52 protein-coding genes and 1 riboswitch (2 of these 53 cut by a window edge) are annotated in these 57,671 nt (G+C 60.6%); of the genes, 15 read left to right on the top strand and 37 right to left on the bottom strand.

Going from position 1 to position 57,671, the window contains the following annotated elements; translation table 11 throughout:
• The 15 genes from eno to HED64_RS11835 all read right to left on the bottom strand — a co-directional run.
• Window positions 1–592, bottom strand: the 5' end (the start) of a protein-coding gene (eno, locus tag HED64_RS11905; protein ID WP_132362023.1) for a phosphopyruvate hydratase. It extends 689 nt beyond the left edge of the window; 592 of the gene's 1,281 nt are visible here — the first part of the coding sequence; its start codon is at window positions 590–592; its stop codon lies off the left edge, out of view.
• Between the two features lie 126 nt (window positions 593–718).
• The gene (locus tag HED64_RS11900; protein ID WP_168152217.1) at window positions 719–1,411 is read right to left on the bottom strand and encodes a MazG nucleotide pyrophosphohydrolase domain-containing protein; all 693 of its coding nucleotides are present in this window, start codon (window positions 1,409–1,411) and stop codon (window positions 719–721) included.
• Window positions 1,412–1,670: 259 nt separating this feature from the next.
• Complete coding sequence (locus HED64_RS11895) at window positions 1,671–2,879, bottom strand: adenosine deaminase (protein ID WP_168152216.1); 1,209 nt, start codon at window positions 2,877–2,879, stop codon at window positions 1,671–1,673.
• A gap of 87 nt (window positions 2,880–2,966) precedes the next feature.
• On the bottom strand, window positions 2,967–3,686 hold the full coding sequence (locus HED64_RS11890) for a DedA family protein (RefSeq protein WP_168152215.1): 720 nt from the start codon (window positions 3,684–3,686) through the stop codon (window positions 2,967–2,969).
• Between the two features lie 191 nt (window positions 3,687–3,877).
• On the bottom strand, window positions 3,878–5,191 hold the full coding sequence (locus HED64_RS11885; RefSeq protein WP_168152214.1) for a thymidine phosphorylase: 1,314 nt from the start codon (window positions 5,189–5,191) through the stop codon (window positions 3,878–3,880).
• A gap of 65 nt (window positions 5,192–5,256) precedes the next feature.
• Window positions 5,257–5,676, bottom strand: coding sequence for a cytidine deaminase (locus tag HED64_RS11880; RefSeq protein WP_370630947.1), 420 nt, complete (start codon window positions 5,674–5,676; stop codon window positions 5,257–5,259).
• 7 nt (window positions 5,677–5,683) lie between these two features.
• Entirely contained in the window at window positions 5,684–7,000 is a 1,317-nt protein-coding gene (locus tag HED64_RS11875) for an ABC transporter permease (RefSeq protein ID WP_425351797.1), read from the bottom strand.
• On the bottom strand, window positions 6,997–8,244 hold the full coding sequence (locus HED64_RS11870; protein WP_168152213.1) for an ABC transporter permease: 1,248 nt from the start codon (window positions 8,242–8,244) through the stop codon (window positions 6,997–6,999). The genes HED64_RS11875 and HED64_RS11870 overlap by 4 nt, the downstream gene beginning before the upstream one ends.
• Window positions 8,241–9,821, bottom strand: coding sequence for an ABC transporter ATP-binding protein (locus HED64_RS11865; protein ID WP_168152212.1), 1,581 nt, complete (start codon window positions 9,819–9,821; stop codon window positions 8,241–8,243). The genes HED64_RS11870 and HED64_RS11865 overlap by 4 nt, the downstream gene beginning before the upstream one ends.
• Before the next feature lie 114 nt (window positions 9,822–9,935).
• Window positions 9,936–11,006 carry a BMP family lipoprotein gene (locus HED64_RS11860; RefSeq protein ID WP_168152211.1) on the bottom strand — a complete coding sequence of 357 codons (1,071 nt, stop codon included), beginning with the start codon at window positions 11,004–11,006 and terminating at the stop codon, window positions 9,936–9,938.
• Window positions 11,007–11,277: 271 nt separating this feature from the next.
• Window positions 11,278–12,498 carry an amidohydrolase gene (locus tag HED64_RS11855; protein ID WP_168152210.1) on the bottom strand — a complete coding sequence of 407 codons (1,221 nt, stop codon included), beginning with the start codon at window positions 12,496–12,498 and terminating at the stop codon, window positions 11,278–11,280.
• A gap of 181 nt (window positions 12,499–12,679) precedes the next feature.
• Window positions 12,680–14,284, bottom strand: a complete 1,605-nt coding sequence (locus HED64_RS11850) for a GMC family oxidoreductase (protein WP_168152209.1) — start codon at window positions 14,282–14,284, stop codon at window positions 12,680–12,682.
• Window positions 14,285–14,286: 2 nt separating this feature from the next.
• Window positions 14,287–15,789, bottom strand: coding sequence for an aldehyde dehydrogenase family protein (locus tag HED64_RS11845; RefSeq protein WP_168152208.1), 1,503 nt, complete (start codon window positions 15,787–15,789; stop codon window positions 14,287–14,289).
• A complete protein-coding gene (betT, locus tag HED64_RS11840; protein ID WP_210149612.1) occupies window positions 15,786–17,987 on the bottom strand; it encodes a choline BCCT transporter BetT in 2,202 nt (733 codons plus the stop codon). Before betT ends, HED64_RS11845 begins: the two co-directional genes overlap by 4 nt.
• A gap of 254 nt (window positions 17,988–18,241) precedes the next feature.
• On the bottom strand, window positions 18,242–19,354 hold the full coding sequence (locus HED64_RS11835) for a mannose-1-phosphate guanylyltransferase (protein WP_168152207.1): 1,113 nt from the start codon (window positions 19,352–19,354) through the stop codon (window positions 18,242–18,244).
• A 265-nt stretch (window positions 19,355–19,619) separates the two neighbouring features.
• Between HED64_RS11835 and sdhC the strand changes: the two genes are divergently transcribed.
• The 4 genes from sdhC to HED64_RS11815 are packed head-to-tail and all read left to right on the top strand — an operon-like array spanning window position 19,620 to window position 23,073.
• Window positions 19,620–20,000, top strand: coding sequence for a succinate dehydrogenase, cytochrome b556 subunit (gene sdhC, locus HED64_RS11830; protein ID WP_255557286.1), 381 nt, complete (start codon window positions 19,620–19,622; stop codon window positions 19,998–20,000).
• A 3-nt stretch (window positions 20,001–20,003) separates the two neighbouring features.
• A complete protein-coding gene (locus HED64_RS11825) occupies window positions 20,004–20,450 on the top strand; it encodes a succinate dehydrogenase hydrophobic membrane anchor subunit (RefSeq protein WP_132362049.1) in 447 nt (148 codons plus the stop codon).
• A 53-nt stretch (window positions 20,451–20,503) separates the two neighbouring features.
• Entirely contained in the window at window positions 20,504–22,291 is a 1,788-nt protein-coding gene (sdhA, locus tag HED64_RS11820) for a succinate dehydrogenase flavoprotein subunit (RefSeq protein WP_168152206.1), read from the top strand.
• Window positions 22,291–23,073, top strand: a complete 783-nt coding sequence (locus HED64_RS11815) for a succinate dehydrogenase iron-sulfur subunit (RefSeq protein WP_168152205.1) — start codon at window positions 22,291–22,293, stop codon at window positions 23,071–23,073. Before sdhA ends, HED64_RS11815 begins: the two co-directional genes overlap by 1 nt.
• A gap of 225 nt (window positions 23,074–23,298) precedes the next feature.
• Here HED64_RS11815 and HED64_RS11810 read toward each other — a convergent pair whose 3' ends face one another.
• From HED64_RS11810 to HED64_RS11785, 6 genes are all read right to left on the bottom strand, one after another.
• Window positions 23,299–24,456: a YihY/virulence factor BrkB family protein gene (locus HED64_RS11810; RefSeq protein ID WP_168152204.1), complete on the bottom strand. Its 1,158-nt coding sequence runs from the start codon at window positions 24,454–24,456 to the stop codon at window positions 23,299–23,301.
• Window positions 24,437–24,994 carry a 2'-5' RNA ligase family protein gene (locus HED64_RS11805; protein WP_168152203.1) on the bottom strand — a complete coding sequence of 186 codons (558 nt, stop codon included), beginning with the start codon at window positions 24,992–24,994 and terminating at the stop codon, window positions 24,437–24,439. The genes HED64_RS11810 and HED64_RS11805 overlap by 20 nt, the downstream gene beginning before the upstream one ends.
• A gap of 2 nt (window positions 24,995–24,996) precedes the next feature.
• Entirely contained in the window at window positions 24,997–26,034 is a 1,038-nt protein-coding gene (trpS, locus tag HED64_RS11800; protein ID WP_168152202.1) for a tryptophan--tRNA ligase, read from the bottom strand.
• Between the two features lie 16 nt (window positions 26,035–26,050).
• Window positions 26,051–26,890 carry an exodeoxyribonuclease III gene (locus HED64_RS11795; RefSeq protein WP_132362061.1) on the bottom strand — a complete coding sequence of 280 codons (840 nt, stop codon included), beginning with the start codon at window positions 26,888–26,890 and terminating at the stop codon, window positions 26,051–26,053.
• Between the two features lie 81 nt (window positions 26,891–26,971).
• A complete protein-coding gene (locus HED64_RS11790) occupies window positions 26,972–27,493 on the bottom strand; it encodes a hypothetical protein (RefSeq protein WP_168152201.1) in 522 nt (173 codons plus the stop codon).
• 146 nt (window positions 27,494–27,639) lie between these two features.
• Entirely contained in the window at window positions 27,640–28,443 is an 804-nt protein-coding gene (locus tag HED64_RS11785; protein ID WP_168152200.1) for a GAP family protein, read from the bottom strand.
• Between the two features lie 243 nt (window positions 28,444–28,686).
• Here HED64_RS11785 and HED64_RS11780 point away from each other — a divergent pair, with 243 nt between their 5' ends.
• On the top strand, window positions 28,687–30,042 hold the full coding sequence (locus tag HED64_RS11780) for a sensor histidine kinase (RefSeq protein ID WP_168152199.1): 1,356 nt from the start codon (window positions 28,687–28,689) through the stop codon (window positions 30,040–30,042).
• Entirely contained in the window at window positions 30,039–30,746 is a 708-nt protein-coding gene (locus HED64_RS11775; protein WP_168152198.1) for a response regulator, read from the top strand. Before HED64_RS11780 ends, HED64_RS11775 begins: the two co-directional genes overlap by 4 nt.
• A 45-nt stretch (window positions 30,747–30,791) precedes the next feature.
• On the opposite strand, the gene HED64_RS11770 is transcribed toward HED64_RS11775, so the two are convergent.
• On the bottom strand, window positions 30,792–31,148 hold the full coding sequence (locus HED64_RS11770) for a VOC family protein (protein WP_168152197.1): 357 nt from the start codon (window positions 31,146–31,148) through the stop codon (window positions 30,792–30,794).
• 212 nt (window positions 31,149–31,360) lie between these two features.
• Window positions 31,361–32,272: a LysR substrate-binding domain-containing protein gene (locus HED64_RS11765; protein ID WP_245325947.1), complete on the bottom strand. Its 912-nt coding sequence runs from the start codon at window positions 32,270–32,272 to the stop codon at window positions 31,361–31,363.
• Window positions 32,273–32,387: 115 nt separating this feature from the next.
• On the opposite strand from HED64_RS11765, the gene HED64_RS11760 reads away from it, so the two are divergent.
• The 3 genes from HED64_RS11760 to HED64_RS11750 all read left to right on the top strand — a co-directional run bounded on the left by HED64_RS11760 (window position 32,388) and on the right by HED64_RS11750 (window position 35,326).
• The gene (locus tag HED64_RS11760) at window positions 32,388–33,680 is read left to right on the top strand and encodes a cytochrome P450 (protein ID WP_168152196.1); all 1,293 of its coding nucleotides are present in this window, start codon (window positions 32,388–32,390) and stop codon (window positions 33,678–33,680) included.
• Window positions 33,681–33,749: 69 nt separating this feature from the next.
• On the top strand, window positions 33,750–34,073 hold the full coding sequence (locus HED64_RS11755; protein WP_168152195.1) for a 2Fe-2S iron-sulfur cluster-binding protein: 324 nt from the start codon (window positions 33,750–33,752) through the stop codon (window positions 34,071–34,073).
• A 5-nt stretch (window positions 34,074–34,078) separates the two neighbouring features.
• Window positions 34,079–35,326, top strand: a complete 1,248-nt coding sequence (locus HED64_RS11750) for an NAD(P)/FAD-dependent oxidoreductase (protein WP_168152194.1) — start codon at window positions 34,079–34,081, stop codon at window positions 35,324–35,326.
• Between the two features lie 11 nt (window positions 35,327–35,337).
• Here the strand turns inward: HED64_RS11750 and HED64_RS11745 are convergent, their stop codons facing one another.
• Complete coding sequence (locus HED64_RS11745) at window positions 35,338–36,255, bottom strand: LysR family transcriptional regulator (protein WP_168152193.1); 918 nt, start codon at window positions 36,253–36,255, stop codon at window positions 35,338–35,340.
• A 134-nt stretch (window positions 36,256–36,389) separates the two neighbouring features.
• On the opposite strand from HED64_RS11745, the gene HED64_RS11740 reads away from it, so the two are divergent.
• A complete protein-coding gene (locus HED64_RS11740) occupies window positions 36,390–37,790 on the top strand; it encodes an MFS transporter (protein ID WP_168152192.1) in 1,401 nt (466 codons plus the stop codon).
• 105 nt (window positions 37,791–37,895) lie between these two features.
• Here HED64_RS11740 and HED64_RS11735 read toward each other — a convergent pair whose 3' ends face one another.
• From HED64_RS11735 to glyA, 9 genes are all read right to left on the bottom strand, one after another.
• Entirely contained in the window at window positions 37,896–38,966 is a 1,071-nt protein-coding gene (locus HED64_RS11735) for an ABC transporter ATP-binding protein (RefSeq protein WP_168152336.1), read from the bottom strand.
• Window positions 38,967–39,004: 38 nt separating this feature from the next.
• A complete protein-coding gene (locus HED64_RS11730; RefSeq protein ID WP_210149628.1) occupies window positions 39,005–40,552 on the bottom strand; it encodes an ABC transporter permease in 1,548 nt (515 codons plus the stop codon).
• Between the two features lie 50 nt (window positions 40,553–40,602).
• The gene (locus HED64_RS11725; protein ID WP_168152191.1) at window positions 40,603–41,637 is read right to left on the bottom strand and encodes an iron ABC transporter substrate-binding protein; all 1,035 of its coding nucleotides are present in this window, start codon (window positions 41,635–41,637) and stop codon (window positions 40,603–40,605) included.
• A gap of 461 nt (window positions 41,638–42,098) precedes the next feature.
• Complete coding sequence (locus tag HED64_RS11720) at window positions 42,099–43,202, bottom strand: fatty acid desaturase family protein (protein ID WP_370630980.1); 1,104 nt, start codon at window positions 43,200–43,202, stop codon at window positions 42,099–42,101.
• A 355-nt stretch (window positions 43,203–43,557) separates the two neighbouring features.
• Window positions 43,558–43,830, bottom strand: coding sequence for an SHOCT domain-containing protein (locus HED64_RS11715; protein ID WP_168152189.1), 273 nt, complete (start codon window positions 43,828–43,830; stop codon window positions 43,558–43,560).
• A 156-nt stretch (window positions 43,831–43,986) separates the two neighbouring features.
• Window positions 43,987–44,688: a response regulator gene (locus tag HED64_RS11710; RefSeq protein ID WP_168152188.1), complete on the bottom strand. Its 702-nt coding sequence runs from the start codon at window positions 44,686–44,688 to the stop codon at window positions 43,987–43,989.
• A 37-nt stretch (window positions 44,689–44,725) separates the two neighbouring features.
• Window positions 44,726–45,853, bottom strand: coding sequence for a sensor histidine kinase (locus HED64_RS11705; RefSeq protein WP_168152187.1), 1,128 nt, complete (start codon window positions 45,851–45,853; stop codon window positions 44,726–44,728).
• A gap of 846 nt (window positions 45,854–46,699) precedes the next feature.
• Window positions 46,700–47,581, bottom strand: a complete 882-nt coding sequence (locus HED64_RS11700; protein ID WP_168152186.1) for a bifunctional methylenetetrahydrofolate dehydrogenase/methenyltetrahydrofolate cyclohydrolase — start codon at window positions 47,579–47,581, stop codon at window positions 46,700–46,702.
• A 76-nt stretch (window positions 47,582–47,657) separates the two neighbouring features.
• Window positions 47,658–48,944, bottom strand: coding sequence for a serine hydroxymethyltransferase (gene glyA / locus HED64_RS11695; RefSeq protein ID WP_168152185.1), 1,287 nt, complete (start codon window positions 48,942–48,944; stop codon window positions 47,658–47,660).
• Window positions 48,945–49,008: 64 nt separating this feature from the next.
• Window positions 49,009–49,096, bottom strand: a riboswitch (ZMP/ZTP riboswitch).
• Window positions 49,097–49,191: 95 nt separating this feature from the next.
• Here glyA and HED64_RS11690 point away from each other — a divergent pair.
• Complete coding sequence (locus tag HED64_RS11690) at window positions 49,192–50,292, top strand: flavin-containing monooxygenase (RefSeq protein ID WP_168152184.1); 1,101 nt, start codon at window positions 49,192–49,194, stop codon at window positions 50,290–50,292.
• A gap of 61 nt (window positions 50,293–50,353) precedes the next feature.
• Complete coding sequence (gene purU, locus HED64_RS11685) at window positions 50,354–51,202, top strand: formyltetrahydrofolate deformylase (protein WP_370630945.1); 849 nt, start codon at window positions 50,354–50,356, stop codon at window positions 51,200–51,202.
• A gap of 27 nt (window positions 51,203–51,229) precedes the next feature.
• On the opposite strand, the gene HED64_RS11680 is transcribed toward purU, so the two are convergent.
• Window positions 51,230–51,808, bottom strand: a complete 579-nt coding sequence (locus HED64_RS11680; protein ID WP_168152182.1) for a hypothetical protein — start codon at window positions 51,806–51,808, stop codon at window positions 51,230–51,232.
• 264 nt (window positions 51,809–52,072) lie between these two features.
• Between HED64_RS11680 and HED64_RS11675 the strand changes: the two genes are divergently transcribed.
• The 3 genes from HED64_RS11675 (at window position 52,073) to HED64_RS11665 (ending at window position 54,373) form a co-directional block, all read left to right on the top strand.
• Window positions 52,073–52,597: a gamma carbonic anhydrase family protein gene (locus HED64_RS11675; RefSeq protein ID WP_132362105.1), complete on the top strand. Its 525-nt coding sequence runs from the start codon at window positions 52,073–52,075 to the stop codon at window positions 52,595–52,597.
• A gap of 35 nt (window positions 52,598–52,632) precedes the next feature.
• On the top strand, window positions 52,633–53,691 hold the full coding sequence (locus HED64_RS11670) for a Gfo/Idh/MocA family protein (protein WP_168152181.1): 1,059 nt from the start codon (window positions 52,633–52,635) through the stop codon (window positions 53,689–53,691).
• 85 nt (window positions 53,692–53,776) lie between these two features.
• The gene (locus HED64_RS11665; protein ID WP_168152180.1) at window positions 53,777–54,373 is read left to right on the top strand and encodes a hypothetical protein; all 597 of its coding nucleotides are present in this window, start codon (window positions 53,777–53,779) and stop codon (window positions 54,371–54,373) included.
• 27 nt (window positions 54,374–54,400) lie between these two features.
• Here the strand turns inward: HED64_RS11665 and HED64_RS11660 are convergent, their stop codons facing one another.
• The 3 genes from HED64_RS11660 to HED64_RS11650 all read right to left on the bottom strand — a co-directional run.
• Complete coding sequence (locus HED64_RS11660; protein ID WP_168152179.1) at window positions 54,401–55,408, bottom strand: bile acid:sodium symporter family protein; 1,008 nt, start codon at window positions 55,406–55,408, stop codon at window positions 54,401–54,403.
• Between the two features lie 141 nt (window positions 55,409–55,549).
• Window positions 55,550–56,752 (bottom strand): cystathionine gamma-synthase, encoded by a 1,203-nt coding sequence (locus HED64_RS11655; protein WP_168152178.1) that lies wholly within the window; start codon window positions 56,750–56,752, stop codon window positions 55,550–55,552.
• Between the two features lie 32 nt (window positions 56,753–56,784).
• Window positions 56,785–57,671: the 3' portion of an O-acetylhomoserine aminocarboxypropyltransferase/cysteine synthase family protein gene (locus tag HED64_RS11650; RefSeq protein WP_168152177.1), read on the bottom strand. The gene runs 445 nt beyond the window's last position; 887 of the gene's 1,332 nt are visible here — the last part of the coding sequence; its start codon lies off the right edge, out of view; it ends in the stop codon at window positions 56,785–56,787.

The following is a 57,671-nucleotide window of genomic DNA, read 5'->3' as shown; positions in this document are numbered from 1 at the left end:
GGCCCTTTTCCTTCAGCACGGACTTGAGGTTGTGGTAAACCTCAACACCCCAGCGCAGGCCCTCGGAGAAGGTCGATGCGCCGATCGGAGCGATCATGAATTCCTGAATGTCAACATCCGAGTCGGCGTGCGAGCCACCGTTGAGGATATTCATCAGCGGAACCGGAAGAACGTGGGCGTTAGGGCCGCCGAGGTACTTGTACAGCGGCAGGTTTGCGGATTCCGCAGCGGCATTTGCCACGGCCAGAGAAACGCCGAGGATGGCGTTGGCGCCGAGCTTGGCCTTGTTGGCGGTGCCATCGAGGTCCAACATCACTGCGTCAATCGCACGCTGGTCGGTGGCGTCCAAGCCCTCGACAGCACCGGCGATGTCCTCAATAACTGCTGCTACGGCACCCAGGACACCCTTGCCCTGGTAACGCTTGGGGTCTTCGTCACGGCGTTCTGCTGCCTCAAAGGCACCGGTGGAGGCACCGGAAGGTACTGCTGCGCGGCCCATCGAACCGTCGGTCAGCAAAACTTCAACCTCAACGGTTGGGTTGCCACGCGAATCGAGGATCTCGCGAGCGTGAATGGCTTCAATCAATGCCATGGGAAGGTACTCCTTCAAGGTGTGGATGATAGTCAAACGTGAACTGCATGATGCAGGCGCCGTTGCCTGCCCCCTAGCCTAGCTTGCATGAGAGCTAGTTCACGAAGTTGTGTTGCGCGTTTTGGCCTAGGTGCGTCCAACGCGTTGTTGCACCACGGTTCGCAGGGCCCGCTCGGCGTCGAGCCCGCGTGCTGCTGCCGTGGCGCAGAGGGCGAGCAAATGCTCGCCCAGCTCCTGTTCATTTTTCGGAATGAACCCCGCGGGGGCCGCCGAATCGGGAACGGAATTCTTGGTGTTGTGCTGCCCTGATGTCTCGAAGATATCGGGCGTCTCGGTGATGGCCGCATGGCGACGTGTTCGTGAAATGAACATCTGGGCATAGTGCAGGGCCGGGAGATTGGCCGGCATCCCGGCGGCGGCCGAGGTGTTCTGCGGCTTCTCCGCACGCTTGGCCTTGTCCCAGGACTCGATGATCTCCTGGATCGAGCTCGGGAAGGACTCGCGCAGGCTGCCATCGGGGAAAAAGATGTGGGTATTTCGGCGAACCATCTTGGCGCTAAGGTAGCCGGCGATGGAATCAAAATCGAAGGAGTGACGCTCCGCGCCAATCGCGGCATGCAGCACCACCTGCAGCAGGATATCTCCGAGCTCTGCCTCAAGTTCGGTGTCCGGAGCATGCGTCTCGATGGCCTCGGTGAGCTCGTAAGACTCCTCCAGGAGGTAGGTCACCAGGGACTGATGACTCAGCGCCGCGGTCCAGGCGCAGTGTTCACGCAAGAGGGAAATGATCTCAACGAGTCGGTCGACCTGCTGGCTCATGGATGCCTTTCCCTGGTGCACGCCGCGCATCCGCCTAGACCTATCCGTTGCGGGATGACCTAGTGAGGCGCAAAATGATGCGGGCGTCGTTGCCCGCACCCAAGAATATCCGATGCATCCCGCGCCGCGTGGGGGCGACGGCTTTTAGCTGCGTCACAGTGCGGACCCCGGCACTGCTGAAAAAACACAAAAGCCGGTGTGTTGCTGCCCCAAGACGGGCACCAACACACCGGCAGTCGGTGAACTACGACGCTAAGGACTAGTCCTCGTCGTCGTCCTCATCTTCGATGCCCTCGTACTCAAGGTCATCCTCGTCCTCGTCGTTCAGCGCGTCGTAGGCCTCGTTGATGAAATCAACCAGTGCTTCGCGTTCCTCCAACGGGAGGAACGCTGCCTCGGCGGCGTTCAGGGTGAGGTCAAGGATGTCTTCGAGGTCGTAGTCGAAGGCCTCCACCAGGAGCTCAAATTCGTCGGACAGGGTGGTGCCGCTCATCAGCCGATTATCCGGGGAGATGGTGACGTTGAATCCGGTCTGCACCAACAGATCCACGGGGTGGGTCTCGATGCCCTCGCCGAAGGCGGCGGTAGCGCCGGTCTGCAGGTTGGAGGACGGGCAGATTTCCAGGGCGATGCCGCGATCGCGAACCCAGTTGGCCACCGGGCCGAGGTTCACCAATCCGGTGTCCTCATCAACCTCTTCGCCGTCGTCATCAATGCCGCCGTACTGGATCTCGATGTCTTCGGCGATACGCACGCCGTGGCCCAGGCGCTGAGCGCGACCCACCAGCAGTGCGTCCTTGATGGAATCCAACCCCGCTGCCTCACCGGCATGGACGGTGGTGGGGAAGAAATTCTCGGCCAGCAGGTCGAAGGCTTCCTTCAAATTCGAGGGCGGGAAACCGTCTTCTGCACCGGCGATGTCGAATCCAACCACGCCGCGCGAGCGATGACGCAGGGCCAACTGAGCGATCTCGGTGCCACGATCAGCGTGGCGCATGGCGATCAGTAGCTGACCGACCTGGATCGGGGTGCCGGCCTCGGTGAGCCGCAGCGAAGCTTCTTCGAGTCCGTCCTGAACAGCCTCCACCACGTCGTCAAGGGAGAGTCCCTCACGCTGGTGCTGTTCCGGAGCCCAGCGGACCTCGGCATAAACCACACCGTCGTCAACAAGGTCTTCAACAAATTCGCTAGCTACCCGACGCAGCGCGTCCTTGGTCTGCATCACGGCAATGGTGTGGTCAAAGGTTTCCAGGTAGCGCTCCAGCGAACCGGAGTCGGACGCAGCCCGGAACCAGGCGCCAAGTTCCTCGGCGTCGGTGGAAGGAAGTTGGTGTCCCGCTGCTTCGGCCAGCTCGATGATGGTTTGCGGGCGCAATCCCCCATCTAGGTGGTCATGCAACGAAACCTTGGGCAGCGCCCGGAAGTCGAAGGAAGGGTCATAGGCAAGGTGAATCAGCTCGTCAGTCACCTGCCCAGCCTATCGGGGCAATGCGGCTTCCGACAGTGGGTAGGTGCAGTGTTGGACCAAATGTTCACCCAAGGCCGTGCAGCTGTTCTACTGGCCGCCGGGCCCGAGGCCCAGTTCACCATTTTCGTCGCCCGGAACTCGCACCGGGCGATCGAGCGTACCCGTCTGCGGGATACCGTCGCTGGTCTGTCCTCCACCGTGGCTGCGACGTCCGAGCCGGACCAATATGGCGTGGCTGAGCTTGTCGATCAGTGTTCCCATCACAATTGCCAGAGCGACCGAAAGGATGATGCCTAAGAGTTGGTTGTCGTGGAACCAGGCACCTGCCACCACACCGATGGCCACCGAATAGCTGGCCCAGGTCAGGCAGCCAATAACATCAAGCAGGGTAAAGCGGCGCAGCGAGAATCCGGTGGCGCCGGCACTGAGGTTTACCACCACACGCCCGATGGGCACATAGCGGGCGGTAAAAATGAGCATGGCCCCGCGCCGGTTCAGCTCGTGCCGGGCAAAGGCAAAGAGCTTTTGGGTGCGCGGTCTGCGCATCCACCCAAAACGTTCGGTCCCGATCCGCCGACCCAAGCGGTAGGCCACCTGGTCTCCCACGATCGCCCCGACGGCACCGGCCAGGATCAGCAAGTAGACATTCGGGATCCCGGTCCCCGCTGCAACAACGCCCAGTGCCACCAGCAACGTCTCGGAGGGCAGGATCGGTAAAAATCCGTCGATGAAACAGAATAGGCACACCACCGGAAGGATCCACCACGCATTTGCCGCGTGCACGATGGCTTCATTGATCAGGTCCACTCACAAACCGGCTTTCCATAACGGTGATGTGTGCTCCGGGAAGAGATAGCCGGTGCACACAAGCGTGGTCCCAAGAGCCACGTGACTCTTATTCTCCCGCACTTTGTGTACCCGGCGCATCATTCCGCAGGCTGAATAGTGTGGCGCATCCCTCCTCCTTGCGGATCACGGAGGGATGGTTGTTCACCGCTTTAGGAGGCATCGATGCGATCGAGCACCAGACTCATCTCCGGACGGCTGCCCTCCGGGGAGATGGTGGCCGCCCCGATCAGCAAGTCTCGTGCCCGCTCGAAGCGCTCCGGCGTGTCGGTGAGCATCGTGGCCAATGGTGCACCACGGCGCACCACATCCCCGGGCTTGGCGTGCAATCGCACCCCGGCACCCGCCTGCACCGGGTCCGCCCGGCGGGCACGCCCGGCACCCAAGCGCCACGCCGCAACGCCCACATCCATCGCATCTAGGCCGGTGAGCACCCCATCGGCTTGGGCGTAGATCGTTTCGGATTCCTTGGCCACCGGCAGCGGCGCGTCGTTGTCCCCGCCCTGGGCGGAGATCATGGCACGCCACTTATCCATGGCTCGGCCGTCTTTCAGGGCGGCCTCCACGTCAACATCGCGCACCCCGGCGCCCTCAAGCATCTCGGTGGCTAGCCTGATGGTCAGTTCCACCACGTCCGCCGGTCCCCCGCCGGCGAGTACCTCCAGGGATTCCTGGACCTCGATGGCGTTGCCGGCGGTGAGTCCCAGCGGGGTGTCCATATTGGTCAGCAGTGCCACGGTGCGCACCCCGGCGTCGGTGCCAAGGTTCACCATGGTGCGGGCCAATTCCCGGGCGTCCTCAAGCTTTTTCATGAAGGCACCAGAGCCGACCTTCACATCCAAGACCAGGGCACCGGTGCCCTCGGCGATCTTCTTACTCATGATCGAGGAGGCGATCAATGGGATCGACTCCACCGTGCCGGTAACATCGCGCAGCGCGTAGAGCTTCTTATCGGCCGGGGCCAGGGAGGCGCCGGCGGCGCAGATGACCGCGCCCACTTCGGAAAGCTGAGCCATCATCTCCGCGTTAGACAGCTCGGCCCGCCAGCCGGAGATTGATTCGAGCTTATCCAGCGTGCCACCGGTGTGTCCGAGTCCACGGCCCGAGAGCTGCGGGACCGCCACACCGAAAACGGCAACCAATGGGGCCAGCGGCAGGGTGATCTTATCCCCCACACCGCCGGTGGAGTGCTTGTCGGTGGTGGGCAGCGCCAACCCGGCCGGAGTGCGCAGCGTGGAGAAATCCATGCGCTCCCCCGAATTGATCATGGCGGTGGTCCAGCGCGAGATCTCCGCGCGGTCCATGCCGTTGAGCAAAATGGCCATGTTCAGCGCCGCCATCTGTTCCTCGGCGATGACACCACGGGTGTAGGCGTCGATGGTCCAGTCGATCTGTTCTGGCGAAAGGGTGCCGCGGTCGCGCTTAACGCGGATGATGTCAACGGCGTCGAAGGTCTCGGTGCTCATGAATGCTCCGTTTCTGTAAAAAAGTTGCCCCGCCGCGCCATTCTGTGGCGGGCGGGGCAGATGATTTATAGGTTGTGCGGGCCGAAGGCGTCGGGAAGCACCTGGTCCATGGACATGATGCCGCGTGGGGTCATCAGGCTCATGTTCTCACCGCGATGCTCGGAGAGCAGCTGCCGGCAGCGTCCGCAGGGCATCAGCGCGGTGCCGCTGGCATCCACGCAGTAGAACGCGTGCAATTTACCGCCTCCGGTGGCAAAGAGTTCACCAATCATCGAGCATTCGGCGCACAGCGTCACCCCGTAGGCGGCGTTCTCCACGTTGCAGCCGGAGATCACCCGTCCGTCCTCGGTCAGCGCCGCGGCGCCCACCTTGAACTTCGAATATGGTGCGTAGGCGCGGTCTCTGGCCGTGATGGCGGCCAAGCGCAGCACCTCCCAAGCTGCTTCATCCACGGGCGGCAGGGAACTAGTCGCATCGGTGATCACGCTAGGCCTAGCCCTTCACATAGGGTTCGCCGGCGGCCGCCGGGCCCCGTGATTTACCGACCAGCCCGGCCACGGCGAAGATGGTGACCACGTAGGGCAGCATCGCCATGAACTGGCTGGGTACGGCGGTTCCCGCCTGCGCCAGAACATATTGCAGGTTGGTGGCGAAGCCGAAGAGCAGGGCGGCGAAGAACGCGCCGAGCGGGTTCCAGCGGCCGAAAATCAGCGCCGCCAAGGCGATGAAGCCCGCACCGGCAGTCATGTCTCGGGAGAACTGGCTGACCGAGACCAGCGTGTAATAGCTACCACCCAGTCCGGCCACGGCACCACCGATCAACACGTTGATGACGCGGGTCCGATTCACATTGATACCCACGGTGTCTGCAGCCTTGGGGTGCTCACCCACGGCACGCACCCGCAGTCCCCAGCGCGTCTTGTACAGCGCAAACCAGACGATGGCCACGGCAACGAACATGAGGTAGCCCAGCAGGGTCTGACGGAACAGCAACGGTCCCAGGATGGGAATGTCGGCCAGGCCGGGGATCGAGAAGCTACGCAGCCGCGGCGGGGAATTGAGCGCGTCGGCGTTCGGAGCCAGCAGCGTACCGAACAAGAACGCCGTTAGACCCGATACCAGCACGTTGAGCACCACGCCCACGATGATTTGGTTGACCAGATACTTGATGGCGAACAGGGCCAGCAGTGCCGAAACCACCACACCGCCGACTGCTGCGCAGATCAGGGCCACATAAACGTTCTGCGTGATCGATCCGCCGACGGCTGCGGCGAAGGCACCAAGCAGCAGCTGACCTTCGATGGCAATATTCACCACGCCGGAGCGTTCGGACAAGACGCCGGAGAGCGAGCCGAAGACCATCGGCAGGGCCAAGGCGATCGAACCGCCCAGGAGTGTGATCAGGGAAATGTTCGGGTTATTCGCCGAACCCACCACCCAGATCAGGAAGGCCATCAGGAAAGCCAGGCCGTAGGTTAAAGCCAGCCAGCCAGGGTTCTTCCGCCCGGCGCGCAGATTGAGCCAGGCATACACGGTGGCTGCCACCAGCAGAGCCGCCAGTACCCAACCGGCCGCCGCCGAGGGGATCGCCAGCGGCGGTAATTCAACGGCGTCCCCGGCAGAGGAAAGCCTGAAGGTGGCCAACGCCGAGGGGGCACCGATGGCAAAGAACAGCAGTGCGATTAATGCGCCGATCCCGTAACCGATCACGGGTTTCCTATCGCGCACCAAGACCGGGACGACGGTTCCGGTGTTTTTGCCGGAGGCGCGGTGCCCGGGGGCAGCGTGAGTTGATTCGGTGGTTTTCACAGGGTGCTCCCGGAGGTGACGGTGCCGCTCGGCGGGGTCGGTGTGGTGTTCTTGGAATCATCGGCTGCTGCCGCGCGTGCCTTGCGGGCGTTCATTCCGAAGATCGAACGCACCAGCGGCGGCGCCGCAATGAAGAGCACGATCAGTGATTGAACCACAAGCACAATGTCGATGGGTGTGCCGGTTTGAGTTTGCATGGCCACGCCGCCGGCGCGGAAGGCACCAAAGAGTAGGGCAGCTACCAGTACACCCAGCGGGCGGGAACGGCCCAGCAGTGCAACGGTGATGGCGTCAAAGCCGATACTTGCCGCCACACCGCCCACCACAAAGTGTTCGGTGCCGCTGACTTGGGATGCTCCGGCCATGCCGGCCAGAGCACCGGCCAGCACCATGGCAAGAATTGTCACGCGGGTGGTATTGATGCCCGCGGTGCGTGATGCCGAAGGGTTGGCGCCCACTGCCTTGAGTTCAAAGCCGAGGGTGGAGCGTTCAAGCAGCCACCAGACGCCCCACGTTGCCAGCAGGCCAAGGATGAGTCCGAAGTGAACCCGGAAGTCGGGTCCGAAGATCAGCGGGTATTTTGCCGAATCGTGAATGATCTGACTGACCGGGTCGTTGGAACCGGGGCGTTGCATCATCGGCGTACTGAGCAGGAAGGCCAACAGGTATACGGCCACGTAGTTGAGCATGATGGTCACGATCACCTCGTGGGCACCGGTGCGAGCCTTGAGCAAGCCCACGATGCCGCCCCAGAGGGCGCCACCGAGTGCCGCGGCAAGAACCACCAGTAGGATGTGAAGCGGCCACGGCAGGTTCAAGGTGAAGCCAATGTAGCCGGCGAGCACAGCACCGATAATCAGTTGACCCTGGGCACCAATGTTGAACAAACCGGCCCTGAAGGCCAGAGCCACACCCAGCGCCGCAGTGATCAGCGGGGTTGCCATGGTCAGGGTTTCGGTGATCGGTTTGATCATGCCGGTGAAGGATTCGGCCTGATAGTTGAAGATGGCGCCGCGGAACATGGCTGCGTAGGCACCTGCCGCTGCCTTCCATGCCGCGCTGAGGGTGTCGCCGGGGGCGGCAAAGAGGTACTTTGCCGCTTTGGCGGTCTCCTCATCGGTCACGGCGATCAAGAGTCCACCGACGATCAGGGAAAGCACGATGGCGAGCAGCGACACCAAGAAGAATGAGCCGCGCAGACGCGTCCCCAGGGTGGTGTTGTGTTTCTTTATGGTGCTGGTCATGCGATGCCTCCCGGCAACGTCGGTTCGTCTTTGATCGTGGTCGGAACCTGCTGCGCAGCGACCTCGGCGAGGGCTTCTTCGGCATTTGCCCCGGCCATCATCAGGCCAAGAATATCGCGGCTGGTGTTACCCGGCACGATGCCCATCAATTGCCCGTGGAAGAGCACAGCGATGCGGTCCCCAAGCTCCATGACCTCATCGAGTTCGGTGGAGACAATGATGACCGGGGTGCCGGCATCGCGTTCGGCCAAGATCCGGCGATGCAGGAACTCGATCGAGCCGACGTCCACGCCGCGGGTGGGTTGGGCAGCGATGAAGAGCTTCAGCGGGCGTGAAAATTCCCTGGCCAAAACGATCTTTTGCTGGTTGCCACCGGAGAGTGTTGAGGCGAGGGCCTGCGAGGACCCTGCTCTGATGTCGTATTCGGCAACTTTTTCCTTGGCGTTGGCGGCAATCGCCGGCAGCTTGAGTGCCACGCCCTGAGCCATCGGCGCGTGGTCGTAGCGGTTCAAGATCAGATTCTCGGCGATGGTGAAGGAAGAGATCAGCCCGTCGGTACTGCGATCTTCTGGGACGTAACCAACACCGGAATTGATGATGTCCTTGACGTTACGGCCTAGCAGTTCAGCGCCGCCCAGCAAGATGGATCCGGTGGCCTTGTCTTGCAGCCCCATGATGGCCTCAACAAGTTCGGTCTGTCCGTTTCCTTGGACACCGGCAACGGCGAGGATTTCCCCAGCATGCACGTCGAAGGACACCTGATCAACCGCGGGGATGCCGGTTTCGCTCAGGACGTTGAGCCCGCGTACCTGCAAGATGGCATCTCCGGGGATGGCCGGGGTGCGACCAAGGGAGAGATCCACGGCTCGACCGACCATCAGCGATGCCAGTTCGGTGGCGGGCGCATCCGGGTTCGCGGTGCCCACGACCTTGCCACGGCGAATCACGGTGATCTTGTCCGAGACGGCTTTGACCTCCCGGAGCTTGTGGGAAATGAAGATGATGGAGGTTCCGGAATCCGTGAGCTGGCCAATGATGGAGATCAGCTCGTCGGTTTCCCGAGGAGTCAGCACGGCTGTTGGCTCATCCAAGATCAATAGGTTCGCCTTGCGAACCAGAGCCTTGATGATTTCAACTCGTTGCTGGACGCCTACCGGCAGGTCCTCAACCAGCGCGTCGGGATCAACGTCGAAGCCGTAGCGGTCGGAGATTTCCTTGATCGAACGGCGCGTTTCCTCGAGATTCAGGATGCCGCCGACCCCGGTACTTTCGTTGCCTAGGGCAACATTTTCGGCAACGGTGAATACTGGAATCAGCATGAAGTGCTGATGCACCATGCCGATTCCTGCCGCCATGGCATCGCCGGGGCCACGGAAGACTACCGGTTTCCCGTCCACCAAGATCCTGCCCGCAGTGGGCTCGTAGAGCCCAAAGAGCACATTCATCAGGGTCGACTTGCCAGCACCGTTTTCCCCCAGCAGACAGTGGACCTGTCCCGGTTCTACGACGAGATCAACACTGTCGTTGGCCACGAATCCGTCAAAAGACTTCGTGATCCCTTGTAATTCCAACTTCATTCCGTGTTCCGCCCTTGGAAGGTGGGTTGCGTGGTTCGTTTTCAGCTTACCGATGAGGCGGCTTTGGCCGGGAGGGCGCAGCCCTCCCGGCCAAAGCCGTGCTCGGTGTACGTGTTACTTGGCGGCGGACATCTTAATCTTGCCGTCAATGATGTCCTGCTTCAGTGCATCAACCTCGGACTGCAGATCGGCGGGGACCTTGTCGGCGAAGTTGTGGAACGGCGAGAGTGAAACTCCGCCGTTGGACAGGGTACCCACGTAGGCCTCGGACTTGAACTTATCGTTCAGTCCCATCTCGATGGATTCTTCGACGGTCTTGCCCATTTCCTTGATGACCGAGGTCAAGACGGCATCCTTGCCGTTCTTGGCGTAGTCGAACCCATCGGTGTCAACCCAGACAACGGCGTCGGTCGTGGAAGCAGACTCGTTGACGGCATCTACTGCCGTCTGACCCAGCGGACCTGCCACCGGCATGATGACGTCCACGCCATCGGCCAACAGGTTGTCAGAAATCTGACGGGCCTTCACGGTGTCGGTGAAGTCGTTGACGAAGGACTTGGAGCTACCCCATCCAACAACCTTGACGTCCTTGTTCTTGACCTCGTTGAAGTGGTTGACGCCCTGCAGGAAGCCCTCCATGAAGATGGTGACGGTCGGGATTTCGGCACCACCAAAGGTCCCGACCTTCCCGGTCTTGGAGTATGCGGCTGCCGAGTAGCCGGCCAAGAAGGCGGCTTCGTCGGTGTTGTAGCTCAACGAGCGAAGGTTTGCCGGAAGCGTCTTGTACCCGTAGTCGACGATGGCAAAGTTAACTTCTGGGTACTTCTTGGCAGCTTCCAAGGTGGCATCGCCGATGTTGAAGCCGGCGGTCGCCACGATGTCGCAGCCTGCGCTGACCATCGATTCAATGTTCGGCTTCATGTCGGTGGCGGAGTTGGACTCGGCCTTGTTGATCTTGACACCCAAGTCGGTTTGGGCCTTCACGAGGCCCTCGTAGGACGCCTGGTTGAACGACTTGTCGTCGAATCCACCCTCATCGGAAACCATGCAAGCCGTGTAGTCGACGGTCGGAGCCGAGGAACTAGACGTACTTGCCTCGGGGGCCGCACCGCAGCCGGAAAGAACGAGGGCAGAAATGCCGAGAATGCTTGCGGCCATGCCGGCCTTGCGCTTGATGATGCGCATATGGGTTTCCTCCATTGAGTTACGAGCTACAAGTACCGTGGCTTCGAAGTCTCAGGAGTTACCGTTCCGAGTTCTTGCTCACGATGGGGGTCATTGCCGCCAGCAACCTGTGGTGCTGACATGAATCCGGGATCCTTCGGTACGCGCTGGGAACCACCGGGTGGCCCCCAGCACATTCGGAAAGAACGGCTTCACAACTACATAGCCTAGCGCCCATTGTGACCGAGTCGATAAAGAAAGTGTTACAAGCAGATAACGCTCCGGGACCGCTCTAACTCTCCTGCGCCAACTTCAGCTGCGCGATCGCCCGCAGTGATGCCGCTGCCATCACCGTCACGCCGACCTCGATGGCTGCCTCGTCGGGAATGTAGTCCCCGCGGTGCAGGTCATAATCTTCGCCTCCCGGGGTACGTGTGCCCAAGCGCATCATGGCACCGGGAACCTTGTTGGTCATCCAGGCGAAGTCCTCCCCGCCCATGGATTGCGGCGTCAGAACAATGGCCGCGGACCCTATCTCGGCACGGGCCGAGTCCTCAATCAGGTCGGTTTCCTCTTCGGTGTTGATCACTGGGGGCACACCGCGGATGTGTTCGAGCTTCACCTCAACCCCGTAGGGACTGGCGACCTGACGTACCACTTCGTCCAGCAAGTCCCCTGCTCCGGCCCAGGCTTCGCCATCGAGGCAGCGCATGGTGCCCGCCAAGTATCCGGTGGCGGGGATCGCGTTGGGTGCGCTGCCGGCGTGGATCTGTCCCCAGACCACCGAGACGGCACTACGCACGTCGATGCGTCGGCTCAAGACCGCCGGCACATTGATAGCGATCTGGCTCATGGCAAAGACCAGGTCTTCGGTCAGGTGCGGACGGGAGGTGTGCCCGCCACGACCGGTGAGTTCAATCTTGATGGTGTCCGAGGCGCTGGTGATGGCACCAATACGTGTGCCAATTTTCCCGGCATCGATGCGTGGTTCGCAGTGCAAAGCCAAAATGCGTGGGACCTCGTCCAGGATGCCGGCGGCAATCACCGACAACGCGCCACCTGGCATCTTTTCCTCGGCCGGCTGGAAGATCACCCGAATTCGTGCGCCCAGTGGCTCCTGGTCATCCATGGCCTTCAGCGTCAGGGCCACCCCGAGCATCACGGTGGTGTGAATATCGTGGCCACAGGAATGGGCCACCCCGGCAACAACCGATGCGTAGTCGAGCCCGGTTTCTTCAAGAATCGGCAAGGCATCAATGTCGGCGCGCAATCCCATGGCGATGGGCCCGGTGCCGATGTCAACGTACCCGCCGGTCTCCGCATCCCCGATCTCGGCCAGGGTCACGGGCGTCAGACCCGCCGCACGAAGCTTGCTCATGATGCGTTCGGTGGTCTTGTACTCCACAAACGACAGCTCAGGGTTGGCATGGACTTCGCGACGGAAGTCCACCAGTTCGTCGAGCATGGGCTTCACCCAGGGCTTGACGGAAGGCAATGTCAGGTCTTGATTCATACTCGTGCGCACCTAACCGACAATACGCGTTTCTGCCCACGCTTGTGCAGTGCGCTTCCTATTGTTGCTCCGATCACTTCTTTAGCTCCAAACCACGCCCCGTCCCTCATGCCAGATGCCCCGATGCCAAACCACGAAGATCATTCATGGAGGCACCGGGGCATCTGGGTTGGGGCAGCTCTTAGCCGTTGGCCTTGATCAGTTCGGCACACCGCTCACCGATCATCATCACCGTGATGTTCGGGTTCACCGTGACGAGGGCCGGCATCACCGAGGCATCGGCCACGCGCAGGCCCGAAACGCCTTTCACGCGCAGTTGCGCATCAAGCGGGGACATCTCATCGTCGTCCGCCCCCATGCGCACCGACCCTGCCGGGTGGTACACGGTGTTGTGGGTGCGTTTGATGTAGTCGGCGATCTGCTCATCGCTCTGCACCTCCGGCCCCGGGTACAGCTCGGTTCCGGCCCATTCGGCCATGGCCGGCTGGGAGACGATCTCGCGGGCCTTGCGGATTCCGGCGATCATCACCTCCATGTCGTGGCCCTGCTCATCGGTGAAGTAGCGCGGGTCGACCTTGGGCTTATCGCGGAAGTCCCTACTGCGCAGCCGTACCGTGCCGCGGGACTTGGCCCGGGTCACGTTGGGGGTCAGGCAGAAGGCGTTCTCCGAGGTCGGGTAGCCCTGGCGCAGCGTGTGCATGTCAAAGGGCACCGAGCCATAGTGCATCATCAAATCGGGGCGGTCCAGGCCCGCCACGGTGTGGGTGAAGATCCCAATTTCCCACCACTGGGTGGATTCGGTGACCATGGGCTTCTTGGCTTCCCACTGGATCACACCCTCGGGGTGATCCTGCAGGTTCGAGCCGACGCCCGGGGAATCGGCGAGCACCTTGATCCCGTGCTCGGCCAGGTGCGCTGCCGGGCCGATGCCCGAGAGCATCAGCAGCTTCGGCGAGTCGATGGCGCCGGCAGAGAGGATGACCTCGCGGCGGGCGCTCAGCTGTGTGGTGCGCCCGAAGGCACCCTCGAGAACATCCACGCCGATGCAGGCCTTGGCCTCGTTGAAGCGCAGCTTGCTGGCTTGGCGCCCGGTGAGCAGCGTGAAGTTCTCCCGCTGCGCGATCGGGTGGATGTAAGAAACCGAGGAGGAGGACCTGGTTCCATCTTCCAACCTGTTGATCTGGAAGAAGTTTGCCCCGTTGAGCACCGTCTGATTGTTGTTAAACGTGGCCCGCGGGATTCCTGCCTGTTCGCAGGCATCGAGCACCGCAACCCCGCAGGGGTCATTCGGCGGCACGTTCATCAGTTTCACCGGTCCCGAGTCCCCGTGGTGGGGAGCCTCGGGCCCGGCATCTTCGTTATTTTCCAGCTGCTTGTAGAGCCGGTACCCGGTTTCTGCGTTCCACCCGGTGGCCCCGTGCTCGGTTTCCCAGGCGTTCAGGTCCTCGGCCGGAGCCCAGAACGCGATGCAGGAATTATGGCTCGAGCATCCACCCATGACCTTGGCGCGCGAGTGGCGCATGAACGAGTTGCCGTTTTCCTGCTCTTCGATGGGGTAGTCCCAGTCGTAGCCCGACTCGAGTAACTCCATCCAGCGATCCAGTTGCAACACTTCATCAATGCCGCGGTCATCCGGACCCGCCTCGATGAGCGCGACCGTGACGGACGGGTCCTCGGAAAGCCGGGCTGCCACTGCTGCGCCGGCAGATCCGCCACCCACGATGATGTAGTCGAATTCGGTCTCAGGAGTCGATGCGTTGTTGTTGCCCACGTTGAGGTTCTCCATTCCTAGCTGTCCGTATCCTGTGCCTGTGCGCCAAACCAACCGGTGACCTGAGGGTCGAGGTTCTGGTAGATGTGTTTGGCTTCCTGGTATTCGGCCAGGCCCGTGGGGCCCAGCTCGCGGCCCACGCCGGAGGCGCCGAAGCCGCCCCATTCTGCCTGCGGCAGGTACGGGTGGAAGTCGTTGATCCAGATGGTGCCGTGGCGCAGACGCCCCGCAACACGCTGGGCGCGTCCGGCGTCCTGGGTCCAGAGCGCCCCGGCCAGCCCGTACTCGGTGTCGTTGCCGATGGCCACGGCCTCGTCCTCGGTACGGAAAGTCTCCACCGTCAGCGTCGGGCCGAAGGCCTCGTCGTGGGCTACGCTCATCTCCCCTGTGACCTGATCCAGGATCGTGGGCAGGTAGAAGTGCCCGGATTCCAGGTCCTTGCCGTCTTGATTGGTGGCCGCGCGGCCACCGCAGCGCAGTCGTGCGCCCTCGGCGATGCCGGCCTGCACGTAGGCGTCGACCTTGGCCAGATGAGCTGCGGAAATCAACGGGCCGCTCTCGGTATTTTCGTCGAAGGGCCCGCCCAAGCGGATCAGCTGGGCGCGTCGCACCAGTTCATCAACGAAGGCCTCCGCAATGGATTCCTCCACCACCAGCCTGGCCCCGGCGGAGCAGACCTGGCCGGAGTGGACAAAGGCGCCGTTCAGGGCGTTGTCCACCGCGGCGTCGAAGTCGGCGTCGGCGAAGATCACGTTGGGGTTCTTGCCGCCCAGTTCCAGGGCGACCTTCTTGACGGTGCCTGCCGCGGAGGCGGCGATAACGCGCCCGGTGACCAGTCCCCCGGTGAAGGAGACCATGTCCACGTCGCGGTGAGTCGACAGTGGCGGGCCGACCTCGGACCCAGCGCCGGTGACTAGGTTGGCCACGCCAGCCGGCAGGCCAAGTTCTTCGAGCACCTCCATCATCAAGATGGCGGTGGAGGGGGTCAGCTCGGCGGGCTTGAGCACGAAGGAGCAACCGGCTGCCAGAGCGGGGGCGATCTTCCAGGCGGCCTGCAGCAACGGGTAGTTCCATGGGGTGATCATCGAGACCACGCCCACCGGCTCGTAGACGATCTTCGAGACCACGTTGGGGTCCCCGGCGTCCACGACCCGGCCCGATTCCTGGCCAGAAAGCTTGCCGAAGTACCTGAAGCTCGCGGCGATGTCCTCGATGTCTAGGCGTGCCTCGTACATGCGCTTGCCGGTATCAAGGGCCTCGGCGCGGGCAAATTCTTCCTGACGTTCGAGCAGCCGGTCGGCGACCTTCAGCAGGAAGTTCCCGCGCTCGGGGGCGGGGACCGAGGCCCAGACACCTGAGTCGAAGGAGGCTCGCGCCGCTGCGATGGCGCGCTCTGAGTCTGCGGCGCTGCCTTCGGAGACGGTAGCGACGTGCTCTCCGGTGCCCGGGCAGGTGATGTCCCTGGTTCCGCCGAGCGCTGCCGGGGCCCAAGCCCCGTTGATGTAGATGGTGCTAGTCATGGCGTTGCTTCTTCCTTGGTGGTCTCGGGGTTTTCGGGGGTTTGTTGTGGTGCCGCGGTGTCCTGCACGTTCTCAAAGTCGGAATCCCAATCGGTCTTGGGAATGGTGGCTTCGGCGATCCGGCTGGGCCCGTCGGCATTTTCTTGCTCTCGCAGGAACGAGAGGTGAATTTCGTATTGGTCAAGGACATCGCAGATGATCTGTTCTCGCGTGCAGCCCATGAGGTCGTACCCGTGGCTGCCCTCCTGGGAGAAGACCTCCATGCGGTAGTACTGCTCCCCGGTGGAGGAATCCCGCGCGAAGCTGGGCACCTTGAGCTGCACCGGATACACCTGGTACTTGAAGGGGCGCTCCCCGCCGTGCTGCACCACCAGGTCCACAGACTTGACACCCAGCTTGCCGACCGGCTCGTCCACCAGCACGCCAATGACTCCGGATTGGGCGAACTCGTTGTTCACTTCTTCCAGGGCGGGACGGACAATTTCCTGCATAAAACGCTGCGCCTGACGCTGTCCCGGGTAGGACATGGTGCGGGCCAGTCGCTGTCGCCAACTGCGTCGCTGGTCCACGCCCGTCGAACCGGGACGCGAGGTGAGCACGGTGTGCAGAGAGTTCTTATAGCTGCCAGCCAGGGCACGCTCGACACGCAGCGCCTTGTAGAGCCCGAGCATGATGAACACCAACACCACCGAGAACGGCAGCCCCATGATCACGGTCGCATTCTGCAGTGTCGGCACCCCGCCGACCAAGAGCATGGACAGCGTCAGTAGGCCGGTGGCAACCGACCAGAAGACGCGGACCCACTTCGGACCGTCGGACTCTGCGTCCTTGAGGTGTGAGGTGAAGTTGGCCATGACCAGGGCGCCCGAGTCGGCGCTGGTGACGTAGAACAGCAGGCCGGTGAAGGTGGCGATCGCCGCGATCAGTGGCACTGCCGGGTATTGGGCCAGCAGGGCATAGAACGCCTGTTCGGGGTGGTTCATGGCGACATCGCCGAAGGCCGTATTGCCGCCGCGAACTAATTCAAGGGCGCTGTTGCCGAAGATCGAGATCCACAACAGGATGAAGGCGAAGGGGACTACAAGCACACCGGTGACGAACTGGCGGATGGTCCGGCCGCGTGAGATGCGGGCCAGGAAGAGCCCGACGAACGGGGCCCAGGCGATCCACCAAGCCCAGAAGAACAGGGTCCAGCCGTTGAGCCAGTCATCGGGGCGATCGTAGGCGAAGGTGTTCAGCGCCATGCCCGGGAAGCGCGAGAGCGTATCTCCGATGTTCAGGATGATGCCGTCAAGCAGATAACGGGTGTTGCCGGCGACGAGCACAAAGAGCATCAGGCCGATAGACAGGATCACGTTGAGTTCGGAAAGCCGGCGGATGCCCTTTTCCACCCCGGTCAGCACCGAGATCGTGGCCATCACCACGGCAATGGCGATGAGCACAATCTGCACCGCGGGGGTTTCCTCGATGCCGAACATGAAGTTCAGACCGAAGTTTAGTTGGGCGACGCCGATGCCCAGTGAGGTAGCGATGCCGAAGATAGTGCCCAGCACCGCGGCGATATCCACTCCGTGGCCCAGCGGTCCGTGGATGCGCTTGCCCAGGATGGGGTAGAGCGCCGAGCGGATCGACAGCGGCAGGTTGTGACGGTAGGCGAAGTAGCCCAGGGCCAGCCCCATCAGGGCGTAGAGTCCCCAGCCGAGCAGGCCGTAGTGGAACAGCGTCCAGGCCATTGCCTGTCGGGCAGCTTCGACGGTGCTGCCGTCCCCTGTGGGAGGGGCAAGGTATTGGGCCACCGGCTCGGAAACCGAGAAGAACATCAGGTCGATACCGATGCCCGCAGCAAAGAGCATTGCTGTCCAGGTAAAGAGATTGAAAGTGGGCCGCGAGTGGTCGGGGCCCAGTCTGGTCTTGCCGACCTTAGAGATGGCGATCGCTATAACAAAGGCCAGGACGGCCACGACCACCAGCGAGTACCACCAGCCGAAGGTGGAGCCGACCCAACCGACGACCGCGCTGATGACGCGGTCGGCGCCCTTTTGGTCCAGCATGGCCCAAAGCGCAAAGCTCAGGATCGCCGCGGCGGAGCCAAAGAACACCACTTTATTGATGCGGTTTGGGCCCGCATCCGGTGGAATGGAATTTTCGGTGTTGTCTGTGGGTCGTACAGGGCCTTCGGAATTTTTGACGGCACTCATGTTTCGAGAGCCTAGCAAGCCTTTCGTGCGCACGCACCCACTGGGGCGCGTATACCATATGAGCTATCGTGAGAATCTTCACGGGTCTTGCAACCGCGCCGGAAACTTGTTAGTAGCAGGTAGGTTTTGGGTTTTAGGCAGACAAAAGCCCCGCACCATCCTGGAGTCGCCGCGCCAGAAATTTCAAGGGACGATCCTTCACTGAAATAGGTACGGGGCCGCGGAGAGACCCGCAATTTGCCGGCTGCCTCAAGCTATAGGACGTCGACGGCGCCGTCTTTCTTGAGTTTCTCCACCGTGCTTTTAACCGACTGAGCGTGTTCCTTGGTGGTCACCAAGAGCGCATCCGGAGTATCAACCACCACCACGTCATGGATACCAATAAGGGCTATCACGCGCTTGGAGTCGGTAACGACCACACCGGTGGCGTTATCCGAGTAAACACGTGCATTGGCGCCGACCACCGTCACACCGGTCTTCTCACTCGCCGGGTTCAGGCGGCCAATGGCCGCAAAGTCTCCGACGTCGTCCCAGTTGAAGACCCCGGGAATCACCGCGACATCCCCTGCTGCTGCTGCGGGTTCGGCCACGGCATAGTCGATCGCGGTTTTGGGCAAGGTGGGCCAGATCCGGTCGATGGTCTCAACCCGGTCACCAGATTCCCAGGCCGCAGCTATTTCCATCACACCCGCGTAGAGCAATGGCTCGCTGGCTTCCAGGTGCTTGAGCATCAGGGATACCGGCGCAACAAACATGCCTGCATTCCAGAGGTATCCTCCGTCGGCCAAATAGCGGCGCGCTGTGTCCTCATCAGGCTTTTCCACGAATTCGACCACATCGCGTGCGGTCGGGGCCCCGGAAACGTTCAGGCGTTCCCCGGCTCGGATGTATCCGAAGCCAGTGGACGGAAGTGTTGGGCGGATGCCGATGGTGACGATCTTTCCCGTTGCAGCCGTGTGGATGGCCTCACGTACGGCATCTTGGAAGACGGCAACCGGGACGATGACCTGGTCGGCGGCAAATGATCCCATGATCGTCTCGGGGTCACGCAGGTAGAGAATCGCTGCGGCCAGACCAATGGCTGCAGCTGAGTCCTTGGGATCCGGTTCTAAGACCAGATTCAGTTCGCTGATCTCGGGCAGTTGCGCCAGCACGGCGGTACGGTGGGCCCGTCCGGTAACCACCATGATGTTGTCACCCGCCAACGGAATCAACCGCTCGTAGGTGGCGCGAATCAGTGTCGATCCTGAGCCGGTCAGGTCGTGAAGGAATTTGGGGGCCGCGGCACGCGAGAGCGGCCACAGTCGAGTACCGACACCTCCAGCGGGGATAACCCCGTGGAATCGTGCTAAGAGTTCAGCGTTCATCCGACTAAGGCTAGTGGATGAAACCGAACAATGCCCGATTGCCCCATTGAAAATAGGGTACTTAAACCTTTTGTATTTCGCTGATTTCATGGATATTTAGGCAATTAATGCCCTCATCTCGTGACCCTACTCACAGGCTTGCCGCAATGAATGGGCATGCCTACCTATGGTGGTCTAAGATCGGGCAAGGAACGCTCGCACTACGGCGTCAATTTTTTGTGTGGAAGATACACATGCGCCCTTGTGAGTCATGGAGGTTAATTCAGTGTCGAAGACTTCGTCAGGCACCCTCTACCGCGGCCATGAAGGCATGTGGTCTTGGGTAGGACACCGCGTAACGGGTGTCGTAATATTCTTATTCCTTTTGGTTCACGTGTTGGATACGTCATTGGTCCGGGTTTCCCCGGGCGCTTATGACGCCATCATGGGTACCTACAAGAACCCGCTGATGGCACTGGGCGAAACCGCTCTGGTCGCCGCCATCGTCTTCCACGCGTTCAATGGCTTGCGCCTGATCCTGGTTGACTTCTGGAAGTCGGGAACAAAGTACCACCGCCAGATGCTTTGGGGCGTTTTGGCCCTGTGGGTCATCACCATGTTGGCATTCTCGATCCGCCACCTGTCACTCGCCTTTGGAGGTCACTAAGCCATGTCGGCAGATATTGCTGCTCCGCGCAGCCAACGAATCGATCCGAAGTACAACCGCGCACGCACCTCGCGCGGCAGCTTCGAAATGGTTGCATGGCTCTTCATGCGTCTCTCCGGTGTCGCTCTGGTCATTTTGATCTTCGGGCACCTCTTCTCCAACCTCATGCTCGGCGACGGTATTAACGCCATCGACTTTGGCTTTGTAGCTGGCAAGTGGGCCGATCCGGTATGGCAGTTCTGGGACCTGGCGATGCTTTGGCTCGCTATGCTCCACGGCACCAATGGTGTTCGCACCATCATCAATGATTACGCCGAGAAGCCTGCCACTCGCACGTGGCTCAAGGGCATCCTCTACGTTGCCACCATCGTCATTGTGGTCCTGGGCACCCTGGTGATCTTCACCTTCGATCCGTGCATCCCCGGTAGCACCCTTCCGGTCTGCCAGTAATCTTCGGCACCCGTTCGCCGAAGTAACGAATTCAAGAAAAGAGAGCATCAGGTATGCAGGTACACAAGTACGACGTCGTGATCGTCGGAGCAGGCGGCGCAGGCATGCGCGCAGCCATCGAATCCGGCCAGCGCGCACGTACGGCCGTTCTCACCAAGCTTTACCCAACTCGTTCGCACACCGGTGCAGCGCAGGGTGGCATGTGTGCGGCTTTGGCCAACGTAGAAGAAGACAACTGGGAATGGCACACCTTTGACACTGTCAAGGGTGGCGACTACCTCGTTGACCAGGACGCGGCCGAAGTCATGGCGAAGGAAGCCATTGACGCGGTACTCGACCTGGAAAAAATGGGCCTTCCGTTCAACCGAACCCCCGAAGGCAAGATTGACCAGCGCCGCTTCGGTGGCCACACCCGCGACCACGGCAAAGCCGCCGTGCGCCGCGCCTGCTATGCAGCAGACCGCACCGGCCACATGATTCTGCAGACGCTGTACCAAAACTGCGTCAAGCACAACGTTGAGTTCTACAACGAGTACTACGTTCTGGACATGCTCACCGTCGAGGAAGATGCCTTCCGCGAAGACGGCACCGCCTACAAGCAGAAGCGCGTTGCTGGCGTTGTTTCCTACGACCTGGCCACCGGCGAACTTCACGTTTTCCAGGCCAAGTCCGTCATCTTTGCTACCGGCGGCGCCGGCAAGGTCTTCAAGACCACTTCCAATGCGCACACCCTCACCGGTGATGGCATGGGTATCGCCTTCCGTAAGGGCATCCCGCTGGAAGACATGGAATTCGTGCAGTTCCACCCGACCGGTCTTGCCGGCTTGGGAATCCTGCTCTCCGAAGCTGCACGTGGCGAAGGCGCAATCCTTCGTAACTCCGAAGGTGAGCGCTTCATGGAGCGCTACGCACCGACCATCAAGGACCTCGCACCTCGTGACATCGTCGCCCGGTCGATGGCCAATGAGGTCCGCGAAGGTCGCGGTTGCGGCCCGAACAAGGACTACGTCCTGCTCGACCTGACCCACCTGGAGCCGGCTCACATCGATGCCAAGCTCCCGGACATCACCGAGTTCGCACGCACCTACCTGGGCGTCGAGCCCTACACGGAGCCGGTTCCGGTCTTCCCGACCGCCCACTACGTCATGGGTGGCGTTCCCACGAACATCGATGCCGAGGTCCTCCAGGACAACGACACCGTCATCCCGGGTCTCTTCGCCGCTGGCGAGGTTGCCTGCGTTTCTGTCCACGGTTCAAACCGTCTGGGCACCAACTCGCTGCTGGACATCAACGTGTTCGGTAAGCGCGCAGGTATCTCGGCCGCCAAGTATGCACTGGGCGCCGAGTTCGTAGAACTTCCGGAAGATCCGGAAGCCTTCACGGCCAACCAGATCGAAGCCATGCTTTCCTCCACGGGTACCGAGCGCGTAGCAGTATTGCGTAAGGAACTGCAGGAAATCATGGACGCCAATGTTCAGGTGTTCCGCGACAAGGACTCGATGGACCGTGCACTGGTGGTCATTGAGGAACTGCGCGAGCGCTACAAGAACGTTTCCGTCCAGGACAAGGGCAAACGCTTCAACCTGGATCTGCTCGAAGCCATTGAACTTGGCTTCCTGCTGGACATGGCCGAGGTCATGACCGCGGCCGCCATGTACCGCAAGGAATCCCGCGGCGGACACTACCGCGAAGATTTCCCGAACCGCGACGACGAGAACTTCATGAAGCACTCGATGTCATACAAGGACGATTCGGCATCCACCGAGGGCATTTCCGGTATCCGCATGGAAACCAAGCCCGTTATCTTCACCCGTTACCAGCCGATGGAGCGTAAGTACTAATGAGCACGGAACTTCCGGAACCAGCATCGAAGATTGAGCTGAAGCCAGGCGTTGGCGGCGGCGGAGAAATCCCGCAGTTCAACATCACCTTGCGCGTTCGCCGGTACCTGCCGGAGACCACCGCAGACGCGTACTGGGAAGACTTTGAGCTGACCATGTACGGCACCGACCGTGTGCTCGATGCCTTGCACAAGGTCAAGTGGGACCACGACGGCTCGCTGTCATTCCGCCGCTCTTGCGCCCACGGCGTTTGCGGCTCCGATGCCATGCGCATCAACGGTCGCAACCGTCTGGCCTGCAAGACCCTGCTCAAGGACCTGGATCACTCCAAGCCGATCACCGTTGAAGCCATCAAGGGCCTGCCCCTTGAAAAGGACCTCATCGTTGACATGGAGCCGTTCTTCCAGTCCTACCGCGAGATCATGCCGTTCTTGATCAACAAGAGCCACGAGCCTTCGGCGGAGCGCTACCAGTCGGCAGAGGACCACGCCAAGTTCGAGGACACCACCAAGTGCATCCTCTGCGCCGCGTGCACCTCTTCCTGCCCGGTCTTCTGGACCGATGGTCAGTACTTCGGCCCGGCAGCAATCGTCAACGCTCACCGCTTCATCTTCGACTCGCGCGACGATGCAGGGGATATGCGTTTGGAGATCCTCAATGACAAGGAAGGTGTGTGGCGCTGCCGCACGACCTTCAACTGCACCGAAGCATGCCCGCGTGGCATCCAGGTGACCCAGGCAATTGCCGAGGTCAAGCAGGCCATCTTGGCTCGCTCCATCTAGTTTCTAACTAGACCCTAGTGTGGTCCGGATTCCCTTGGGGGAAACCGGACCACACTGCTTTAACCAGTATTCCCGCCCCTTTCGTGGGGACTTGGTCGGGGAACCGGGTGAGGAAGTGGAAAAGACCTCGCTGCATCGCGGTGCTGCAGAAATGATCTTGTCTTTAGGGCGCCAGTGGCCACCTCAGGGCACGACTGAACCGGCCGCGCCGATCGATGGGCGCGCCTAGTTGCGCTTGGCTCGCAGTCGCTGAACGTCTGCCGACCGCACAGCCACGATCGAGGCTGAAAGCAAGTATGTCTGGCCCAGCAGGTTGAACCAGACAAAGAGTCCTAGGATCACCGCGAAGGGCGCCAGGACCACGTTATTGGTCAGTGAGGCCAGGAGCGTGGCCGAGAGGAAGCGCAGTACCGTGGCCCCGGCCCCTGCCAGAAGCACACCGGCCACCAGTCCCCCATCAATGATCTTGGCCCGCGAGGCGACCCGCAACAGGACCCAGGCGGTGGCGCAGTCCAAGGCAAACATTGCCACGATAAAACCAACCCGACTCAACGCGCTGGTCCACCAGCCACCGAGATTCAACAAGTGTCCCAGTGAATCGATCATTGAGGATGAGACGACGGCCAACGCACTGGATGTCACCAGGGCCACAGCCAAGAGCAGCAATAACAACGCATCACGCAGCTTGGAGATGACGGGGTTAGAGCGGTCGCGGTGCAATCCGAAAATGGTGCGAATGCCCTCGCGCAACCCCGCCAGCCAGCCCAGCGAAGTAAAGATTAAGGCTCCCACCGAAATCATCAGGGTCAGCCCAAAGCCGCCAAGCCCCAGAAGATCTTCGGGCTTAGCTAAACCACCGTGCCCGGTGTTGATGAGTCCCGGTGTACTCGCGGCGACCATGTTGATGATGCCATCGCGCAGCACCGGGTTGTCCGCGGCAAAGATGCCCAAGAGAGAAAAGCCCGCGACCAACATCGCGGCAATGGAGAAGAACATGCGGTAAGCGCCGCCGGCCGCCAATAGCGGACCGCGGCGTCTGACATACAAGTTCCACACGCGCATTGGGTACAGCGCATAGCTTTTGGCCGTAAGCAGGATGAAGAAGGCCTTGATTCGCTGCCATGAAGATCCCGAGGCGCGGGCCATATAAAGTTCTTGGGCCTTAACTCGAATAAAGGAGTCAAGGGCTCGAGGGTCCAGTGGAGATGGCGGGGCCACCACGGGCGCGCCAATAAATCGTCGAGCCACCAAGCCCGGTGCCCGCGTGCCCAGCTCGGCAGCAACGGGGTCAATAGTAGTGGTGTTGGAGTCCTCGAGTGCGAGTCCGTCCGACGCTACGTCCCAGTCGGGCTCGGTGGCCTGCTTAGTTCGCCGGCCCGCCAAGGCCCAGCTCCTCGCGCAGTGCCCATGCACCACTGGCATCAAGGCCAAAGAGGCCAATGGAATCAACGGTGAAGCTCAAGGATTCGTCGCTCAATTCTTCTTGTGCCAGATCCATTGCCGCTTCGTCGACCTCGTGGGCGATCGTCAGATGTGGGTGGTATCCATAGCTGACCTCGTGCTCAATGGGGCCGGCAACCAGCGCCGCGTGCAGCCCTTCACATACCTCCGCGCCTTCCTTGACGTTCAAGTACACCACCGGATTGATGGGCCTAAAAGTCCCGGTGCCGTGCAGGTGCACGGTAAATCTCGAGGCCTCGGCAGCTACCCGATGTACGTGCTTAACCGCAGCAGCCCAGTCGGTGGTGTAGCCGGAGACCAGGGTGATATGCGGGGCGATGAGGGCAGATTTTTCCCCACCGTAGCGCTGGCGCCAGCTCCGCAGTGAGTCCTCAAGCGGGGCAGGGATCTCGATGACGACCCCCAGCGCCGTCGCTGATGCGGCGTCGCTGGGAGTCTGTTGCCCTGCCTCGGTGCCCATGGTTAGCGGATCCCGCCCAAGGGAGCCATGAAGCCAACACGCTCATAAACATCGGCCAAGGTCTTTGAAGCGACCTCTCGAGCCTTTTGGGCACCGGCAGCCAGGATCGAGTCCAGTTCGGCCGGGTCTTCTAGCAGTTCCAAGGTGCGAGTACGGACCGGAGTCAGTGCCTCCACGACGGCATCCGCGACGGCCACCTTGAGGTGTCCGTACATTTTGCCTTCAAATTCGTTAACCAGCGTCGGGATTGGAGTCCCGGAAACGGCAGAGAGGATTTCGAGCAGGTTCGTCACCCCGGGCTTGTTGGCCCGATCGTGGGCCACCACGGTGTCGGCGTCGGTGACGGCCGACTTGATGCGCTTAGCGACGATCTTGGGGTCATCGAGGATGTTGATCAGACCGTTGGGGCTCGAAGCAGACTTGGACATCTTGGAGGTGGGGTTTTGCAGGTCGTAGATCCGGGCACCCTCCTTCTGGATGAAGGCCTCGGGCACCACAAACGTCTCACCGAATCGATGGTTGAAGCGGTTGGCCAAATCGCGGGCCAGTTCAACATGCTGGCGCTGGTCATCGCCCACCGGAACGCCCTGGGGCTGGTAGAGCAGGATATCGGCAGCCATGAGGACCGGGTAGGTGAACAGACCAACGCTGGAGACATCCGCTCCGCCCTTTGAGCTTTTGTCCTTGAACTGCGTCATGCGGCTGGCCTCACCAAAGCCGGTCAAGCAGTTTAATACCCAGGCCAGCTGCGCGTGTTCGGGAACCTGCGACTGGACGAAGAGCGTTGACTTTTCTAGGTTGATGCCACCGGCGATGTATTGCGCCGCCGTGACGCGAGTGCGCTTGCGAAGTTCAACCGGATCCTGCGGGACCGTGATGGCGTGCATATCGGGGATGAAGAAAAACGCCTCAAAGTTATCCTGGGCCTTGACCCAGTTGACCAGAGCGCCGAGGTAGTTGCCCAGGTGCAGGGAATCTGCCGAGGGCTGCATTCCGGAAAGAACGCGGGGACGTGCGGAGGTGGCGAGGGAATCGCTCATGATGGAGAAAAGTCCTTTAGAACTGGTAGTCGACGACTAGCGGTGCGTGGTCGGAGAAGCGCACGTCGTAGCTTGATGCGCGGTCAACGACGGATTTAGTCGCGAGAGCAGCGAGTTCCGGGGTAGCCATGTGGTAATCGATGCGCCATCCGGTGTCGTTAACGAAGGCCTGGCCCCGCCACGACCACCAGGTAAACGGACCGTCAACTTCGCCGGCCAGCTCACGGGCAACGTCCTTGTATCCAATTTCATCACCGAAGAAGCGGTCGAAGTAGGCACGTTCCTCGGGCAAGAAACCCGAGCGCTTAACGTTGCCCTTCCAGTTCTTGATGTCTAGGGTCTTATGACCGACGTTCAAGTCACCAACCACCAGCACGTAGTCCTTTTCGGACTTCAACGCTGGCAGGTGCTCGATCATACGGTCAAGGAAGCGGAACTTGTCCACCTGTTTGGGGGTATCTACCTCGCCGGAGTGCACGTAGGCGCTCACGACGGTCAAGATCTTGCCATCGGCTAGCGCGAAGTCGGCTTCAACCCAACGACCAGTGGTTTCGAAGTACTCGTCCCCAATATGGCTTCGAGTGGCCACTGGTTCCACGCGGGAAAGCACCGCAACACCGGCGCGGCCCTTGTCGCTGGCCTCGGCATGAAGAATGTGCCAGCCGTCGCCGATGAGCTCGCGCAGGATCGCATCCGGTGCCCGGACTTCCTGGAGGCAAAGAACGTCAACATCACGTGCCGCAATCCAGTCGGCCATGCCGCGCTTGTAGGCCGCACGGACCCCGTTGACGTTAACCGAGGCGATTCGTAGCGAACCGTCGGACTTGGCCAGGATCTCTTCTGAGGTAGGTATCACGCCATCAACCTTACAGATAGTTGTCTAAGGCTTCACGGCTACGTTGCCGGGGTGTCGCCAGAGTGACGAAACGGTGCCGAACTAGTCGATAACTTCGCCAGTCATTGGCTCGCTGCGACCCGATGGCTTCATCATGTCGCGGGCGTTGGAGGCAGTGATCTCAATGGTCTCCAGGGCGCGGTCCACCATGCCTGCTGCCTCGGCACCTTCTTGCACGCGGTACTCATTCACAACCTTGGTCTGCACCTGAATGATCTTGAACGAGTGGTCGAGTTTCAGATCGCGGTTGCGTGTTGCCTCGTCAACCGTGACGGGGCTGGTGGCACCACCCTGTCCGCGGGATGCGGCTGCAGCGGTGGCGGCCTTGAGCTGGGTCGTCATTTTTGCTGCGCCACGCTTTAGACCAAAGACCAAGAAGGCAGAAAGCAAGAGCCAGCCCAGGGAAATCACCACGACGAGCCAACCAATAACGTCGTTTTGGTTCGCGGCGAAGACCACAGCAACTAAGAAGATCGTGACCATGACGGCCAGCGAAAGCGTCGATGCGTTGAGGGTGATTTTTTTGCCCTGCGCGGGGGCCGAGCTACTACCAAGGGGTTCCATGAATCCATTCTCTCAAATGCTCGCGGGCTGGACCGAATTCGCGTAAGAATTGCGATTGTTAGCTTAATTGCCGCGCGGCCCACCGTGAGAATAATGAGCAGCGAACAGCCGGCGAAAGGGACGTTCGTTCCTTTCACCGCCGGTCACTATTTGAACGGGTTCCACGCCGCCGCCGGAAACAGAAATCCTAGCGAAGAGCGTGCCATCAGGAAGCCCACGATTCCCACAACCCAAAGCAGCGTCTCGCCCGAGGCGCGAGTAAGCCACGACGACAGCCTGTCCAATGGTCCTTGTAGGCGCTCACCGGCGGCGGCCCGTACACCAATGGCAAGGAACCCAGGAATGAGCATCACCAGGCAGTAGGCGGTCAATAGCCCGGCTTGGGCTGCTAAGCCGTACGAGCTCTGAGCCAGGAGGCCCATGGCGCCGAGGTACGGCAGCATGGTGGGCAGTTCCAAGAGACCTGCGGTGATTCCCAGTCCAACAATTCCCCACGTACTACCGAGTGCCGTATCGATTCGCCACGCCCATCGTCCTTCAGCTTTCGGAAACTCCGTGGCGGCACTGCCGTGAGGCTCGCTTGCCAGCGTGGAACCTGATGATGCGACCCGCCCGCTCGTGGGCGCCATGATGCCCTGCGCCCCCTGATCCTGCTTCCGAGGGTTTTTACAGATCGCCCAGATGAGCATGACTCCCCCGAGCACCAGCATCATCCAACGGATCACCGGCGACTGCGCCAAGGACCCGGTGATGACGTCTTCTAAGAAATGTACGCCACGCAGCAGTGCCAGCCCGATGGCGAGATAGAAGGCACCTATGACACATAAATAAAGCACGGCGGCACGTAGATCGCCGCGCTTCCTGGCGCGCAGGACCAGCCAGAGAGGGATCACCAGAGTTCCAATGCTGGTGGCATCGATCAGGGCGAGCACGCTTAGGGAAGCAAACAATCCAACGGTTCCTAGCATCATGACTCAAGCATCCACCGCGATGCGACAAGACAGCGTCCTGCGTTCGACTCATCTGGTGTCATACCTTCGTAGGATGGACCGTTCAATTCTGGGCAGCCGCGATCAAGGAAACGTGAGATATCTGGGCCTCACGATGGCTGGATCCACGGCTGATATGCGGTACTTGCTGGGCCTGCGGACAGCATCACCGAGCCACCATAAGACTCCACTCTGTGGCAACCCATGAACAACAGGGCCAGAATAGTCCTTGGTAAATACGCGCTGACGTACGACGATGAAGGGGTGCCAGCCGATACATACACCCCAGCGAAGGGCCGGCCACGGCTTTTCCACTTGATGCGTTACGAGGATCTCGGACCGGCGTTGGTCTACGTTGGCATTACGTGGTTGCTCCATGCACTGTCGATGAGCAACGACGCCCTGTGGGGATTCAGTATCTTTGGCGGATGGTGGCCAGTAGTACTCGGCGTTGGTTGCCTCGCCATCATCCTTCGGAGATGGCATGCGCCCACGTGCGCTGCCGTCATGGCTTTCACTGGCATTGTGTTGTTGCTGATCGGAAGCACCGGTGGTTTCTTCCTGATTTTTGAGTGCATTTTCACGCTCGTTTTACTGGGTGGTCAAAGAACGTCAAAGCTCACCGAACATGGAGCCTTGGTGCTGACGCTGTTGCTGGCCGTGGGGATGTACTTTGTCACCGGGTCAGCGGGTATCAGTGTGACTCTTGGCTTGGCCGCAACCCTCACTCTGGTCATGCCCGCTCAATGGGCAGCAAATGTTCGCCATGCACGTGAGCTCGCATCCAGCGAGGCCAAAACCGCTGCGGCAGTCACCGAGGCAGCGGCAGCACGTGCGGCGGCCCAAGATGCCGAACACGAGCGGTTGATGACTCTGGAACGAAGCGTTATGGCCCGCGAAGTTCATGATGTTTTGTCGGCCAGGCTCTCCGCCATCGCTCTGCAAAGTGGCGCGGCATTAAATGCTCCGCAGAATACGGCGCTCAACGATCGAGCCATGGAACAGATCCGCGCGCAGAGCGTGCAGGGAATCGAAGAACTCAGGACGATGATTCGTTTACTCCATGACGGAGTTCCGCTGGAGCCGGCCGGAACCCTTGCAGATGTGCCAGCACTTATCCAGACCTACAGCGGCACCGGCCTCAACATCACCTATAACAATCACCTTGCACCACGCGATGTGATTGCCCATGCACTAGTTCAGGCAACGCTGTATCTGAGCATCAACGAGGTCCTCATCAACTTTTCAAAACATGCACCCGACGGGGAACTGACCATGGAGTTGGCTCGCCTCGATGACTCCGTGCACTTCACGGCGAGCAACACGGTAAAGGACACCCACGATGGTTCTCGGACAATGCAGGGCACGGGCACCGGCCTGCGAAGCATGCGCGCACGCGCCACCGAAATGGGGGGATTCTTTGACTCCGCAACGGAAAACAACAGGTTCACTCTTTGCGTGCAACTGCCGATACAGGGCGGATTATCCACGGATGCGTCCGATTCAGTGGCCGAAAACAACAAGGGCCTCCCTCTCGCACGTCGAAAGGCCCCACAATGACCGATGAGACAGACGAGCAGTGCACTCATGCCCCAGGGGTGCGGGAGCAAACCATCAGAGTCCTGCTAGTGGATGACCATGAAGCCATCCGTTTAGGCATGCGTATGGTAGTGGAATCGGCGGCTGGGTTCGAAGTGGCTGGCGAAGCGAACAACGGAGTAAATGCGGTTACCCTGGCAACTGCCGTGCGCCCCGACATCATCCTGATGGATCTGCGGATGCCCATCATGGATGGGATTGAGGCCACAAGGCTTATTTCGGCCCAAGCAATCTCAAAGGTCTTGGTATTAACGACCTTCGATCACGACGACTACCTATTCGGCGCTTTGTCAGCGGGAGCTAATGGGTTCCTGCTGAAGAGTGCAGCCCCACGCGATATTATCGCGGCCATGCATGCAGTTCTCGAGGGAGACCAAGTACTGGCGCCGGAAGTCACTGCCACCATTGTCAGGGCCGCACTCGACGCAAAAACCTCGGCTCCACAGAGCACTGCAGATTGCGATCCACGCGAACTACTGACCGGCCGTGAATTGGATGTCCTCAAGGAACTTCGAACGGGTTGCACCAATTATGCGATCGGACGGAGCCTGGGAATCAGTGAGACCACGGTGAAGACCCACGTGTCGCGAGTCATGAGCAAGCTCGGTGTTTCTTCTCGGGTGCAGGCTGCGCTGATCGCACACGTCACGTTCGAAAACGACTGAGGCAATTTTGCATCACAGATTCGTGTCGAACCGTGTTTTGGCCGGTTACCAGCTCACCAGACAAAAGGGGTGTTTCTGTGGATCGAGGAACACCCGAAAGCTCTTGGAGCCCGAAGCCATGGATGTCGCACCCATGGACAGGACCTGAGACTCGGCAATATCAAGGTCTTTAACTCGAACGTCAATGTGCGCTTGTTGAGGATGCACATGCCCTGGCCATTCCGGAGCTACATAGGGATCCACCCGCTGAAAGGCGATTGCTGGTCGATCCGGGGCGTCGCCAATGCCAACCCAGTCGTCCTCGTTTTCAACACGAACCATGCCCAGCAGCTCTTCATAAAACGCTGCCAAGGAATCCGGATTTTCGCAGTCAATCACCAACGCTTGCCATGAACCAACCATGTCCGCACGCCCTTCAGTTGCCTACATTATGGGAGATTTCTTGCCCCATTAGTATGCACCGGTTGTTACTAAGCAGCCAGAGCTACCTTCGAAAAACTGGTCTCGCGGTGGCGTTCATTCTCGTGCGTGATCCTTCGACGGGCGCCGTTATCGAAGGTGGTCTACTCCGTCGAACTGGAACTGAGCCGTTTGTATTCGCCAGCTATCTACCCCTAGCGATTCGGAGACGGTCGATGTAGCTCCAAGGCAAGATCAAGCATGGCTTCGGCACTTTTTGAGAGCTTGACGCTCGCCTGCCAAATCATGGAAATCGGCACATTGCGGGTGGCCGGATGGATCGGGCGGACAGCAAGTGGCAGGCCCTCGTAGGAGAAGTCGGACGCTGGACGCTGGACTAAGATGGCGTATCCCATGCCGCGAGCAACCATCGAACGGGTCACTTCAAAGTCGGTAGTACGGTATCGAATCACGGGTGTCAGACCAGCTGCCGAGAACATCATCTCGGTGTTCTCTCGGCTCGGATTCACATCCAGCAGGATCATCGGCTCGCCAACAAGCTCGGCGAGCGCAATCCGTTCTTGGGCTGCTAGTCGATGGTCAGCTGGCAGCACGACGCTCGGCACCGCTTCGCGTAAACGTGTGCGGTTCAACCCCTGTGGAACAGTAAATTCATAGGCAATGGCCAGATCCAGCTCCCCGGACATCAATTTCTCGTGGATCTCTTGCTGCGTTCCGGCGAAGAAGTCGAGTTCCACCTCCGGATGGCGGCTACCGTACTCGGCCATGAGCTCGGTCAGTATGGTGGGCGCCAAGGACGAGTAGCACCCGATGGATAGCTTGCCGCGTAAGGTGTTCCCGGCTTCGCCGGCCATCACTTCTAGGTCCGTTGCTGCATGTAACAATCCCCGTGCCTGAGAAAGTACATACTGACCCGAGGGTGTCAGGAGAACCCCATGGGCTTTGCGACGAATCGTCAGTTGAGAATTGAAGGCACGTTCGAGTTCATTCAGTGCTCCGGTGATGGCCGAGGGCGAGAGCAACATGGCTTCCGCGGCGCCGGCGATGGAACCGTGCTCCCCCACAGCAATAAAACACTCCAATTGCCGCAACGTATAGCGCGCCATAACACCTCACTAAAACCGTGGATACTTCACTGAAACTCGTACTTTACCCGATGTTATGCGACAGCTCACACTAGAGGTCAAGAAGCCGACCATATCTCGCAGGAGTCCGATCACCATGAGTACATCCAATGCCCCGACCGGCGTTTGCCCCTTCTCCGGTGCCACTGGCCCAGCGGAAACGGACCCACCAGCTGAACCGGTAGCGGCCCCGCCTATTTCCGCGTCACCCGGTACCTTTGCCGAAGCACCCGTGGCCGGATGGGTGACCATCCCTGACCTTTATAACGATCCTTTCCCCATCTACCAGCGAATGCGTGCCGAATCGCCCGTGCACTGGGTTCCTGCGGTTAATAGGTACATGGTGACCTCCTACGCTGCCTGCCACGAGATCGAGCAGGATGAAGCGCGGTTCTCTGCCGATGAAAACAATTCGCTGATGAAACGTGCCATGGGGCATTCGATGCTGCGCAAGGACAATCCAAAGCATCAGGTGGATCGCGACTCCTACGGTTCGACGCTGCGCCCTGGCACCATCAAAAAGCACTGGAACCAGATCTTCGCGTCCAACCACGCCAAATCCTTGGACGCCCTGATCGCCAAGGGACCAGGAGCCGACTTCGTCTGGGACTACGCGGCTCCATACACGGCGGAGAACCTGCGACTGATTTGCGGTTTCCACAACGCAACGCAAGAGGACCTGCAGCGCTGGAGCCAGAGCATGATCGATGGAACGGGAAACTATGCCGATGACCCCGAGGTCTGGGCCAAGTCCGCCGCCGCATCGGAAGAGGTCAACGCGGCCATCGACGAGATGCTCCCCTACCTAGCTGCTAACCCTGACCATTCATTGCTCTCTGGCCTCGCTTCCTTACCTATCCCCCTGGAGGCGATCCGAGCCAACCTGAAGATGACCATCGGCGGTGGGCTGAACGAGCCACGCGACGTGCTGGCCACCACCGTCTGGGCACTACTGAATCACCCCGAGCAACTGGCCGCCGTCAAGAGCGACCCCAAGCTGCATGCTGTGGCCTTCGAAGAGTCGGTGCGCTGGGTAGCACCCATCGGCATGTACCCCCGCGAAACCACCGCGGATGTGGTGCTCGAGGGAGTGCATCTTCCCAAGGGCTCCCGGCTAGGCGTGGTGTTGGGTGCGGCGAACCGGGATCCCAGGATCTTCGAGGATCCGGAATCGTTCAACATTTTCCGTCCCAAGAAGCCACATCTTGGTTTTGGCGGCGGAGTGCACTTCTGCGCCGGCACGTGGATCGCCCGGGCACAGGTCGCCCAGATCGCCATGCCAGCGCTCTTTGAGCGAATCCCCGACCTTCGCCTCGACCCCTCCAGTCAAAGTATCGACGCCGGTTGGGTCTTCCGCGGTCTGACCAAAATGCCCGTGACCTGGGGATAGTCCGTCCCTCCACGCCCAGCAATTCTTCCCACTCGAATTTCTCCCCATACTTCAGGAGCGTTGTTCCTCATGCCCACCATCACCTTTGCCCAGTCCAGCGGTGCAACCACCGAAATCACCGTCGCCGAAGGTACCTCCCTCATGCGCGCAGCAGTCACCAACTCCGTGGACGGAATTGTCGGCGAATGCGGCGGCCAGGGCATGTGCGCCACCTGTCATGTCTATGTTCGCCCGGAGTTCACTGATCAGCTACCCGAGCTCAGCGACGACGAGGACGAGATGCTCGATTGCACCACCGCCGAGCGCACCGATTCATCTCGCCTGGGCTGCCAGATCAAGATGTCCCCAGCTTTGATGAATATCGTTGTTGATGTCCCCGCGGATCAGGTGTAATCACTATGGACGCCAAACGCGCTGAGCACACGGTCATCATTGGTGCCGGGCAGGCCGGAATCCAGGTAGCCGATTCCCTGCGAGCCGAGGGCTACCCCGGAGCCGTCACCGTTCTTAATGACGAATCTGCCGTTCCCTACCAGCGACCTCCACTGTCCAAGGACTACTTGAGCGCTGCCGCCGAGGGTACCGCGCTGCCGCTGCGCGGGCCCGACTTCTTTGAATCCAAGAACATCACTTTGCACTCCGGCCGCGCCGTCGCGGTGGACACAGATGCACGTAAGGTGAGCCTTGATGGCGGCACCGTACTGAACTACACCCATCTGGTTTTCGCCACCGGGGCGGCGAACCGGCCACTGTCCTGCCCGGGCGCCACCTTCGAAGGTGTCCATGCTCTGCGTACACTGCGTGATGCGCTGAACCTGCAGCGCGCTCTCGCAACGGCTCAAAGGGTTGTTGTCATCGGGGCCGGCTTTATTGGCCTAGAGTTTGCCGCCGCCGCCCACGCCCGCGGGCTCGAGGTAACGGTGCTGGAATTTGCTTCCCGCCCCATGGGCAGGGCCCTGTCGGCGACGGCCTCCCAGTGGTTCGCCGAGCGACACCGTACCGATGGAATCGATCTGCGTTTGAACGAGGGGGTAGCCTCCATTGAACGTGATGAGGCGGGACTGGTGGTCATCTCCACCACCGGCCGTCGGTATCCGGCGGACCTTGTCCTCTATGGCGTGGGAGTTCTTCCACGCACCGAGGTGCCGCAGGCGGCCGGGGTGGCCACGGACAACGGGGTCTTGGTGGACGCAGCGCTTCGTACTTCGGTTCCAGGAGTGTTGGCCGTTGGTGACTGCGCCTCGTTCCCCAATGTGCACACCGGTACAAGGACCCGGCTTGAATCGGTGCAGAACGCCACCGATCAGGGACGCCATGCGGCCCGCAGCATCATGGGTGAGAACAGCAGTTACGCTCAACTCCCGTGGTTTTGGAGCACCCAAGGGGCACTACGGCTGCAAATCGCCGGGATTTCGGAGCCGACGGATGAACCGGTGATCCTAGGCGATCCCAGCAGTGGCAAATTCTCCATCGCGCTGCTGCGCAACGGAGCGTTGGCGGCCGTGGAGTCGGTGAACTCGCCCGCCGATCACATCGCTGCCCGCAAGCTCGTGGGACAGAACATTTCCGTGGATCCAGCCACCTTGACCCACCCCTCATTTAGCCTTAAGGCTCTGGCCAAGACCCTGATTCCGGTCCCCTCGTGAGTCGCGGGTATTTAGTTGCGGCTCCAGGCAGCATCCATCGCCAATTTTCCGTGTTCCAGCAACGCCGCTGCCCGCGGCCCGAGCGTGGAGGTCCGTGGCCAGATCGCCACCACCGAGGTGGGACTGTTCGGTGGCGTAAGTTGCCTAATGGCCACGGGCAGTCCGTCCAGGGTGTGCGGTGGATTGTTGGGCCGAGCATAGAGCAGCCCGTAGCCCAACCCACGACCAATCATGGCGTTGACCAGCACTACCTGTGGCAGCGAATAGGCAATAGTGGGATTCAGCTCGGCCTCGGCAAAAAGTCTGCGGGTGTTTTCGGTACTGGGTTCGGATTCATAGTTCACCAATGGTTCGCTCTCCAGTTCGGCCAGCGTAATCGAGTCTTGGGCAGCAAGCGGGTGCTCGGGGTGCAACACCACCTCGAGCTTCGTCTGATAGAGCGTGTGTTTGGTGAAACCACTGGGCAGCAAAAGATCGTAGACCAGGGCGAAGTCCAGTTCCCCACTATCAAGGGCCGGAAGCAGATCATCGTGAGTGCCAACACTCACGCTGACATCAATCCCCGGCTGGACGGCGCGAAAGCCTTCGAGAATCGAGGGCACCACGTGGCTGGCGAAGGACGCGAAGCAGCCCATCGACACCGGACCTCGCAACGAACCATCTGAGCGGGGAAAGGAATCTCCCAGCTCGTCGGCGTCGGCCACGATGCGTGCCGCCTTGGCAGCGAAGTACTGTCCCGCCGGGGTCATCCGTACTCCGTGCGCTTTGCGGCGCACACATAGCTGTTCTCCGGCGATCCTTTCGACGGAGGTTATCGCTTGGGACAGTGCGGATTCGGAGATGTTTAGTTCCGCGGCCGCTGACCCAAGGGTTGAATGCCGTGGGAGTTCGGCCAGCAGTTCAAGTTGGCGCAGGGAGAATCGTGCCATTCTTCAGTCCAATCAAAAATGTTGTACACCTATTTGAAGTTTACTCAATCTATGTGGTCTGTGACACTGGTTAGTGATCTGGCTAACGTGAGCAGGTCCTTACAGTCCGAGCAGTCCGCTCAAAGAGGAGCACCATGAGCATTGCCCAGAGCCAGACACCAGCCCAGCGAGCCAACTCGCGCCGGGTGGCGTTTGCCACGATCATCGGCACCACCATTGAGTGGTACGACTTCTTCATTTACGCCACCGCCGCTGGCCTGATCTTCGCCGAGCTGTTCTTTAAGCCCGCCGGCGCACAGATTGGTCTCTTGCTGGCCTTCGCTTCAGTGGGTATTTCCTTCCTCTTCCGGCCTCTTGGCGCATTCCTGGCCGGGCATTACGGGGACAAGATTGGCCGCCGTGCCATGCTGGTGATCACGCTGATCATGATGGGTGCGGCAACCACGCTCATTGGAGTCTTGCCCACCTACGCCACGGCCGGGGTCATCGCCCCGATCATGCTGCTGCTGTTGCGCATCTTGCAGGGAATCTCCGCTGGCGGCGAATGGGGCGGCGCGGTCCTTATGGCGGTTGAGCATGCTCCGAAGGACCGTCGCGGACGTGCTGGCGCCTTCCCGCAGCTCGGAGTCCCGCTGGGCATGCTTTTGGCTTCGGGTGTAATGGCACTGATGACGGGAGTCATCTCCCCCGGCGAAGAGTTCATGGCCTGGGGCTGGCGCGTACCGTTCCTGCTGAGCATCGTGCTGATCGCCGTCGGCTACATGGTGCGTCGCGCCGTGGAAGAATCGCCGATCTTCGAGGAAATCGCCGCCAAGAAGCAGCAGACCAAGGTCCCGATCGTTGAGCTCTTCCGCAAGCACTGGCTACTGGTCATCATTGCTGCTTTGGTATTCGCCGGTAATAATGCCGCGGGCTACATGACCACCGGCGGCTTCCTGCAGGCCTACACCACCAACCCGGAGGGTCCCATCGGGTTCGAGCGGACCGACGTCCTGGTGGCCGTGGTCTTTGCCGCAACTATGTGGTTCTTATTCACCCTGCTCTCGGGCTACCTGGCCGATAAAATTGGTCGCAAGCGCACCTACCAGATCGGTTTTACTTCGCAGGCGTTGGTGGTCTTCCCACTGTTCTGGTTGGTTAATACCGCTTCACTGCCCATGTTGTATCTGGCCTTCGCGCTCTTCGCCGTCGGTCTAGGCTTGGCCTACGGCCCGCAGGCGGCCCTGTATTCCGAGCTGTTCCCGGCTTCGGTCCGTTTCTCCGGCGTCTCGATTTCCTACGCTCTTGGTGCGATCATCGGCGGAGCGTTTGCCCCGATGATCGCCACAGCACTGGTCCAAGCCACCGGAACCACCACCGCGGTATCCGTCTATCTGTTGTTCATGACGCTCATCTCTTTGACCGCGGTCTCCTTGCTGCGTGACCGCGCGGGAATTGATCTCTCGATCAGTAACCAGGCCGAGCAGGAGGTCGGGGCAACTATCTTCGACAAGCGTCGAGTTGCCCCCGCGGTTCAGTCAACCTCGGTCAAGTAGCAAAACACTACCCTGAGCCCCGAACCATTCGGGTCTCAGGGTATTAACGACGTAGGGTCGGTCTTCCTCACGGAACACCGACCCTACGTCGTTAAATTGATTTTCCTACTCGGCCGGGAAGACCACGCCCTCGCCCACGACCCGTAGCCTGAGCTCCATTCCGGGACGTGCCATAGCGGCATTCCAATGGCGGATGGTAATAATTTCCCCACCACCGGCAATTGAGGGAACCGGGGCTAGCCTGATACGAACGGTGGTTTCTGGACCAAAGAATACGGTGTCAACAACGGTTCCCTTGATGTTCCCATCGGCCACGATGCGGATCTGCTCGGGACGCAGCATCAATCGCACGGCCCCCTGAATCATGGCGTGACGCACCGGAATGCCGCCGAGCGAACAGGTGGCTAGTGAGCCTTGGAGCTGAGCGTCAAGCATGACGGCGTCCCCCAAGAATTCCGCGGTGTCCAGGTCTGCCGGCCGAGTGTAGACGGCGAAGGGCGTTCCAGTCTGGGCCAGGGTTCCACCACGCATGACGGCGACTTGGTCAGCAAAGGACAGTGCCTCGCCCTGATCGTGGGTGACCAGGATCGTGGTAATTTCCGCTGCGTGCAGGACATCTGCCACCGCCTTGCGTGTAGCCACGCGCAGCCCGGCATCCAACGCAGAAAACGGCTCATCCAGCAACATCAATTTTGGCTTCCTAGCCAGGGCTCGAGCCAGAGCTACGCGCTGTTGCTGCCCACCGGAAATCTCATGCGGACGACGCTCTCCCATGTCCGATTCAAGGGAAACCATGTCCAATAATTCGGCCACACGGCGGGCATTGGCCTTTCGGCCAGCGATTTTCCAGGCCGGCCCCAGACCGAAGGCAACGTTTTGAGCAACACTGAGGTGTGGGAATAGCGCCCCGTCTTGAGCGACGTAACCGATTTCCCGTTTGTGTGCCGGAATCCAAGCATCTCCGGCCACCATGCGGTTATTTAGCTCGATGGTCCCGGAATCGGGATTTTCGAATCCAGCGATCAAGCGCAGCAATGTCGTTTTGCCCGAACCCGAGGGACCGACGATAGCGGTGGTTCCACCCTCGCTCAGGGCGAGGTCAACACCTTTAAGGACGTCCTTGGAACCGAAGCTCTTGACCAGATTGCTGGTGCGCAGGAATTTAACGGAGGGCATGAGTCCGTGAATCTTGTGGGCCTTCGGTACGGGGATGGTCACTGTCCGGCCGCTTTCTTTGACTGCTGGAAGAGCAAGTAGGTCATGGGGATGGAAATCAGGATCATCAACAAGGCGTAGGGAGCTGCCCCCGCATAATCGATTTCGCTACTCTTAGCCCAAAAAGCTGTGGCCAAGGTGCGGGTGCCGTTGGGAGCCAACAGTAAGGTCGCCGTCAGTTCATTAACTACGGCCAAGAACACAAGCGCCGCCCCACCCGCCGCAGCGGGGGCGGTCAGTCGCAGAGTGACGCGGAAGAAGGCCCGTGCGGGCGACTTTCCCAGTGAGCGAGCGGCTTCCTCAAGTTCGATGGGCGCTTGGGACAACCCGGCCCGCAAATTCACCAGCGCACGTGGGAGGAAGAGTAGAACGTAGGCCGCAAGCAGTACGTAGGAGCTTTGGTAGATTCCGGGGACCAGACGGATCGCCACGGTAACAAAGGCCAGACCCACGACGATGCCCGGCATCGAACTGGTGACGTAGTTGGAGAGCTCCAGGAGCCTGCTGAACCAGTTGGGGTGACGCACAGCAATGAAGGCCATGGGGAAGGCCACCACACAAGTCACCAAGGCACCCCCCAAGCCGTAACCCAGGCTTTGGAAGAGTGCCGGGAAGAACTCGTCCGGTTCCCAGATCTCTGCTCCCCCGGCAATGGTCCACCGCGCTACGGAATACAGAGGAACCCCTACCGACAAAACAATGAGAGCCAACAAGGCCAGCTGAGCCGGCAATTGATACCAGCTCAGGCGCAGTCGGGTTGCAAGTCCCTGTGCCCCAAACCCGACTCGGGAATACCGTGCGTTGCCGCGAACTTTGGCCTCAGCGAGTAGCAACACCATGCACATCAATACCAGCACGCTGGCCAGCATGTTGCCGGCGGCACCGCTGAAGGCCGATTGGAACTGCACCATGATGGCCGTAGTGAAGGTGTCGAACCGGATCATCGCAAAGGCGCCATATTCCGATAGCAAGTGCAAGGCCACGAGCAACGAGCCTCCAGCCATGGCGATGCGCAGCTGCGGAAGAATCACGCGGAAGAATACGGTCCATGGTCCGAGCCCGAGCGAGGCTGCTGATTGTTCAATGGCCGGATCTAAGCGTCCGAGCGTGGCTGCAACAGGGATGTATACCAGCGGGAAATAAGACAGCGTGGCGATGAGGGTTCCGGCGCCTAAACCTGCAAGCGAAGGAACGGCGGAGGCCCATCCATAGCTATTAACAAACGCCGGGATCGCCAGCGGCGCAGCAAGCGCTAGCGCCCACCAACGGTGTCCTCTCAAGTTCGTGCGCTCGACCAACCATGCCCCACCGACTCCCAACACGAGGCACATCGGCACGGTAACCAGTATCAGCAAAACAGTGTTCAGCAACAGCTCACCAACACGCGGGCGGATGACAAGTTCTACGACAGTGTCCCATCCTGTCACGACCGTCATATAGACCACGTAGCCCAGTGGGATAAGAGAGAACAGAGCGATCAGGGTCGCTAGAAGTGCCAGCGTCGAAACGCCCAATGGCGGGCGGGGCATTTTTCCCCCGCCCGCCATACTCGGTTCCTTTAAAGCGTTAGGAACCAACTTGGTCTTGCTCATATTGGTTACAGAAGTCCTGCCGTGTTCATCAGCTCGGTGACCTTAGCCGAATTCAGCTTGGCGGCATCAACCGTCGGTGCTTGAAGTTCCTTCAGTGGTACCAACTTCTCGTTGGAGGCCACCTTGGAACCAACCGGGTATTCAAAAGAAGTTCCCGTTTTCAGGATTTCCTGGCCGGCCTTGCCGGTCACGAACTTCAGGAATTCTTGAGCCTGTTCGGCGTGCTTCGAAGAGCTAAGTACACCTCCGCCGGAAACCGAAACGAAGGCTCCAGGGTCCTGGTTCTTGAAGTAGTACGGGGTGACGTTCTTCGAGTTTTCCCCGGTCTGGGCCTGGTCGCCATAGTAGTAGTAGTGGTAGATCAGAGCGGCATCAATTTCGCCGGCGTTCACTGCTTTCATGGCAGTGGAGTTGCCCTTGTACGCGGTGAAGTTTTCCTTCATCCCGGCGAGCCACTCGGTCGTGGCAGCTTCACCCTTGAGCTCCAGCAATGCAGCAACAATGGCCTGGAAGTCAGCTCCGGTCGGGGAGGCCGCCCATTTGCCCTTCCACTCTGGCTTTGCCAGATCCAGCATGGACTTCGGCAGCTGGTCCGCGCTGATCTTCTTTGAGTCATAAACAAAGACGGTCGACCGGGCAGCGATACCCGTCCACTTGCCGGTGGAGGGGCGGAAATCGGCCGGAACCTGAGCGATGGTTGCCTTGTCCACATCCGCGAAGAGACCTGCATTCTCAACCTGCGCCATTGCGGGAGAATTTTCGGTCAAGAAGACGTCCGCCGGTGAGGCGGCACCTTCTTGGATGATCTGGTTGGACATTTCGGTGTCCGAGCCATTGCGGATGGTGACCTTGATGCCGGTTTCAGCGGTGAAGGCGTCGACCCACTCCTGGGCCAGGCTTTCATGCTGGGCGTTGTACACGGTGATCCCAGCATCGTCCGACGCGTCCGAGGTTGGAGCGCCGGACGAGCATGCAGTCAAGCCGAGGGTGGCCGTGGCAACGATGGCCAGGCCAGCCAGCATATTTTTGCGAATTGTCATGAGTGTGGGGACTCTCTTTGGAGTGAAACATTCGGTTGGCCCGGGAGGTTTTGGGTGGGCCACCAACATAGCTTAGGTATGACTTACATAATTCACCAAACAAAACGCGTGCCAATACAAAACAATGCATCTTCAGTTTTTCATTATTAGCACACAAGGCCACTAGAACCCCTACAATGCACTGCATTCAAGATCTCCCGGCTGAGCAGATCCCCCCTTATGAAAGCCTGTTCTTCAAGGGGACACCTCGGTCATTCACAAAAAACTAGGCATCGCGGTGGCCGGATACGCATGCCTATAGACCACCAATGAATTCGGCGTCATAAATTGCCGCAAAACCGCATTTACATATTGACCATGAAAAGAACAAAGCCCGCGGCGCCGATTGGCGCCGCGGGCTTTGTGCATTACGTGTACTGAGAAGACTCACTCAATCTCAGGCGACCAAGTGTTCCGCACGCTTAGTGGAGGCGGAACTCAGAAACCATAGGGCAGTCGAACGGGTCGCGGGCGGAGAGCCCTACCTTGTTCAAGTAGGTGATGACCTGGCCGTAGGACTGGGTCACCGAGGTGACCGTGTAAGGGACCTTCAACTCCAAGCAGTATTCACGCACGATCTCTGCGACACCTGCGAGGTTGGCGCGCGGCATCGAGGGGAAGAGGTGGTGCTCGACCTGGTAATTCAGACCACCGAAGACGTGTGAGAGTACGCGGTTGCCGAAGCGCGTGCGACCCATGACGTTTCGGCTGGTCAGGACCTGGCGCGAGAAGAAGTCGATGCGCGAGTCCTTGGGGATCATCGGCATGCCCTTGTGGTTCGGTGCGAACGAGGCGCCCATGTACACGCCGAAGACGGCAAGCTGAACACCAATGAAGGCCGAGGCGATACCCACGGGCAAGAAGATGTAAATCGCAGCCACATAGAGGGTCAGGCGCACCATGATGGAAATGATCTCACGGCGACGATCTTTAACCCGGTCACCGGTGAACAGGTAAATCATCGAACGCATATGCAGGTTGAAACCCTCGAGGGTCAACAATGGGAAGAATAGGTAACCCTGACGCTCAGTGATCCACTTGAGGAATCCCTTTTGCTTCTGAGCATCCTCGGTTTGGAATGAAATGGTGTCCCATTCAATGTCCGGATCCTTACCTACCGTATTGGGCATGGCATGGTGTTTGTTGTGCTTGTTCATCCACCATTGGTAGCTGATGCCAACCACGAAATTGGCCAAGAATCGGCCGAACCTGTCGTTGGCCGGCCCCGACGTCAGAATTTGACGGTGGGCTGCCTCATGGGCCAGAAACGCGAACTGGGTCAGGATAATGCCGATTGCCGCTGCAATCAGCAACTGGAACCAGCTGTGCCCCAACAACACAAATCCGGTGACTGCACCGCCCAGCAGTGCTACCAAAACGCTGATGAGTCCGATGTAGTGGCCCTTACGGCGACCCAGCAGACCCGCGTCACGGACACGGATTTTCAGATGACGATAGTTGTTTGCCCCGGCGGAACCACGCGATACGCGTTGCTCAGAAGTCGAGGCGGACAAAGTGGAACTCATACTGCTCAAGGGTGGCTCCCGCGTAGCGAGTAGGGCGACAATTTCAGTCGAAAGAACTGAAAGTCTCGGTTCCTATGTATCAGAGCTTACGTGCAATGCATGTGTATCGCCTGATCGTTGCGAAATGCCACCATTTAGTGGATTCAGATCCACGTATGAATTTTTCACTCACCGTCCGAAAAGATGGTCATTTCCGCATGATGACGGTGCAATTTCATCGAGCGTCAAACCAAAGACATATAGCCAAGATAGCATGTGTTACCTGCGTCACGTCAACAGATTGTTAAGTTGAAGGTGCCGATCCCCCAGCTCGGAAAGTTATCGGATCGGCACCAATTACTGCGTACCGTTGCCCCTATTTCCGGCCGATGCGCAGCACCTCAAGGCGTTGACGGTACTCGGTTTCGTCGATTTCTCCGCGTGCGTAGCGCTCGCGCAGTACGCCTTCGGCGCTCATGGGATCGCCCTGCATCCGGTGACGCCAGAACATGCGGCGACTGAAGAAGATGAAAAAGCCGATGAGCAGGATCCAAAGGAACGGGAACAGGACAAACCAGCCCGGTCCGTTGCCATTTCCCCAAGCGTGGGCAGGCAGCGCCGTGAGGACCGGAATAATTGCAGTAGTCATGGTGGGTAACTCCTTATGGAGCAGATCGTGGATTACAAGGCGTTTGCCTCTTATTTCCACTATCCGTCGAGGTTACCCGGTGGCGCATCGGCCCGTGGGAGACACCTGCGAAGGCCTTCGGTACTCCAGCAGGAGCAGCCGATCCTGTCTCCGGAATTAGTTCCCGTGCTTCCCAGCCGCCGTATCACCGGGCTGCACGCCGGGTGTGATGAGCCCGCTCTCGTAAGCAATCACCACCAGCCCGGTCCTGTCACGCACCCCCATTTTTCCAATAATGCGTGAAACATGAGTTTTTGCTGTCAGCGGCGTGATGAACAGCTGCTCGGCGATCTCGGCGTTGGTTTTGCCCGCTCCAATTAGCAAGAGCACCTCGCGCTCGCGCTCGGTCAGGACGTCAAAGGCTGCCGCATGCGTGGGCATCCGCGCCGGTTTGGTCGCAGCGACCTGAGCGAGCAACTTCCGAGTCACCGAGGGAGATAACAAAGAATCCCCCGCGACAACGATGCGCACGGCAGCAATCAGCTCCTCCGGCTCGGTGTCTTTAACCAGAAAGCCCGAAGCTCCGGCGCGGATGGAATCAAGGATGTAGTCCTCTAGCTCAAAGGTGGTGAGCATAATGACTCGCGTATGTTCAAGACCCGGCTCAGCCGTAATGGCCGCGGCCGCTGTAATCCCATCGCCCTGCGGCATGCGAATATCCAGCAGTACAACATCCGGCTTTAGTGCTCGGGCCTGGGCTAATCCCTGCAGCCCGTTGGATGCTTGGCCAAGAACCACCATGTCCTCTTCGGCACTCAGTAATGCGGAAAATCCCGCCCTGATGAGTGACTGGTCATCAACGATGAGAATGCCGATCATGTTTTTCCTTGGCCTTGGGTCGAAAGCTGGCGTGGTTTCAGGCATGCGGTACCTCGGTGGCGGGAAGCCATACCGACACGAGTGTGCCCGGGGTTTCTGCCGCCGCTGGCCGCGCGTTTGTGATGACCAATGATCCTCCTCTGGCCGCCAAACGTTCGCGCATGCCACCGATCCCGTTGCCCTCTCGTCCCGGCCCCATGCCTATTCCGTCATCGGAGACCCGAATGCTCGCTTGCCCCTCATCGATGTCGACATTCACCTCCACATGGTTGGCGTGGGCATGGCGTACAACATTGGTGAGGGACTCCTGAACCACCCGATAGAGGATGTTCTCCACGCGTTCATCCACCCAGTCCGGGGGTGGCAGGATGGGCGGTGTGTAGGTGATCAAAAAATTTGCTCCACGCACTCTGGTAATGAGATCTTCGAGCTGTTCGAGGCGTTGACTGGGAACGCGGGGTGCGTCCTGACGCAACACGGCAAGAACCTCCCGCACTTCGGCCAGAGCCTCTTTGGATCCGATCTTGATGTTTTCCAAGGCTTCGCGCATGCCGGCTGCGTCCGCATCTTTCCTATCTAGGTGCAACGCGACGGAGGCCTGGACGTGAATCATCGAGAGCGAATGTGCCACAACATCATGAATGTCGCGGGCCAAGACCAAGCGTTCCTCGTCGCGCTGGTGCGCGGCTCTTTCCCGGGCGGCCCGACGGAATTCCTCGCCCCTGATCCTAAAACTCCGGGCCAGCTCCCCCACTAACAAGATGACAACCAACCACACCAGGACAAAGACGAACCGTCGGCCCTCACCCTGCTGCAACGTCACGCTCCACCCCGCCAGTGCCGCCGCGGCTGCACTGCCCCAGGCCCACCACCGGTCACCTGCCACAACGGAGACGATCAGCCCGATGGCAAGACACAAGGCGAAGGGTCCCCAAGGGAAGCCAGCGGCGATGTAGCCGAAGCTCACCAGCGCGATTCCGGCAACCATGGGTCCAGGAGCGCGGCGTCGTAGGAGCAACAGTGCTGGCCCCGCCAGCAGAAGAAGCACGGCGAACCACGTCAGTGGCTCGCCGAAGCGTAGTGCCGCAAAATACGTTCCGACAAGCTGAATGATCGCCACGACGACCGGCAGGATGGCCAGCGGAGGGCGGCGTCGGTTGATCATGAGACGAGACTACTCGCTGAACTCCTCTTGGATCATCCGGCCGCGGTGGTAGTCCCGTCTACCTCGCTGGAAGTACGTCGCCTCGCGTCTGACTGCAGAGTCGCTGTCCTCGCTTCGTCAAGGAGCAGATCCGTTCCCGCACAGCTCAGGACCCACGGCTGTGCGGCTGTGTTGAGGGCGCAGTCTTCGGGACGCACCGCATCGATCCCGAAATCCTCGTTCTGCGGGTCCTGAACGAACACGAACCGTGAGTGGGGAACCCACACAGACAAAAGAGACCCATCGTATCCACTGCGCTCAATCAGCACGCGCTGCCCGTCTGCCGCGATGATCGGTTCTAGTGGATTCACGAAGGCCGACAGAAAAACCACGAGGCAGGCCACTGCCCGTACCGAGCAGCAAGGCCAATCCGATCAGACTTGCCAGAAGCGTGAGGGTTAGGTCCAACACCCAATGGCGAAGATTTAGTCGCCAGATATACGGACCAAGTAACAACAGCACTAGTGCTCCCGTAGCAAGTCCGCCGAGCACGAAGGACAGCACACTGATGTGGCCTTCATGAAACCCAGCATAAAAGAGAAGTTGGTTGCCGGCCGCATCGTGAAACGACCCACTCAACAGCCATCCGAAGATCGCATAGCAACTAGCAGCGAAGACCAGTAGTCCGCAGCCCCAGCGCACACGCACCGAGAAGGGTCGCCGAAGAATCGGAGCGTTTAACGTGCTCTTGCGGGCCAGCTTATTGGGGCAAACCTGTCGCGCGCTGAGAAACCACAACGGCCCGGGTATTCCTCCCCCTTTACAGAGAAACGAACGCCCGAGCCGTTGTTGTTTGCCGTGCTGTACCTAGATTCCGGCCGCGCGTTCGGCTGACTCGACCACGTTGGCCAAGAGCATGGCACGAGTCATCGGACCCACACCACCGGGGTTCGGAGAAATCCAGGAGGCGACCTCGTAGGCTGCCGGCTCCACGTCTCCGGTCACAACGGCCTTGCCGTTTTCGTCATTGACACGTGAGACACCGACGTCCAATACGATCGCGCCGGGCTTCAGGTCCTTGGCCTTGATCATGTGCGGCTGTCCTGCAGCTGCGATGACCACGTCTGCCTGCGCCAGGTGGCTGGCCAAATCGGCGGTGCCCGTGTGGGCCAGGGTAACTGTCGCATTAACGTCGCGACGGGTCAGCAGCAGGCCGATCGGGCGTCCGATGGTCACGCCGCGGCCGACGACCAAGACGTTCTTGCCGTCCAGGTCGATGTCGTGGCGGGCCAGCAGCTCCACGCACCCCTTGGGGGTGCAGGGCAGCGGGGAGGTCATCGGGCGGTTCACGTTGGCCACCAGACGACCGAGGTTCATCGGGTGCAGTCCATCCGCATCCTTCGCCGGGTCCATGGCCTCGAGGATGACGTCCTGGTCAATGTGCTTGGGCAGCGGCAGCTGGACGATGTAGCCGGTGCATTCCGGGTTCTCGTTCAGTTCGCGGACCTTAGCCAGCAGGATCTCCTGCGTGGTGTCCTCGGGGAGGTCTACACGGATCGACTTGATGCCAACCTCGGCGCAGTCCTTGTGCTTGCCGCCGACGTACCAGGTCGATCCGGGGTCCGAGCCAACCAAAATGGTTCCCAATCCCGGGGTGACACCGCGCGCGGCAAGGACTGCCACACGCTCGGTCAGTTCGGCCTTGATGGCCTTTGCGGTTGCCTTGCCGTCAAGAATCTGTGCGGTCATAAAGTGTTACTCCGTTTCAAGAAATGCGCTCGTGCACATCATCGTGCCGGGTGGTGCATGGGTGGCTGGGTGCCGTTTACCAGTTTTCGAGGCCCTCGTAGAGCGGGAAGCTGGTAGCAAGTGCCTTCACGCGCGTCGAGAGCGCTGCCGTGTCCGCGCTCAAGCCGTCACGCAGGGCGACGCCAATGATGTCGGCAACCTCGGTAAAGGCAGCCGCGTCGAAACCGCGCGTGGCCAGTGCCGGGGTACCGATGCGCAGACCGGAGGTGGTCATCGGTGGGCGGGGATCAAACGGCACCGAGTTGCGGTTAACCGTGATGCCAATTTCGTGCAGCAGGTCTTCGGCCTGCTTGCCATCAAGCTCCGAGTTACGCAGGTCAACCAGGACCAGGTGTACATCGGTGCCGCCGGTGAGTACCGAAACTCCCGCTTCGGTGACATCCGAAGCGGTCAGTCGCTCGGCCAGAAGCTTCGCACCCTCAAGGGTGCGCTGCTGGCGTTCCTTGAACTCCTCGCCCGCGGCAATCTTGAAGGCCACTGCCTTACCGGCGATCGCGTGCATCAGCGGTCCACCCTGGTGTCCGGGGAAGACGTTGGAGTTGATCTTCTTGGCAAGATCGGCATTATTGGTCAGGATCAAACCCGAGCGCGGGCCGGCCAGAGTCTTGTGCACCGTGGAGGTGACAACATCGGCAAACGGCACGGGGTTCGGGTGCAGACCGGCGGCAACCAAGCCAGCGAAGTGAGCCATGTCCACCCACAACAGCGCACCAACTTCGTCGGCGATGGAGCGGAAGGCTGCGAAGTCGAGCTGACGCGGGTAGGCGGACCAGCCGGCGATGATGACCTGCGGCTTTTCGGCGATGGCCTGGGCACGGAGCTTGTCCATGTCCACGCGGAAGGTTTCCGGGTCCACCTCGTACGCCGCGACGGCGTAGAGCTTGCCGGAGAAGTTCAGCTTCATGCCGTGGGTCAGGTGGCCACCGTGAGCCAGCGACAAACCAAGGATCTTATCCCCGGGCTGGATCATGGCCGAGAGTGCTGCGGCGTTGGCACTGGCGCCGGAATGTGGCTGGACGTTGGCGAACTTGGCGCCGAACAAAGTCTTGACGCGCTCGATGGCAAGGTTCTCGGCCACATCCACGTGTTCGCAACCGCCGTAGTAACGGCGGCCCGGGTAACCCTCGGCGTATTTATTGGTCAACACCGAACCCTGAGCCTCGAGGACGGCGCGCGGGGCGAAGTTCTCCGAGGCGATCATTTCAAGGGTGTCGCGCTGACGGCCCAGTTCAAGGGTGAGGACTGCGGCGATTTCCGGGTCGAGCTCGGCCAGGGATTGATTGGTCACGGAATTGTTGCTCATCGTGTTGAACTCCAGTGGGTGAGTGTTGTTCTTCGGGCGGGGATTTAGCGTGCACTTCAATTAATCCCTAGACCCAGGCGCGCGGTCCGTGGTGTGTTCCTGTGTCGCTCCCCGGTGGTTCACCCCACCCAACGCCAGTTGCGACACGTCACCAATCTTAGACGGAATAGGCGCGCGGGCCAGACTGTTACAGGAGATGACCGTTGCATTTTCAGTCACAATAATCGTCCAAGGAGCACCAGCATCCATGCCGTCCCCCGGTGAGCAGCTATCCACGATCGTGATCGGTGCCGGGCAGGCTGGACTCTCCGCCGCCCATCATCTTCGACGCAAGGGTTTGGTGCCGTTCCAGGATTTTGTGGTGCTAGATGCCAACGATGGACCCGGTGGCGCCTGGCGCCACCGCTGGGATTCGTTAACCTTCGATCGAGCCCACGGCCTCCATTCGCTGCCCGGCATGGACCTGACTCCCCCGGATCCAACCGAGCCGGCCTCCGCTGTAGTGACTCGCTACTACGGGGACTACGAATCCGCGTTCGCGCTACCGGTCATCCGCCCGTTTAAGGTCAAGACCGTCACCGGATCTTTAGCCAACGGATTCACCGTGACGTCCACGCAGGGCCGAGTCCTGAATGCTGCGAGCATCATCAACGCCACCGGCACCTGGGATAAGCCTTATTGGCCCTATTACCCCGGGGCACGCGATTTCGCGGGGACCCAATTACACACCCGCGACTTCGTGGCGCCCGAGCAGTTCCCGGATAAGCGGGTATTGGTGGTCGGCGGCGGAACCAGCGCCGCACAGTTCCTCCTGCAGCTCGCTTCGTTAGGCATCGATACTCTGTGGTCCACCCGTCGCCCGCCGCTGTGGCGCGAAGCACCACAAAACAAGGCCTGGGGCATCGAGGTAGAAGCCAATGTCAATTCACGTACCCACTCGGGTTTGGTGCCCACCTCGGTGGTCTCGGTGACGGGGTTGCCGCTCACCGACTTTTATCAGGACGGCATCGACTCCGGCGTCTTGGTTTCTCGCGGTGGCATTAAATCTCTTGCCGACCATGCCGTCACCTTCACCGACGGCACCACCGAGAATATTGATGTCATCTTGTGGGCTACCGGCTTCCGGGCATCGTTAGACCATCTGGCGCCGCTGGGCCTGCGCGAAGCCGGAGGCGGAATTTTCATGGCCGAAGATTCGGTTTCCGTGAGCAAGGTCCCTGGATTATTTATGGTGGGGTACGGGGCCTCGGCCTCCACCATCGGGGCGACCAGGGCCGGACGTGCTGCGGCAGCGGCCGCGGGGAAACTGCTGACCCGTCTCCCGGAAGGCGCTGGCGTCCACGGCTAATGAGCGCAGGTAATACGCCATGGTTTCGGCGGCCGTGGTTTGGGCATGTAGCGTAATCACCGTGAGCACCAACGAATTTATTGTGTCCCTGTCTTGCCCCGACCGACCGGGCATTGTCCATGCCGTTTCCGGCGCGTTGTTAAGCGTGGGTTGCAACATCACCGAATCGCAACAATTCGAGAGCCCCGAGACGCATAACTTCTTTATGCGCATCGCCGTGGCCACCGATCGTGACATTGAATCGGTGCGCGAAGCATTGGGCCCGGTCCGCGAGCAATTTGGCATGGATCTGAAGCTCACCGCCGCGGGGGCTCTGCTGCGCACCTTAATCATGGTGTCCAAGGAAGCTCACGCCCTGAATGACCTGCTCTTCTCCCAGCGTGCGGGGACCCTACCGGTGCACGTTCCGATCATCGTCTCCAACCACTTGGATCTCAAACCGTTGGCAGATTTTCATGGCATCGAGTTTGTGCACATCCCCGTCACCGCCGCAACGAAGGTTCAGGCCGAGGCGAAACTGCTGGAACTGGTTGCTGAGCACAATATTGAGCTGGTGGTTTTGGCCCGCTACATGCAGATCCTCTCCGATGATCTCTGCCGGGCACTGAACGGCCGCGCCATCAACATCCACCACTCGTTCTTGCCCTCTTTCAAGGGAGCCAAGCCCTACCACCAGGCCCACGCCCGCGGCGTGAAGCTGATTGGAGCGACGGCCCACTACGTGACGGCGGACCTCGATGAGGGCCCGATCATTGATCAGGAAGTGATCCGAGTGAGCCATGCTCGCACGGCCGAACAATTTGTGGCCATGGGCCGGGACGTTGAGGGACGCACGCTCACGCGGGCCGTGGGATGGCATGCCGAACGCCGGGTCATGCTCGACGGGCACCGCACCGTGGTGTTCTCCTAAGTCAGCTCAGCCAGCACGACGGCTGTATCAGCGTTCGGTGACCCATTGCTCGTGCTCATCAAGATGATGGCGTTTGCTGATCCCGGAAGCGCTCCCGGCCTCATCAATTTGTGCCATGCGCTCCATCAGATCCCCCGCCACCGTCCAGGTTTCCAGCGTTGAGGGCGGATTAACACCCGCGGCTCGAGCCATCTTGTTGCGCCACTTATTGCTGAAGGCCATCATCTGTTCCCCGCTGATGTCCCTGTCCCAGAGCCAGCGAGCCAAATCCTTGGCCTTGAGCATCCTGTTGGCCTCGGCCTTGGCACCATGGCGGAAGGGATCGATGGCGGGTTTCGCCGCAACCTCTACCGTTTCGGCATCGTCAATAGCACTCGTCGCGGATGGTGCAGCTGGCACCGAGAGCCCAAGTTCTTCGGTTTCCAGCTCAGGCAGGCCGATCGCCACAATCGGGGCTCCGTTATTGACGGCGTTCACCGCGTGATTAATGATCCCGTTCAGCTGAGTCCGTAGCTGCGGATTAATGGTGGGAGCGTTACGCTCCAGCGTGGCGCGGAGCTCCGCTACCATCTGCTCGTAAACCTCGACCTTGTGCTGCGGCCACATCTTTCCAGCTGCTCCTGAATTCTTGGCGTCCGGACATCGTCGCCGTTCTTTGTCTCACCTGCATCGCGCGGGCGACAGCCACAACGCCGTGCTGAGTCTGGTGCATCCTCGGCCCGGTGCCGGTCTCTGGCTACGATCATATCCTCGGCTCGGCACCAGCACGGGCGCTGTCTGCACGGCTCCACCGCGGGAGAGCAAAACCGCGGCTGGCCTCCCGGTGCCGCGCGTCCATTTTCGGTGCTGAGCACAGGCTAGAGTGGTGTTATGGCTCACATCATCACCATTGATTCGAAAACTCCGATCGTTGACCCCACGGCTTTTGTGGCACCGACAGCAACGCTGTCCGGGGACGTGTCACTGGGCGCAAACGCTAGTGCCTTTTATGGCGTTTCGGCCCGCGGAGACTCGGACACCATCACCGTGATGGCAGGCACCAATCTCCAGGACAACGTGGTGCTGCATGCCGATACCGGGTACCCCTGCACCATCGGCGAGCGCGTCTCGGTGGGTCACTCGGCAGTGGTCCATGGTGCCACCGTGGGTCATGACTGCCTCGTGGGAATGAGCGCAACCATCATGAACGGGGCCGTCATTGGGGAGAACTCCCTGGTGGCCGCCGGCGCCTTGGTGCTTGAGGGCACCATCGTCCCGCCGCGTTCGCTGGTGGCAGGAGTCCCCGCAAAGGTCCGCCGTGAGTTGAGCGATGAGGAGGTTGAGAACCTGAAGGAAAACGCCGCCCACTACTTGGTGTTGGCGGCAAAACACCGCGAGGCAAACGCCACGCTCTAAATTCACCCGCCCACTGCATAGGGAGCACACACGCGATGGAAATCAACATCCAGGCACCACCCACCGCCCACCCGGGAGCCCCCTCACCGATCAAGGCCACGGGCCGCTCACTGAATTGGGGCATCGTCTCTACCGGAAGCATCGTCGGCAAGGTTGTTGCCGATCTGCAGTCGCTGGAAGACGCGAATGTGATTGCTGTTTCCTCACGCTCCGAGAAGCGTGCCCGCGCGTTCGCTGATGAACACGACATTGAATGGGCCTACGGCTCCTACGAAGCGATGTTTGCCGAGCCGGAGATCGAGGCCGTTTACATCGGCACCCCGCATGCGCAGCATTTTGAGATCGCCATGGCTGCACTGCGGGCCGGCAAGCATGTGGTCTGCGAAAAGTCGTTGACCATCAATGCCGCCGAGGCCCGGGCATTGGCTCTTGAGGCCCACGAACGTGACCTCTTCCTGATGGAAGCCGTCTGGTCGCGCTTCACCCCGGTGTTCGCTCGAGCCTTGGACATTCTGGATTCCGGCGAGCTCGGCGAACCGACATGGGTCCAGGCCGATCTGGGATTCACCGCCGAGTACGATCCACAGTGGCGTATCTGGGATCGAGACGCCGGTGGCGGAGCCCTGCTGGACTTGGCTGTTTACCCCATGACCTGGGCGATCGCAGCCTTCGGCTTCCCGACCTCGGTGCAAGCCCTCGGTGAGGTCAACGATGACGGGGTGGATGTCCAGACCGCCGTCACGTTGGGTTACCCGGAGGGACGCCATGCGCAGCTGATGGTTTCGCTCAATAGCACCTCCACGCGGGAAGCCCGGGTGGCCTGTACCAATGGCTGGTTGGGTACCAACGCGCCGCTGCACAATCCCACCAAGCTCTTCATCCACCCGGCCGATGGCCCGGCCCGGACCGAAGTCTTTGAAGCCGTGGGCGCGAACTACACGTTCGAGTTCCGCGAGGCGACACGGTGTATCCAACAGGATCTCAACGAGTCTCCCACCATGCCGTGGGAACACTCGGTGAATACCATCGCCGTCTTTGACGGGATCCGCCATCAGTTGGGGATCCGTTACCCCAACGATGTACTCGTGGGCTAGTAACTTACACAACGGGTGGTGGTGCCGGAATTTTCTGGCACCACCACTTTTGTTTGACAGATCAAGAGAAGAAGGACGTGACGTCGTGCTGGCACGGGACCTCATTCCCGAGGAGTTCCATTCCCTGCGGATGCTTCGACTCTTCCTGCCCGTTGTTAACGAACCGGGGGCGGCAATACGCTGGTCTGCCCTGTTGCCGGTGGGGGTCGAGCTCACCGCCTCAACCAACTTTTATGAACTCTGGGCGCTCTACAGCGCCGATCATCCCGGCGCCGTGACGCCGAGTCCCGCCTTGGGCTCCTTGGATCCACTCACCGCGCACAGCCTGCGCGAGCTCCTGACAACTCAGCTGGGCCCGGACCAGCTGTTGCCCACGCGCAGCTGGGCCGGATATTCGCGCTCATCTGCTCCGGGGATGAGAACCAGCATGGTCAACGGCCAGGAATATGCGCACGAGACACTGACGATCCACGAGATCATCGAGCGTGGGATCAAGGGTAACGTGCCCGATTTTGTCGCCGATCCGGGGATGGCCTTTGCCTGGGGCACGTGCCTGTATCCCGATTCGCTGTTCATCGCCGCGGCCCCGGAGCTATTTCGTGCGCTGCATCAGGATCCGTTCCTTGATGTTGCTTCGGTGCTCGCCCACCGCGATATTCTCCCGCAGACCTTCGAGGGCTAAGCGCAGCGACGGTCAATCCGGTACCGCTTAGCGGGCGACTGGCTGAGCAGCCTCGGTCTCCCGCGCGGCATTCTTGGCGCTACTGCGGCGCCAGATCGCGGCAATGATGGCGCCGGAGAGGTTGTGCCAGACCGAGAACACGGCGCCGGGCAATGCCGCCTCCGGGCTGAAGTACGTCCTGGCTAGGCCGGCGGCCAACCCCGAATTCTGCATGCCAACCTCGATGGCCATGGTGCGGCGGGTGGCGATGGGCTGCTTGAAGAGCTTGGCGGTGCCGTACCCCAGAGCCATGCCTCCGGCGTTGTGCATGATGACAGCCAACAGGATCAGCGCCCCGGCGCTGAAGATGGCCGCGGCACTGCCGGCGACCACGATCAGGACCACCGCGGTGATCGCCAGAACCGATACCCACGGAAGGGCAGGTAAAACGAGGGTGGCGAAACGGGGCAATACCAGACGCAGTACGAGCCCGAGCGCCACGGGGATCAGCACGATCTGGACGATGGACATGGCCATCGAGCCGGCATCAACCGGCAGGTACTGCCCGGCCAGCCACAGCGTCAGCAGTGGGGTGAAGATCGGTGCCACCAGCGTGGAGATCGAGGTCATCGTCACCGAGAGCGCAACATCGCCCTTGGCCAGGTAGGTCACGACGTTGGATGCGGTACCACCGGGGGCGCAACCCACCAGAATGACACCCGCAGCCAGAGCCGGCGGAAGCTGAAGCAACATCGAAATACCCAGCCCCAGCAGCGGCATGATCACGTACTGCGCCACAACGCCCAGCAGTACCGGAAGCGGCTTGCGCACCACCAGCGCAAAGTCCGGCAGGGTCAGCGTGAGTCCCATCCCGAACATGATGATCATGAGCAGCGGATTCACCGCCTTGGAGAATCCGCTGAAGGTCTCCGGAGTGAGCAAAGCCAGTGCCCCGCCGGCCAGAACCAGCAGCGGGAATACCGTCACGGCTATTTTTGCGCTGCGTTCTTCGGCATCCAGGACCGGCTTGTGCTGTACGTTTCGATGGGTAGACATGCAATGATCATGACAAAATGATCAACACTTTTCCAATCGTGACCACAATCTGATCATGGGCTACCGTTCATCGCGCGATCACTACCGTCTAGCGCAGTTGCAGCACGATTCGTTGGGATTTTTATCGCGCATCCCACGCTTTTAGGCAGCGACCCGTTCCAAAGTAGCGCTACGGGCCGCGGTTAGACCTAGCTCGAGATCAGCGATCAGGTCCTCCACCTGCTCGATGCCCACCGAAAGCCGCACTAAGTTCCGTGGCACCGCCAGCTCGGTGCCGATGACCGAGGCGTGCGTCATCTCCGCCGAATAGCACACCAGCGATTCGACCCCGCCAAGGGAGACCGAGAGGGCAAAGAGTTCGGTGGATTCGGCGAAGGCCCGGGCTGCGGCCTCACCGCCAACAAATTGCAGTGAGACGATTCCACCAAAGCCGGAGGATTGAGCCTTGGCCAGCTCGTGCCCCGGGTGGGTGGGCAGTCCTGGATAGAGCACTTTTTCCAGTTCGGCACGCCCGTCCAACCACGTCGCGATCCTCGCGGCGTTGGAGCAGTGACGTTCCATTCGCAGCCCCAGGGTCTTCAGGCCGCGGGCGGCCAAAAAACAATCCTGCGGCCCGGCCACGGCGCCCCCGGCAAATTGCTGGAGGCCCACCGCCGCTGCCAAGGTCTCGCCACGGAACGTTGCATCGGAAACTATCACCGCACCGCCCAACACATCCGAGTGCCCGCCAATGTACTTGGTGGTCGAATGCACCACCACGTCCGCGCCCAGTCTCAGCGGCCGCTGCAGGAAGGGTGTGGAGAAGGTGTTATCCACTACCAACAGGGCGCCAGCAGCGTGGGCGATGGCTGCCCACGCTGCAACATCGGCAATCCCCAGCAGCGGGTTGGACGGGGTTTCGACCCAAAGCAGCGCGGTTTTCCCCGGCTGCACTGCGGCGGCAACTGCCGCGGTATCGGTGATATCCACCGGGGTATTGGTGATCCCCCATTTTCCGTGCAGTCGATTGATCAGCCGGTTGGTTCCGCCATAACCGTCGGCACCAAGCACGATGTGGTCCCCCGGGGCCAGCACCGCACGCAGTAGCGCGTCCTCCGCGGCGATGCCCGAGGCGAAGGCGAATCCGGCGTGCCCCGCCTCCAAGGTGGTGAGCTGAGTTTCGAAGCCGTTGCGCGTGGGGTTTGAACCGCGGGAGTATTCGTGTCCGTTGCGCAGCACGTTGATGCCGTCCTGGACAAAGGTGCTGGTCTGATAGATCGGCGGGATCACCGCGCCGGTTAATGGATCCGGTGCCTGTCCCGCGTGGATGGCCTGGGTATTAAAGCCGTGCTGCCGTTCGCTCATTGTGGTTCTTCCTTTCGTGGTGGGGCGGTTGTTTAGGCGTTGCTGGTTTCCAGCAGATCTGCCGCTGGCTGGGCCGGCGTGGTGCTGAGCGCGTCCAGCGAGCCAATGAGGTCCTGCAGCAGATCCGCCGAATCCTCCAGCCCCACCGAGATACGCAGCGTGCCGGGGCCAATACCTGCCGCCCGAAGCTGGGCGTCGGAGAGTCGGCAGTGCGTCATGGCCGCGGGGTGAACCACCAGCGAGCGGGCGTCCCCGATGTTTGCCGCCAGCGCGAAGAGCCGCAGCGAATCAACGAAAACCGGTACGTTCCCCGGATCCACCAGGTCAAAGGAGAACACGCAGCCGGTTCCGCGTGGGAAGTCGCGCTGGGCCAACGCATGGTCCCGGTGGGTGGGGATGGAGGGGTGATGCACGCGGGCCACCGCCGGATGCCCGGCCAGGCCCCGGCACAGTTCCAGCACGTTCGCCTGCGCCTTGGCCACGCGCAGCGACAGCGTCTCGATGCCGGTGAGAATTCCGGCGGCGGCGGGGGCCGAGAGTGTGGGCCCCAGATCGTGCAGGAATTTGGAGCGCACCAACATCAGGTATGCCTTGGAGCCATAACGCTCCAATAGTGAATCCCCGTAGTAGCGGGCCTTGGGCGCGGCGATCTGCGGCCACCGGGCGGCATCGGAGAAGTCAAAGGTGCCAGCATCGATGATCAAACCGCCCAGCACCGAGCCGTGACCGGACAGCGCCTTGGTGGCCGAATGCACCACCACATCGGCCCCGAAGTCGATGGGCCGGTAGGCAGCGGGGGTGGCCAGGGTGTTATCCACGACGACCGGGATTCCGGCGGCGTGCGCCACCTCGGTAATGGCCCGCAGGTCCACCAGCGTGATCAGCGGGTTGGAGACCGACTCGAGCAGAAAACCCCGGG

Origin of the sequence: Paeniglutamicibacter terrestris, assembly GCF_012271785.1 — a bacterium.
In the GTDB taxonomy this organism is placed as follows: Bacteria; Actinomycetota; Actinomycetes; order Actinomycetales; family Micrococcaceae; genus Paeniglutamicibacter; species Paeniglutamicibacter terrestris.
Note: the sequence above shows the minus strand (reverse complement) of the source record. Positions and strands in the feature narration are given on the sequence as shown.

Bases quoted from the DNA above. Each gene is read 5' to 3' on its own strand.
- HED64_RS11900 (WP_168152217.1), bottom strand. From the start codon at position 1,411: ATGAGCCAGCAGGTCGACCGACTCGTTGAGATCATTTCCCTCTTGCGT.
- HED64_RS11885 (WP_168152214.1), bottom strand. From the start codon at position 5,191: ATGAGCACCGAGACCTTCGACGCCGTTGACATCATCCGCGTTAAGCGC.
- HED64_RS11870 (WP_168152213.1), bottom strand. From the start codon at position 8,244: ATGACCAGCACCATAAAGAAACACAACACCACCCTGGGGACGCGTCTG.
- HED64_RS11865 (WP_168152212.1), bottom strand. From the start codon at position 9,821: ATGAAGTTGGAATTACAAGGGATCACGAAGTCTTTTGACGGATTCGTG.
- HED64_RS11860 (WP_168152211.1), bottom strand. From the start codon at position 11,006: ATGCGCATCATCAAGCGCAAGGCCGGCATGGCCGCAAGCATTCTCGGC.
- HED64_RS11855 (WP_168152210.1), bottom strand. From the start codon at position 12,498: ATGAATCAAGACCTGACATTGCCTTCCGTCAAGCCCTGGGTGAAGCCC.
- HED64_RS11850 (WP_168152209.1), bottom strand. From the start codon at position 14,284: ATGGAGAACCTCAACGTGGGCAACAACAACGCATCGACTCCTGAGACC.
- HED64_RS11845 (WP_168152208.1), bottom strand. From the start codon at position 15,789: ATGACTAGCACCATCTACATCAACGGGGCTTGGGCCCCGGCAGCGCTC.
- betT (WP_210149612.1), bottom strand. From the start codon at position 17,987: ATGAGTGCCGTCAAAAATTCCGAAGGCCCTGTACGACCCACAGACAAC.
- HED64_RS11835 (WP_168152207.1), bottom strand. From the start codon at position 19,354: ATGAACGCTGAACTCTTAGCACGATTCCACGGGGTTATCCCCGCTGGA.
- HED64_RS11825 (WP_132362049.1), top strand. From the start codon at position 20,004: ATGTCGGCAGATATTGCTGCTCCGCGCAGCCAACGAATCGATCCGAAG.
- sdhA (WP_168152206.1), top strand. From the start codon at position 20,504: ATGCAGGTACACAAGTACGACGTCGTGATCGTCGGAGCAGGCGGCGCA.
- HED64_RS11815 (WP_168152205.1), top strand. From the start codon at position 22,291: ATGAGCACGGAACTTCCGGAACCAGCATCGAAGATTGAGCTGAAGCCA.
- HED64_RS11805 (WP_168152203.1), bottom strand. From the start codon at position 24,994: ATGGGCACCGAGGCAGGGCAACAGACTCCCAGCGACGCCGCATCAGCG.
- trpS (WP_168152202.1), bottom strand. From the start codon at position 26,034: ATGAGCGATTCCCTCGCCACCTCCGCACGTCCCCGCGTTCTTTCCGGA.
- HED64_RS11790 (WP_168152201.1), bottom strand. From the start codon at position 27,493: ATGGAACCCCTTGGTAGTAGCTCGGCCCCCGCGCAGGGCAAAAAAATC.
- HED64_RS11780 (WP_168152199.1), top strand. From the start codon at position 28,687: ATGAACAACAGGGCCAGAATAGTCCTTGGTAAATACGCGCTGACGTAC.
- HED64_RS11775 (WP_168152198.1), top strand. From the start codon at position 30,039: ATGACCGATGAGACAGACGAGCAGTGCACTCATGCCCCAGGGGTGCGG.
- HED64_RS11770 (WP_168152197.1), bottom strand. From the start codon at position 31,148: ATGGTTGGTTCATGGCAAGCGTTGGTGATTGACTGCGAAAATCCGGAT.
- HED64_RS11765 (WP_245325947.1), bottom strand. From the start codon at position 32,272: ATGGCGCGCTATACGTTGCGGCAATTGGAGTGTTTTATTGCTGTGGGG.
- HED64_RS11760 (WP_168152196.1), top strand. From the start codon at position 32,388: ATGAGTACATCCAATGCCCCGACCGGCGTTTGCCCCTTCTCCGGTGCC.
- HED64_RS11755 (WP_168152195.1), top strand. From the start codon at position 33,750: ATGCCCACCATCACCTTTGCCCAGTCCAGCGGTGCAACCACCGAAATC.
- HED64_RS11750 (WP_168152194.1), top strand. From the start codon at position 34,079: ATGGACGCCAAACGCGCTGAGCACACGGTCATCATTGGTGCCGGGCAG.
- HED64_RS11745 (WP_168152193.1), bottom strand. From the start codon at position 36,255: ATGGCACGATTCTCCCTGCGCCAACTTGAACTGCTGGCCGAACTCCCA.
- HED64_RS11740 (WP_168152192.1), top strand. From the start codon at position 36,390: ATGAGCATTGCCCAGAGCCAGACACCAGCCCAGCGAGCCAACTCGCGC.
- HED64_RS11735 (WP_168152336.1), bottom strand. From the start codon at position 38,966: ATGCCCTCCGTTAAATTCCTGCGCACCAGCAATCTGGTCAAGAGCTTC.
- HED64_RS11730 (WP_210149628.1), bottom strand. From the start codon at position 40,552: ATGGCGGGCGGGGGAAAAATGCCCCGCCCGCCATTGGGCGTTTCGACG.
- HED64_RS11725 (WP_168152191.1), bottom strand. From the start codon at position 41,637: ATGACAATTCGCAAAAATATGCTGGCTGGCCTGGCCATCGTTGCCACG.
- HED64_RS11720 (WP_370630980.1), bottom strand. From the start codon at position 43,202: ATGAGTTCCACTTTGTCCGCCTCGACTTCTGAGCAACGCGTATCGCGT.
- HED64_RS11715 (WP_168152189.1), bottom strand. From the start codon at position 43,830: ATGACTACTGCAATTATTCCGGTCCTCACGGCGCTGCCTGCCCACGCT.
- HED64_RS11710 (WP_168152188.1), bottom strand. From the start codon at position 44,688: ATGATCGGCATTCTCATCGTTGATGACCAGTCACTCATCAGGGCGGGA.
- HED64_RS11705 (WP_168152187.1), bottom strand. From the start codon at position 45,853: ATGATCAACCGACGCCGCCCTCCGCTGGCCATCCTGCCGGTCGTCGTG.
- HED64_RS11700 (WP_168152186.1), bottom strand. From the start codon at position 47,581: ATGACCGCACAGATTCTTGACGGCAAGGCAACCGCAAAGGCCATCAAG.
- glyA (WP_168152185.1), bottom strand. From the start codon at position 48,944: ATGAGCAACAATTCCGTGACCAATCAATCCCTGGCCGAGCTCGACCCG.
- HED64_RS11690 (WP_168152184.1), top strand. From the start codon at position 49,192: ATGCCGTCCCCCGGTGAGCAGCTATCCACGATCGTGATCGGTGCCGGG.
- HED64_RS11680 (WP_168152182.1), bottom strand. From the start codon at position 51,808: ATGTGGCCGCAGCACAAGGTCGAGGTTTACGAGCAGATGGTAGCGGAG.
- HED64_RS11675 (WP_132362105.1), top strand. From the start codon at position 52,073: ATGGCTCACATCATCACCATTGATTCGAAAACTCCGATCGTTGACCCC.
- HED64_RS11670 (WP_168152181.1), top strand. From the start codon at position 52,633: ATGGAAATCAACATCCAGGCACCACCCACCGCCCACCCGGGAGCCCCC.
- HED64_RS11660 (WP_168152179.1), bottom strand. From the start codon at position 55,408: ATGTCTACCCATCGAAACGTACAGCACAAGCCGGTCCTGGATGCCGAA.
- HED64_RS11655 (WP_168152178.1), bottom strand. From the start codon at position 56,752: ATGAGCGAACGGCAGCACGGCTTTAATACCCAGGCCATCCACGCGGGA.